Annotated in this window: 42 protein-coding genes and 1 riboswitch (2 of these 43 cut by a window edge); of the genes, 22 read left to right on the top strand and 20 right to left on the bottom strand. The window is 69.1% G+C overall.

Annotated features, from left to right (window positions below):
- The 3 genes from V2S85_RS10905 to V2S85_RS10915 all read right to left on the bottom strand — a co-directional run.
- Nucleotides 1-1,104 carry the 5' portion of an ABC transporter substrate-binding protein gene (locus V2S85_RS10905; protein WP_330702888.1) on the bottom strand. 105 nt of this gene lie to the left of the window's left edge, so 1,104 of the gene's 1,209 nt are visible here — the first part of the coding sequence; the start codon lies at nucleotides 1,102-1,104; its stop codon lies off the left edge, out of view.
- Nucleotides 1,104-1,682 carry an ANTAR domain-containing response regulator gene (locus V2S85_RS10910; protein WP_285021268.1) on the bottom strand — a complete coding sequence of 193 codons (579 nt, stop codon included), beginning with the start codon at nucleotides 1,680-1,682 and terminating at the stop codon, nucleotides 1,104-1,106. Before V2S85_RS10910 ends, V2S85_RS10905 begins: the two co-directional genes overlap by 1 nt.
- Before the next feature lie 63 nt (nucleotides 1,683-1,745).
- Complete coding sequence (locus V2S85_RS10915; RefSeq protein ID WP_330702889.1) at nucleotides 1,746-2,339, bottom strand: cysteine hydrolase family protein; 594 nt, start codon at nucleotides 2,337-2,339, stop codon at nucleotides 1,746-1,748.
- 83 nt (nucleotides 2,340-2,422) lie between these two features.
- On the opposite strand from V2S85_RS10915, the gene V2S85_RS10920 reads away from it, so the two are divergent.
- Complete coding sequence (locus V2S85_RS10920) at nucleotides 2,423-3,184, top strand: NUDIX hydrolase (protein ID WP_330702890.1); 762 nt, start codon at nucleotides 2,423-2,425, stop codon at nucleotides 3,182-3,184.
- An 11-nt stretch (nucleotides 3,185-3,195) separates the two neighbouring features.
- Nucleotides 3,196-4,500 (top strand): nicotinate phosphoribosyltransferase, encoded by a 1,305-nt coding sequence (pncB, locus tag V2S85_RS10925; protein ID WP_330702891.1) that lies wholly within the window; start codon nucleotides 3,196-3,198, stop codon nucleotides 4,498-4,500.
- A 6-nt stretch (nucleotides 4,501-4,506) separates the two neighbouring features.
- On the opposite strand, the gene V2S85_RS10930 is transcribed toward pncB, so the two are convergent.
- Genes V2S85_RS10930 through V2S85_RS10940 form a run of 3 tightly spaced genes read right to left on the bottom strand, consistent with a single transcriptional unit; the run spans nucleotide 4,507 to nucleotide 10,161 of the window.
- Nucleotides 4,507-5,898: an efflux transporter outer membrane subunit gene (locus V2S85_RS10930; RefSeq protein WP_330702892.1), complete on the bottom strand. Its 1,392-nt coding sequence runs from the start codon at nucleotides 5,896-5,898 to the stop codon at nucleotides 4,507-4,509.
- Nucleotides 5,898-9,110, bottom strand: coding sequence for an efflux RND transporter permease subunit (locus V2S85_RS10935; protein ID WP_330702893.1), 3,213 nt, complete (start codon nucleotides 9,108-9,110; stop codon nucleotides 5,898-5,900). Before V2S85_RS10935 ends, V2S85_RS10930 begins: the two co-directional genes overlap by 1 nt.
- Before the next feature lie 4 nt (nucleotides 9,111-9,114).
- On the bottom strand, nucleotides 9,115-10,161 hold the full coding sequence (locus V2S85_RS10940) for an efflux RND transporter periplasmic adaptor subunit (protein ID WP_330702974.1): 1,047 nt from the start codon (nucleotides 10,159-10,161) through the stop codon (nucleotides 9,115-9,117).
- Nucleotides 10,162-10,412: 251 nt separating this feature from the next.
- Here V2S85_RS10940 and V2S85_RS10945 point away from each other — a divergent pair, with 251 nt between their 5' ends.
- Both V2S85_RS10945 and V2S85_RS10950 read left to right on the top strand, forming a co-directional pair.
- Complete coding sequence (locus tag V2S85_RS10945) at nucleotides 10,413-11,141, top strand: response regulator transcription factor (RefSeq protein ID WP_330702975.1); 729 nt, start codon at nucleotides 10,413-10,415, stop codon at nucleotides 11,139-11,141.
- Nucleotides 11,138-12,550 (top strand): ATP-binding protein, encoded by a 1,413-nt coding sequence (locus V2S85_RS10950; protein ID WP_330702894.1) that lies wholly within the window; start codon nucleotides 11,138-11,140, stop codon nucleotides 12,548-12,550. The genes V2S85_RS10945 and V2S85_RS10950 overlap by 4 nt, the downstream gene beginning before the upstream one ends.
- Nucleotides 12,551-12,553: 3 nt before the next feature.
- Here V2S85_RS10950 and V2S85_RS10955 read toward each other — a convergent pair whose 3' ends face one another.
- The 4 genes from V2S85_RS10955 to V2S85_RS10970 form a co-directional block, all read right to left on the bottom strand.
- Nucleotides 12,554-13,168, bottom strand: a complete 615-nt coding sequence (locus tag V2S85_RS10955; protein WP_330702895.1) for an FMN-binding negative transcriptional regulator — start codon at nucleotides 13,166-13,168, stop codon at nucleotides 12,554-12,556.
- The gene (locus tag V2S85_RS10960; RefSeq protein WP_330702896.1) at nucleotides 13,168-14,919 is read right to left on the bottom strand and encodes an amidohydrolase; all 1,752 of its coding nucleotides are present in this window, start codon (nucleotides 14,917-14,919) and stop codon (nucleotides 13,168-13,170) included. Before V2S85_RS10960 ends, V2S85_RS10955 begins: the two co-directional genes overlap by 1 nt.
- An 87-nt stretch (nucleotides 14,920-15,006) precedes the next feature.
- Entirely contained in the window at nucleotides 15,007-17,121 is a 2,115-nt protein-coding gene (locus V2S85_RS10965; RefSeq protein WP_330702897.1) for a TonB-dependent siderophore receptor, read from the bottom strand.
- A 223-nt stretch (nucleotides 17,122-17,344) separates the two neighbouring features.
- On the bottom strand, nucleotides 17,345-20,068 hold the full coding sequence (locus tag V2S85_RS10970) for a helix-turn-helix transcriptional regulator (RefSeq protein ID WP_330702898.1): 2,724 nt from the start codon (nucleotides 20,066-20,068) through the stop codon (nucleotides 17,345-17,347).
- Between the two features lie 452 nt (nucleotides 20,069-20,520).
- Here V2S85_RS10970 and V2S85_RS10975 point away from each other — a divergent pair, with 452 nt between their 5' ends.
- The 3 genes from V2S85_RS10975 to V2S85_RS10985 are packed head-to-tail and all read left to right on the top strand — an operon-like array spanning nucleotide 20,521 to nucleotide 24,534.
- Nucleotides 20,521-22,131: a hydantoinase/oxoprolinase family protein gene (locus V2S85_RS10975; protein WP_330702899.1), complete on the top strand. Its 1,611-nt coding sequence runs from the start codon at nucleotides 20,521-20,523 to the stop codon at nucleotides 22,129-22,131.
- Nucleotides 22,121-23,257: a DUF917 domain-containing protein gene (locus tag V2S85_RS10980; protein WP_330702900.1), complete on the top strand. Its 1,137-nt coding sequence runs from the start codon at nucleotides 22,121-22,123 to the stop codon at nucleotides 23,255-23,257. The genes V2S85_RS10975 and V2S85_RS10980 overlap by 11 nt, the downstream gene beginning before the upstream one ends.
- Nucleotides 23,242-24,534 carry a purine-cytosine permease family protein gene (locus V2S85_RS10985; RefSeq protein WP_330702901.1) on the top strand — a complete coding sequence of 431 codons (1,293 nt, stop codon included), beginning with the start codon at nucleotides 23,242-23,244 and terminating at the stop codon, nucleotides 24,532-24,534. Before V2S85_RS10980 ends, V2S85_RS10985 begins: the two co-directional genes overlap by 16 nt.
- Before the next feature lie 39 nt (nucleotides 24,535-24,573).
- On the opposite strand, the gene V2S85_RS10990 is transcribed toward V2S85_RS10985, so the two are convergent.
- From V2S85_RS10990 to V2S85_RS11020, 7 genes are all read right to left on the bottom strand, one after another.
- A complete protein-coding gene (locus V2S85_RS10990) occupies nucleotides 24,574-26,730 on the bottom strand; it encodes a TonB-dependent siderophore receptor (protein WP_330702902.1) in 2,157 nt (718 codons plus the stop codon).
- A 269-nt stretch (nucleotides 26,731-26,999) separates the two neighbouring features.
- Nucleotides 27,000-28,757 (bottom strand): amidohydrolase, encoded by a 1,758-nt coding sequence (locus tag V2S85_RS10995; protein ID WP_330702903.1) that lies wholly within the window; start codon nucleotides 28,755-28,757, stop codon nucleotides 27,000-27,002.
- Nucleotides 28,758-28,885: 128 nt separating this feature from the next.
- Nucleotides 28,886-29,884: an alpha/beta hydrolase gene (locus V2S85_RS11000; protein ID WP_330702904.1), complete on the bottom strand. Its 999-nt coding sequence runs from the start codon at nucleotides 29,882-29,884 to the stop codon at nucleotides 28,886-28,888.
- Complete coding sequence (locus V2S85_RS11005; protein ID WP_330702905.1) at nucleotides 29,874-31,202, bottom strand: purine-cytosine permease family protein; 1,329 nt, start codon at nucleotides 31,200-31,202, stop codon at nucleotides 29,874-29,876. Before V2S85_RS11005 ends, V2S85_RS11000 begins: the two co-directional genes overlap by 11 nt.
- Nucleotides 31,199-32,302: a DUF917 domain-containing protein gene (locus V2S85_RS11010; RefSeq protein WP_330702906.1), complete on the bottom strand. Its 1,104-nt coding sequence runs from the start codon at nucleotides 32,300-32,302 to the stop codon at nucleotides 31,199-31,201. The genes V2S85_RS11005 and V2S85_RS11010 overlap by 4 nt, the downstream gene beginning before the upstream one ends.
- Nucleotides 32,292-33,872, bottom strand: a complete 1,581-nt coding sequence (locus tag V2S85_RS11015; protein ID WP_330702907.1) for a hydantoinase/oxoprolinase family protein — start codon at nucleotides 33,870-33,872, stop codon at nucleotides 32,292-32,294. The genes V2S85_RS11010 and V2S85_RS11015 overlap by 11 nt, the downstream gene beginning before the upstream one ends.
- Before the next feature lie 78 nt (nucleotides 33,873-33,950).
- Nucleotides 33,951-34,958 carry a LysR family transcriptional regulator gene (locus V2S85_RS11020; RefSeq protein WP_330702908.1) on the bottom strand — a complete coding sequence of 336 codons (1,008 nt, stop codon included), beginning with the start codon at nucleotides 34,956-34,958 and terminating at the stop codon, nucleotides 33,951-33,953.
- Between the two features lie 218 nt (nucleotides 34,959-35,176).
- Between V2S85_RS11020 and V2S85_RS11025 the strand changes: the two genes are divergently transcribed.
- The 9 genes from V2S85_RS11025 (at nucleotide 35,177) to V2S85_RS11065 (ending at nucleotide 47,780) form a co-directional block, all read left to right on the top strand.
- On the top strand, nucleotides 35,177-35,890 hold the full coding sequence (locus tag V2S85_RS11025; protein WP_330702909.1) for a M24 family metallopeptidase: 714 nt from the start codon (nucleotides 35,177-35,179) through the stop codon (nucleotides 35,888-35,890).
- Entirely contained in the window at nucleotides 35,887-36,465 is a 579-nt protein-coding gene (locus V2S85_RS11030) for a hypothetical protein (RefSeq protein ID WP_330702910.1), read from the top strand. The genes V2S85_RS11025 and V2S85_RS11030 overlap by 4 nt, the downstream gene beginning before the upstream one ends.
- A gap of 86 nt (nucleotides 36,466-36,551) precedes the next feature.
- Nucleotides 36,552-37,496, top strand: coding sequence for an acetamidase/formamidase family protein (locus tag V2S85_RS11035; protein WP_330702911.1), 945 nt, complete (start codon nucleotides 36,552-36,554; stop codon nucleotides 37,494-37,496).
- Nucleotides 37,497-37,554: 58 nt separating this feature from the next.
- Entirely contained in the window at nucleotides 37,555-38,508 is a 954-nt protein-coding gene (locus V2S85_RS11040) for an ornithine cyclodeaminase family protein (RefSeq protein ID WP_330702912.1), read from the top strand.
- A 55-nt stretch (nucleotides 38,509-38,563) separates the two neighbouring features.
- Nucleotides 38,564-39,124, top strand: coding sequence for a hypothetical protein (locus V2S85_RS11045; protein ID WP_330702913.1), 561 nt, complete (start codon nucleotides 38,564-38,566; stop codon nucleotides 39,122-39,124).
- Between the two features lie 337 nt (nucleotides 39,125-39,461).
- The gene (locus V2S85_RS11050) at nucleotides 39,462-42,170 is read left to right on the top strand and encodes a DUF2235 domain-containing protein (protein WP_330702914.1); all 2,709 of its coding nucleotides are present in this window, start codon (nucleotides 39,462-39,464) and stop codon (nucleotides 42,168-42,170) included.
- Between the two features lie 164 nt (nucleotides 42,171-42,334).
- Nucleotides 42,335-44,779: a hypothetical protein gene (locus V2S85_RS11055; RefSeq protein ID WP_330702915.1), complete on the top strand. Its 2,445-nt coding sequence runs from the start codon at nucleotides 42,335-42,337 to the stop codon at nucleotides 44,777-44,779.
- Between the two features lie 2 nt (nucleotides 44,780-44,781).
- Entirely contained in the window at nucleotides 44,782-46,602 is a 1,821-nt protein-coding gene (locus tag V2S85_RS11060; protein ID WP_330702916.1) for a GMC family oxidoreductase, read from the top strand.
- A gap of 2 nt (nucleotides 46,603-46,604) precedes the next feature.
- A complete protein-coding gene (locus V2S85_RS11065; protein ID WP_330702917.1) occupies nucleotides 46,605-47,780 on the top strand; it encodes a hypothetical protein in 1,176 nt (391 codons plus the stop codon).
- A gap of 33 nt (nucleotides 47,781-47,813) precedes the next feature.
- On the opposite strand, the gene V2S85_RS11070 is transcribed toward V2S85_RS11065, so the two are convergent.
- The 3 genes from V2S85_RS11070 to V2S85_RS11080 are packed head-to-tail and all read right to left on the bottom strand — an operon-like array spanning nucleotide 47,814 to nucleotide 50,927.
- The gene (locus V2S85_RS11070) at nucleotides 47,814-49,211 is read right to left on the bottom strand and encodes a hypothetical protein (protein ID WP_330702918.1); all 1,398 of its coding nucleotides are present in this window, start codon (nucleotides 49,209-49,211) and stop codon (nucleotides 47,814-47,816) included.
- Nucleotides 49,208-50,479: a hypothetical protein gene (locus V2S85_RS11075; protein WP_330702919.1), complete on the bottom strand. Its 1,272-nt coding sequence runs from the start codon at nucleotides 50,477-50,479 to the stop codon at nucleotides 49,208-49,210. The genes V2S85_RS11070 and V2S85_RS11075 overlap by 4 nt, the downstream gene beginning before the upstream one ends.
- A gap of 10 nt (nucleotides 50,480-50,489) precedes the next feature.
- Complete coding sequence (locus tag V2S85_RS11080) at nucleotides 50,490-50,927, bottom strand: hypothetical protein (RefSeq protein ID WP_330702920.1); 438 nt, start codon at nucleotides 50,925-50,927, stop codon at nucleotides 50,490-50,492.
- Nucleotides 50,928-51,281: 354 nt separating this feature from the next.
- Nucleotides 51,282-51,525: riboswitch (cobalamin riboswitch) on the top strand.
- A 185-nt stretch (nucleotides 51,526-51,710) separates the two neighbouring features.
- On the opposite strand from V2S85_RS11080, the gene V2S85_RS11085 reads away from it, so the two are divergent.
- The 6 genes in view from V2S85_RS11085 to V2S85_RS11110 are tightly spaced (at most 54 nt apart) and all read left to right on the top strand, a layout consistent with a single transcriptional unit that may run on beyond the window.
- Entirely contained in the window at nucleotides 51,711-52,829 is a 1,119-nt protein-coding gene (locus V2S85_RS11085; RefSeq protein WP_330702921.1) for an ABC transporter substrate-binding protein, read from the top strand.
- Complete coding sequence (locus V2S85_RS11090) at nucleotides 52,826-53,869, top strand: iron ABC transporter permease (protein ID WP_330702922.1); 1,044 nt, start codon at nucleotides 52,826-52,828, stop codon at nucleotides 53,867-53,869. Before V2S85_RS11085 ends, V2S85_RS11090 begins: the two co-directional genes overlap by 4 nt.
- On the top strand, nucleotides 53,866-54,633 hold the full coding sequence (locus tag V2S85_RS11095; protein ID WP_330702923.1) for an ABC transporter ATP-binding protein: 768 nt from the start codon (nucleotides 53,866-53,868) through the stop codon (nucleotides 54,631-54,633). The genes V2S85_RS11090 and V2S85_RS11095 overlap by 4 nt, the downstream gene beginning before the upstream one ends.
- The gene (locus tag V2S85_RS11100; RefSeq protein WP_330702924.1) at nucleotides 54,630-55,634 is read left to right on the top strand and encodes an MsnO8 family LLM class oxidoreductase; all 1,005 of its coding nucleotides are present in this window, start codon (nucleotides 54,630-54,632) and stop codon (nucleotides 55,632-55,634) included. Before V2S85_RS11095 ends, V2S85_RS11100 begins: the two co-directional genes overlap by 4 nt.
- Complete coding sequence (locus tag V2S85_RS11105; protein WP_330702925.1) at nucleotides 55,631-56,407, top strand: (2Fe-2S) ferredoxin domain-containing protein; 777 nt, start codon at nucleotides 55,631-55,633, stop codon at nucleotides 56,405-56,407. Before V2S85_RS11100 ends, V2S85_RS11105 begins: the two co-directional genes overlap by 4 nt.
- 54 nt (nucleotides 56,408-56,461) lie before the next feature.
- On the top strand, nucleotides 56,462-57,671 hold the 5' portion of the coding sequence (locus tag V2S85_RS11110; RefSeq protein WP_330702926.1) for a TonB-dependent receptor. 971 nt of this gene lie beyond the right edge of the window; only the first 1,210 of its 2,181 coding nucleotides appear in the window; the start codon lies at nucleotides 56,462-56,464; its stop codon lies beyond the right edge, outside the window.

A 57,671-nucleotide genomic window follows, 5' to 3' on the forward strand; every position in this document is an offset into this window, starting at 1 on the left:
CACGCCCAGCGGCGCACCCACCGCCCCTTCCAGCTTCATGCTCGCTCCCGGCATCGGCAGGTCGCTGCCCGCAAGCGCGCGGCGGTAGACGTCAGGCCGGAATACCGCCGCCGCCCGCGCTTCTGTTTCGGCGGAAGGCTCCACCATGTTCCAGCGCACCAGCTGCGAATAGATCCACAGCGCCTGGCTGCGCCACGGAAACGGCGTCGCCTCGCGGGAGAACAGCACGAAGTCGGGGCAGGACACCGCCGCATCGCCCGCCCTGGGGACGATCGTGCCGCTCAGCGTGCGCAGGATCAGGTCGGAGGGCTGCCCGACATAGCGCGGGTCGGCGAGAATGTCGGCCAGCGCCTCGCGGTTGTCCGGCTCGTCGCACCAGACGGCGGCGCGGGCGAGCGCGCGCAGCAGGCGGTCGGTGGTCTCGGGGTTCTCCTCAAGCCATGGCTCGCGGAAGGCCAGCACTTTCTCCACCCCGCGCTGCCAGATGCGCTGGCCGATCGCCACCGCCTCCGCGCGTCCGGACTCGATCGCGGCGCTGCCCCAGGGCTCGCCCGCGATGAAACCGTCGATCTCGCCGGCATGGATCGCCTCGACCGTCAGCGAGGGCGGCAGTACGCGCAGCACCACGTCGCGATCGGGATCGATGCCCGCGCTGGCGAGCCAGTAGCGGAGCATCAGCGCATGACTGGAAAAGCGGTGGACGACGCCGATGATCGGCTTGCGCCGCCACAGCCCGATGGCGGCGGCGAAGTCGTGCGCGGTGCCCAGCGGGTCGGCCAGCCGCGCGGCGGGATCCGGCGCGAGGGCGGCGGCGAAGTCCTTCGCCATGACCAGCATGTTGCCGTTGACGCCCAGCTTGAACGGCGCGGCCAGTGCGGCGGGCTGCTGGCTCAGGCCCAGCGTCACCGCCACCGCCAGCGGCGCCAGCATGTGCGCGGCCTGCACCTGCCCGTAGACCAGCCGGTCGCGCAAGGTCGCCCAGCTCGTCGTGCGCACGAGGTCGAGCGCAAGGCCCTCCTCCTCGGCAAAGCCGCGTTCGCGGGCGGCGGCGAGCACCGCGACGTCGTTGAGCGGCAGGAAGGCGATGCGAAGATTGGTCGTCATTATACCCCTCCCAGCAGGTCGCTGGCGGTAATCAGCGCCTGCGCGACCTCGGCGATCTTCTTGCCCTGGTTCATCGCGGTGGAGCGCAGGAGCGCATAGGCGTCCTGTTCGGACAAGGCGCGCTGGTTCATCAGGATCGACTTGGCGCGGTCGATCACCTTGCGGTCGGCAAGCGCGGTGCGCGCCTCCTCAAGCTCGGTCTGCATGCGCGAGAAGGCGTTGAAACGGCGCACCGCCAGTTCCAGCACCGGCTTCACCCGCTCCTTGCGCAAGCCATCGACGACATAGGCGGAGACGCCCGCGTCGATGGCGGCACCGATCATCGCCTCGTCCGACTGGTCGACGAACATCGCGATCGGCCGGGCCAGCGCCCGGCTGACGGTGAGCATTTCCTCCAGCGTATCGCGGCTGGGGCTGCCGAGGTCCATGAGCACGACGTCGGGCGCCATGCGCTCCAGCCGCGCCACGAACGCGCCGCGCGGGGGGACGATGTGGATGTCGTCGTAGCCGGCCTCGCGCAGGCCCTCTTCCAGGACCGTGGCGCGCAGGCCGCTGTCGTCGATGATGACGATTCTCATTCCATGCCCCCCGGACCCGCGCGCTCGCTGATCGTCGAGCACGGCGGGCATGTCAACAGCCGCTCACCCCGCCGTGACGGCGATCCGCCCGCCGAAGTCCTCCACCGCCACCGCCTCGATCTGGCGGGCGATGCCGCGAGTCAGGCCGGCGGGCACGGTGACGCGGAAGCCCCTGGCGAGCAGCCCGTCGATCGCCCAGCGCACGCAGTAGTCGGCGGCGACGCCGATCACCGCGACGTCCGCGACGCCCTGCGCCCACAGCGCGGCGAAGAAGCTGTCGCGCGGCACCGGGACGCGGGACGCATCGCGCGCATCCTCGATCATCCGGCCGTCCTCGGCCCACATGTCGAACACCCCCTTCTCGATACGCCACGCCGGGATCGCGGGATCGACAAGGTCCACGTCCAGCACGTTGGCCCACCCCGGCGTGCCGCGCAGGCAGTGGACCGGAAACGCCTCCGCCTCGGCCGAGCCGGCGTAGATGTCCTCCTCGTGCGTGTCGAAGGTGAACAGCACGCCGGCCGTCTCCTGCGGGTCCAGGGCGGCCAGCCATGCCCGCATCGGCTTTGCCAGCGCTTCGGCCCCGGCGACGCTCAGGGCGCCGCCCGCGGCCATGAAATCCTCCTGCGTGTCCACCACGACGACGAACCGGGTCATGTCGAAACTCTCCATCCTGCCTGCCGCTTGACATATATCCGTATCGCACATAAGTAAAGCGCATCTTGAATATAAGGTGGTCCATGACCGAGGCAGACTTCCTCTCCGGCTATGACGCGTCCGCTTACGAGCACCCGTCCGTCACGGTCGACCTGGTGCTGCTGGGCATCCGCGAGGGCCGCCCTGCCGTGCTGCTGCAGCCGCGCGAGGAGGAGCCCTTCCCCGGCCGCTGGGCGCTGCCGGGCGGATTCGTCGGCATCGCCGAAAGCCTCGACGACGCGGCGCAGCGGGTGCTGCACGACAAGGCCCGCCTCGACGATGCGCATCTGGAGCAGCTCTATACGTTCGGCGCGGTCGATCGCGATCCGCGCACGCGGGTCATCACCGTCGCCTGGCTGGCGCTGCTGGACGAGCGGGCGTTCGCGGCGGCGCTCGTCGCCAATCCGGCGCTGCGGCCGGTCGCCATCCAGGCGGACTGGACCGGCGAGACCGGCGGCCCGATCACGGCGCTGGGGCCGGGCGGCGCGGCGATCGACCTCGCCTTCGACCATGGCCAGATCCTGGCGATGGCGCTGCTGCGACTGCGCGGGAAGATCGACTATTCCGACGTCGGCTTCGCGCTGCTGCCGGACCTGTTCACGCTGCGCCAGTTGCAGGACGTGCACGAGGCGATCGGCGGCACCGCCTTCAACAAGCCTGCCTTCCGCCGCCGCATGCTCGATCGCGGCTGGCTTGCGCCCACCGGCCTGCGTGAGCAAGGCACCTCGTTCCGCCCGGCCGAACTCTACCGGTTCCAGCGGGCGGGCCGGCCGAACACGCGTTCCCTTCATCCCCTTATCGGCTAAGGATATTCGCCATGGCAGTCACCGATATCGCTAGGCGCAGCTACGACCACAACTTCCGGCTCGACCCGATCGTGCGCAGCCTGCTCGACACCGACTTCTACAAGCTGCTGATGCTGCAGATGATCCGGCACATCCATCCGGACGTTCACGCCACCTTCTCGCTCATCAACCGGACCCGCTCGGTGCGGCTGGCGGACGTGATCGACGAGGCCGAACTGCGCGCCCAGCTGGACCATGCCCGCACGGTACGCTTCGCGAAGAAGGAGCTGATCTGGCTGGCCGGCAACACCTTCTACGGCAAGCAGCAGATGTTCGCGCCCGACTTCATCGCCTGGCTATCCGACTTCAGCCTGCCCGAATACGAGCTGCGCAAGGTGGACGGGCAGTACGAACTGCGCTTCGAGGGGCCCTGGACCCACACCACCATGTGGGAGATCCCGGCGCTCACCATCATCAACGAATTGCGCGCGCGCGCCGCCCTGCGCGACAAGGGCAAGTTCGCGCTCGACGTGATCTACGCCCGCGCCAAGGCCAAGCTGTGGGACAAGGTGGAGCGCCTGCGCGAACTGCCCGACCTGGTGATCTCCGACTTCGGCACCCGCCGCCGCCACGGCTTCCTGTGGCAGCGCTGGTGCGTCGAGGCGCTGAAGGAGGGGCTGGGCGAGCGCTTCATCGGCACCTCCAACGTGCTGCTGGCGATGGACGCGGACCTCGAGGCGATCGGCACCAATGCCCACGAACTGCCGATGGTCGCCGCCGCGCTGGCGGATGGCGACGAGGCGCTGCGCCGCGCGCCCTACCAGGTGCTGCAGGACTGGAGCGCGCACTACAACGGCAACCTGCTGATCGCCCTTCCCGACGCCTTCGGCACCACCGCCTTCCTCCAGAACGCGCCCGACTGGCTCGCCGACTGGACCGGCTTCCGCCCCGACAGCGCGCCGCCGATCGAAGGGGGTGAGCAGATCATCCGCTGGTGGCGCGAACGCGGGGTCGATCCACGCCGCAAGCTGCTGATCTTCTCGGACGGCATGGACATCGACACGATCGGCGAGACCTATCGCCATTTCCACGGGCGGGTGCGCATGAGCTTCGGCTGGGGCACCAACCTGACCAACGACTTTCGGGGCTGCGATCCCGACGGGGCGGCCGGGCTGGAGCCGATCTCGCTCGTCTGCAAGGTCGTCAGCGCCGACGGACGGCCGGCGGTGAAGCTCTCCGACAACCCGGCCAAGGCGACCGGGCAGCCGGATGAGATCGCCCGCTACCTCAGGGTCTTCGGCTCGGCCGGGCAAGTGGAGAGCGCGGTCTCGGTCTGACCGCGCTCAAGGCCTGGCGAGCGACTCGTCCGCGCCGATCGCGCTGTAGATCGTGATCCGGTTGGTCAGGTCCGCCAGCACGGTCGCGATGCGCGTCTGCTGGTAGGCGTAGAGCGAGCGCTGGGCGACGAGGGCGGCGACATAGGTATCCGTCCCTGCCCGGTACTGCACATCGGCCAGGTCGTAGCTGCGCTGCGCGGCGGCGACGAGGCGGTCCTGCGCGGTGCGCTGATCGGAGATGGTGCCGCGCCGGGCCAGTGCATCGGCGACGTCCTTGAACGCCGACTGCACCGTCCCGCGATACGTCGCCAGATAGTATTCGCGCTGCGCCTTGGCGTATTCGAGGTTGCCCTTGTTGGTGCCCCCCAGCAGCGGCAGGCTGACGCTCGCGGTGCCACTGGCGTTGAAGGCATTGCTGCCCAGCAGGTTGCCAAGCGCGGTGCTGGCCAGCCCCAGCGCCGAAGTCAGCGAGATCGTCGGGAAGAACGCTGCCCGCGCCTCGCCGATCTGCGCGTAAGTCGCCTTCAGGTTGTGCTCGGCCTCGACCACGTCGGGGCGGCGCAGCAGCACTTCGGACGAGAGGCCCGCCGGCACCTTGCCGATCTTCGCCTCAAGTTCGGCCAGCGAGCCGGGAAGCTCGGCGTCGGCGACGGCCCCGCCGACCAGCAGTTCGAGCGCATTGCGGTCCTGCGCGACCAGCGTGGTCTGCGAAGCCACGTCGGACTTCGCCTGTTCCAGCGTGGTTTCGGCGGAGGCAACGTCGGCGGCGCTGGCGAGGCCGGAGCGATGCAGCGCCCGGTTCAGGTCGACGGTGCGCTGCGCGCTGCCGCGCGTCCGTTCGGCAAGGGCCAGCAGATCACGGTCGGACGCCAGCGTGACGTAGGACGCGGCGACGTTGGCCACCAGCGTCAGCCGCGCCGAGCGATAGCCGGACTCGGTGCCGAGGTAGGTTTCCATCGCCTCGCGGCTCTGGTTCTTCAGCCGCCCGAACAAGTCCAGTTCGAAGGCGCTGAAACCGACGTCGGCGTTGTAGCTCTGGCTGTCCGAGGCCGAGGTCTTGAGCCCCCGCGTCGCCGTCGCGTCGGCGCCCGCCGCGATGGTCGGCAACTGGTACGACCGCTCGACGTGGTACTGCGCCCGCGCCGAGGTGACTTTGGCAAGGCTGGCCTGCAAGTCCTGGTTGTTCGCCAGCGCCCGCTCGATAACCGCCTGGAGGCGGGGGTCGGCGAACAGCGTGCGCCAGGGCATGCCGGCCTCGCCCGGCGTCGCCGGTTCGTAGGCGGCACCCTGCGGCCACTGCGCGGGGGCCGCCGAGACCGGCTGGACGTACTTGGGCGCCAGGTTGCAGCCCGAGAGCAGGACGGCAAGCGCCGTCAGCGAGATCATGGAACGACGCATCAGGCGGTGCCCTCCGGGGCGGCAGGCTTCGCCGTGTTGCCGCGATGGAACACGCGGGCGACCATGACGAAGAACAACGGGACGTAGAAGATGGCGAGCGCGGTGGCGGTGAGCATGCCGCCCAGCACCGCGGTGCCGATGGCGATGCGCCCCTGCGCACCGGCGCCGCTCGCGACCACCAGCGGGACGACGCCGGCCATGAAGGCGATCGAGGTCATCATGATCGGGCGCAGGCGGACGCGTGCGGCTTCCAGCGCCGCCTCGACCATGTCGCGCCCGTCCCGCCACGCCATTTCGGCGAATTCGACGATGAGGATGGCGTTCTTGGCGGCGAGGCCGATCGTGGTGAGCAGGCCGACCTGGAAGTAGATGTCGTTCTCCAGCCCGCGCACCGCGACGCACAGAACGGCACCTACGACACCCAGAGGGATCACCAGCAGCACCGCAAGCGGCACCGACCAGCTCTCGTACAGCGCCGCGAGGCACAGGAACACCACCGCCACCGACAAGGCGTAGAGATAGCCCGCCTGCCCGCTCGACTGGTTCTGCTGGTAGGACAAGTCGCTCCAGGCATAGCTGGTGCCCGGCGCCAGCTTCTGCTGCAGCGCGACCATCTCCTTCATCGCATCGCCCGAACTGTAGCCCGACCCGGCATCGCCCTGCAGCGAGAACGACGAGCGGCCGTTGAAGCGCGAGAGGCTGTTGGGACCGGTCTCCCAGTTCATCGTCGTGAACGCGGAGAAGGGAACCATCTTGCTGGTGCCGTCGGTGTTCGTCGCCGAGGTCGAGCGCACGAACCACTTGTCGAGGTCGCTGGGCAGCATGCGCGATTCCGCCGCGCCCTGCAGGTAGACCTTCTTCACGCGGCCGCGGTCGATGAAGTCGTTGACGTATGTACCGCCCCAGGCCGTGCTCAGCGTGTCGGTGGCATTGGCGACCGACAGGCCGAGGACCGACAGCTTGGCGTCGTCGAAGTTGACGTCGAACTGCGGCGTATCGGGCAGGCTGGAGGCACGGACCTGCGAGAGCCTGGGATCCTGGTTGGCCGCCGCGATCAGCTTGTCGCGCAGGGCGACGAACTTGTCGCGGTCCATGTTGGTGGCGTTGAGCAGCTGGAAGGTGAACCCGTTCGACTGGCCGAGCCCCTGGATCGCGGGCGGCGTCATCACGAAGACCTGCGCATCGCGGATCTTCGACAGCTTGCCCATCAGGCGCCCGGTGATCGCCGAGGCGCTGTGCTCCGCCCCGCTGCGCTCGTCGAACGGGGCGAGGCTGGCGAAGCCCATGCCGGCATTCTGGCCCGATCCGTTGAAGCTGAAGCCCGCGACCGTGAACAGCAGGCGGATATCCTGCTTCTCGGTGGCGAAGGCCTGCTCGATCTGCGTGCGCACCTTGTCGGTCCGCTCGGCGGTGGCGCCGGCGGGGAGCTGGTAGACGATCATCACCTGGCCCTGGTCTTCGGTCGGCAGGAAGCCGGTGGGCAGGCGCGTGAAGACCACGAGGATGGCGAGGATCACCACGCCGTAGCCGACCAGCCACATCCGGCGCCGGGCGATGACCCGCCCGGTGACATCGACGTAGCGGCCGGTCATGCGGTCGAACCACGCGTTGAAGCCGCCGAACCAGCCGTCGAGGCGGCGCTTGGCGCGCATCGGCAGGCCGCGCAGGCCGGGGGCCGGCTCGACGTCCGCGTCCTCGTGGTGGGCGGGCGCCTTGAGCAACATGGCGCACAGGGCCGGCGAGAGGATCAGCGCGGTCAGCACCGACAGCCCCATGGCCGCGACGATGGTGACCGAGAACTGGCGATAGATCACGCCGGTCGAGCCGCCGAAGAACGCCATCGGCAGCAGCACCGCCGAAAGCACCAGGGCGATGCCGACGAGCGCCGAGCCGATCTCCTCCATCGAGCGCACGGTGGCGTAGTAGGGGCTCAGCTTCTCGTCGTGCATCAGGCGCTCGACGTTCTCGACGACGACGATCGCATCATCGACCAGCAGGCCGATCGCCAGCACCATCGCGAACAGGGTCAGGGTGTTGATCGAATAGCCCAGCACCGCAAGGATGCCGAAGGTGCCCAGCAGCACCACCGGCACCGCGATCGCCGGCACCAGCGTGGCGCGCCAGCTTTGCAGGAACGCGTACATCACCAGCACGACGAGGACGATGGCGATCACCAGCGTCTCGACGACCTCGTGGATCGACAGCTTGACGAAATCGCTGGTGTCGCGCGGATAGGCGATCTTGTAGCCCGACGGCAGGCTGGTGGCGAGTTCGTTCACCCGCGCCTTCACCGCCGCCACGGTCTTGAGCGCGTCGGCGCCGGAGGCCAGCTCGATGCCGATGCCCGCGCCGGGATGGCCGTTCATGTTGCCCGAGACGGTGTAGCTTTCCTGGCCCATCTCGACGGTGGCGACGTCCGACAGACGCACCACCGAACCGTCGGTCAGCGTCTTGACGACGATCTGGCGGAACTGCTCCGGCGTCTGCAGGCGCGACTTGGCCTTGACCACCGCGTTGAGCATCTGCCCCTTGGCGAGCGGCTGGGCGCCGAGCTGGCCGGCGGAAAGATCGACGTTCTGCGCCGAAATCGCGCTCTCGACATCCGACGGGATCAGCTGGCGCGCCTGGAGCTTCGCGGGATCGAGCCAGATGCGCATCGCGTACTGCGAGCCCAGCACGCGCACGCCGCCCACGCCGTTCACGCGGGCGAGGTCGTCCTGGAAATTCGAGACGAGATAGTCGGCGACGTCGCTCGACGAGGTCTTGTCGCTCTCGTCGTAGAGCGCGACCACCAGCACCATGTCGGAGCCGGACTTGGTCACCGTCAGGCCCTGCTGCTGCACTTCGGTCGGCAGGCGCGAATTGGCCTGCTGGACCTTGTTCTGCACCTGCACCTGCGCGACGTCGGGGTCGGTCCCCTTGGCGAACGTGGCGGTGACCGAGGCCGAGCCCGAGCTGTCCGAGCTGGACGAGAAGTAGAGCAGGTTGTCGATGCCGGTCAGCTGCTGCTCGATCACCTGGGTGACCGAGTTCTCCAGCGTCTGCGCCGAGGCGCCGGGGTAAGTCGCGCTGATCGAGACCGAAGGCGGCGCGACGTCGGGATATTGCGAGACGGGCAGGCTCATGATGCCGGCGATGCCGGCCATCATGACGATGATGGCGATGACCCAGGCGAAGATGGGCCGGTCGATGAAATAGCGACTGAGGTTCATGGGATCACTGGTCCAGCTTGACGGCCACGGCCTTGACCCTGGCGCCCGCGCGCACCTTGTCGGTGCCCTGCACGATCAGCCGGTCGCCGGCCTTGAGACCGCTGGTGATCAGCCACTTGTCGCCGATCGCCTGCGCGGTGACGACGGCGCGCTGCTCGACCTTGCCCTCGACATTGACGACCAGCGCGACGCCGTTGCCCTTGGCATCGCGGGTGATGCCCTGCTGCGGGGCGAGGATGCCGTTCTTCACGACACCCTGCGGGGTATCGACCTTGACGAACATGCCCGGCAGCAGCAGCCCGTCGGGATTGGGGAACTTCGCGCGGATCGTCACCGTGCCCGCCTCGGTATCGACATTGACCTCGCTGAACTCGACGGTGCCGGCCTGCGGGTACTCGGTGCCGTCCTCCAGCGTCAGCTTCACCGAAGTGCTGGCCGGCAGCAGGTCACCCTTGGCCAGGCCCTTGCGCAGCTTGAGCAGGTCGGCCGAGGACTGGGTGATGTCGACGAAGATCGGGTCGAGCTGCTGGATCGTCGCCAGCGCGTCGGTCTGGGCGGACGTGACCAGCGCGCCCTTGGTGAAGGCCGAGCGCCCGATGCGCCCGGTGATCGGCGCATAGACGCGGGTGAAGCCGAGGTTGACCTGGGCACTGCGGATCGCCGCCTGGTACTGGTGGACCGAGGCCTGCGCGGCGCGGGCAGTGGCCAGCGTATCGTCGCGGTCCTGCGCGCTGACCGCGTCGGCATCGCTCAGCGTGCCGTAGCGCCGGGCCTTCGCCTGGGCGCTGAACAGCGTCGCCTGCGCGTTCTCGAGCTGCGCGCGCGAGGTGTCCAGGGTGGCTTTGTAAAGGCGCGCGTCGATCTGGTAGAGCGGCTGGCCGGCACGCACGAGCGAGCCTTCCTCGAACAGGCGCGACTGGATGATGCCGTCCACCTGCGGACGCACTTCGGCAGTGGCGGTGGCGGCGGTCCTGCCCGAGAGCGAGGTAGAGACGGTCACCGGCTCGGCCTTGAGCGTGACCACGCCGACTTCGGCTTCCTGCTGTTGCATGGCCGGCTGGCTACTGCAACCGGCGGTTCCGAGGCTTGCCAGCGCGAGCGCGGAGGCCAGGGCGAAATGATGGATCGAAGGGCGCAACCCGAAGGCTCCTTGAAGACGGTTCCTGTTTGGGCCGTCCATTGTCCCCCGTGCCGTCGCCCGGCAAGGATCGGCTGGTATCGTCAAGTTGCCCCGTGCAGCCTATTGTTTCACTGCGTAACACCAGGGAGACTCGCGAGCACCTCATGCCTATGGGCCGTTTCATGATCCCGCAGTCTCCTGCGTCGGACGGGCGCATCGTCGTTCTGGAGGACGACACCGACATCCGTGAACTTATCACCGTGCAGCTTGCGCGCGAACCGCAGCGCGTGGACGCCGTCGGCACCGTGGCCGAACTGCGCGCCGCGCTGGACGAAGGGCCCGCCGACCTGCTCGTGCTCGACCTCAACCTGCCCGACGGCGACGGCCTCGAGGTATGCCGCGAACTGCGCGCCGAGGGCTACGAGGGGGCGATCATGATGGTGACCGCGCGCGAAGGGCCGATCGACCGCGTGTTGGGGCTCGAACTCGGCGCCGACGACTACCTGACCAAGCCGTTCGAGCCGCGCGAGCTGCTGGCGCGGGTGCGCAACCTGCTGCGCCGCTCACGCGTGTTCGACCAGGGCCGTCCGCGCGTCGCCCGGTTCGCGCGGATCGGGCCTTGGCGGCTCGATCTCCACCAGCGCCGGCTGGTGACCGACGACGAGCGGCTGGTGATGCTCTCCTCCGCCGAGTACCGCCTGCTCACGCGCTTCGTCGATGCCCCCAACCAGGTTCTCTCGCGCGAGGAACTGGCGCCCGAGCGCAGCGCGACGGTCGCCTTCGACCGCACGATCGACATCCAGATCAGCCGGCTCCGACACAAGCTGGCGGGGGAACCCGGCGGCGGCGAACTCATCCTGACGGTGCGCAGCGAAGGCTACGTGCTGCCGGGACCGATCGCGTTCGAATGACGGGAAGCGAACCGCCCGCCGCCCCGCGCGGGCTCCTCACGCGGCTGCGGGACTATCCCCGATCGCTGGCCGGCAGGCTGGCGCTGCTGCTCTCGGTGGGGATGGCCGCATCGGCCATGCTTGCGCTCAAGGCCTCCGACGAACTGCGCGAGGTGATGTTCCACCGCCACCAGGTCGAAGCCGCGATGAGCAGCGCCGTCGACATCGCCCGGCGCTACCGCCGCGATCCGCAGGATACCCGGCGGTCGCTGGAACTCAGTCTGGTGCTGGGCGCCCACGGGGCCGATCAGGACTGGCCGATGCGGCGCCCCGACGCCGCGCTTTCGCGGCAACTCGGCGGGTTGCTCGGCCATCCCGCCGAAGTCGTGCCGTTTTCCAACCAGGAATGCTTCGCGCGGTTCCGGCGCTATCCCCACGCCGCCGGGATGAACACCGATCCGCTGCCGAGCTGCTGGCTGATCCGCTACCGCGATGCCGCCGGGGCCGAGCGCCGCTATGCGGTGGACTTGTGGCCGGACCGCGATTCGCTGCAGCCGCCGGTGGGACCGCCCTATCTCGAACTCATCGTCCTGGCCGGGGCCCTGCTGGGCCTGATCGGCGCCGCGCTGGCGACCGCGCCGCTGCGCCGCATGGAGCGCGCGGCGCGGGCGTTCTCGCTGATCGGCGACTTCGAGCCGATCCCGGTCAAGGGCCCGAGCGAGGTGCGCGCCGCGCTGGAAACCTTCAACCGCGCGCAGGAACGCGTCCGCGAAGGCCTGCGCGAGCGGACGCAGATCCTCGCCTCGGTCACGCACGATCTCCAGACCCCGCTCACCCGCTTGCGGCTGCGGCTCGAACAGGTCGAGGACGAGGCGCTGCGCGACAAGCTGATCGCCGACCTTTCGATCACTCACCAGATGGTGCGCGACGGGCTGGACCTCGCCCGCAGCAGCGAGATCCGCGAATCGTGGTCGGTGATGGACATCGACTCGTTCCTCTCCAGCGCCGCCGAGGACCGCGCCGAGATCGGGCAGCAGGTGGTCTTCACGCAAGGCTGCGCGATGCACGCGCGGGTCAAGCCGAACGCGCTGGCGCGGGTGCTCGACAACCTCGTCGACAATGCCGTCAAGTACGGCGGCAGCGCCGAACTGAGCTGCCGGCAAGAGCACGGCGCGCTCGTCATGGACGTGGCCGACCGGGGGCCGGGGCTGCCCGAGGACGACTTCGAACTCGCCTTCCAGCCGTTCCGCCGCTTGTCGTCCGGCCCGCAGAGCGGCACCGGCATCGGCCTGGCGATCGCCCGGGCGCAGGCCGGAACCTTCGGCGCTACGGTGACCCTCCACAACCGCGCGGGCGGCGGGTTGATCGGCCGCATCCGCCTGCCCGCAGGCGCGGCGCCGCGCCCCGTGAGCAAGCCGGCGCAGGGCTGATCGTCAGTCCACCCGGCAGAGCGCCGGTTCGCCGCGCTGGCACTGCATCGCACGCGCCAGCGGCACCGGGCCGAGCGCCGCGACGATCTCGGCGAAAGTCTCCGGCGTCTCGTCCTGCCCCAGCTTGAACTGCGCGGTGGATTTCAGCACCGCGCCGCGGAAGGCGATCACCCGCTGCGCCAGGACGCCGAAGCGATCGCCCATGCGCGCGGTCGTCCAGGAGTCCGGACCGTCGCCTTCCATCGCCGCGACCAGTTCCTCGATCGCCTCGGCGCCGCGCTCGGGCTCGAATTCCAGTTCCACCTCGAACTGGGCGTAGCGGTAGTTCCACGTCGGGCCCCAGCCCGGCGCGGAGACCATGCCGGGCGCGATGTAGCCGTGCGGGCCGAGGAACGTCACTTGCGCGCGGCGCGAGGCCTGTGCCCGCGCGACATGCGGGTTGGCGAGGGCGAAGTGGCCGATGAACGCACTGATCGCCCCCGCCGCGTCCACTTCGACCAGCAGCGGCAGCGGCGTCGCCACGAAGCCCTGCGCGTCGCAGGTCGTGACGAGGCCGAGGATCTCCTCGCGCACGAAGTCGGTGACGTCGGCCGTCCGCCGCGGGGAGAACACACCCATCAGCGCGCCGCCGCGTCCAGCGATCCGTAGACCGCCTTGCCCTTGAACACCGTGGCCAGCACCTTGGCCTCGTGGATGCGGCGCGGTTCCAGCTTGAAGATGTCCTTGTCGAGCACGACGAGGTCGGCGCTCTTGCCCGGAACGATCGAGCCGGTCTCCTGGTCGAGATGGTTCACGTAGGCGACGTCGAGCGTGTAGGACTTGACCGCTTGCGCCAGCGTCACGCCTTCGGACGCGATCAGCGGCTCGCGCTTGTCCTCAGGCGCGGTGCGGGTGAGCGCGACTTCGAGGCCGAGAACCGGATCGGCCGAGGCCACCGACCAGTCGGCACCGTAGGCCACGCGCCCGCCGAACGTCTCGACGCTGGCGACCGGGTAGATGTACTTTGAGCGGACCGCGCCGATGCGCTCCTTGGTGAGGTCCATGTAAGGCTCGTTGCAGCTCCACAGCGGCTGGAAGATCGCGGTGACGCCCAGCGTCGCGAAGCGCGGCTGGTCGGCCGGGTCGATCACGTTGAGGTGCGAGATCATCGGCCGGGTATCGACCTTGCCGTCCGAACGGCGCGCCGTGGCGACGGCATCGAGCGCCTCGCGCACGGCCGCATCGCCGATGGTGTGGTAGTGGGACTGCATGCCCTGCTCGTCAAGCAAGGTGGTCGCCGCCGCCAGCACCTGCGCCGGGATCTGCGGCGCGCCGACTTCCTTGGTGCCCTCGTAGGGCTTCAGCATGTAGGCGGTCTGCTGGGGGATCACGCCGTCGATGTAGAACTTCACGCTGCGTGCGGTGATGCCCAGCGTGCGGGCGCGGGCAGAGGCCTTGAGCAGGCCGGGCAACTGTTCCAGCCCCTTCTCGTTCTTCCACTTGAGGTCGATGGCGACGTCCACCGTCAGCAGGCCCTTGTCGGCGACCGCCTTGTAGGCGTCGATGACGGCGCTGGAGCCGTCTTCCTGCCACTCGATCCCGGCATCGTGCCAGCTGGTGATGCCCAGCGAATTGAAGTGCTTGACCGTGTAGGCGATGGCGTCCTGCAGATCCTGCGCGGTGGTTTCGGGGATCAGCTTCTCGACCAGATCCTGAGCCGATTCCTGCAGGCCGCCGATCGGTTCGCCGGTCTTCGGATCACGATCGATCTTGCCGTTGAGCGGATCCTTCGTGGCCTTGGTGACGCCCGCGAGTTGCAGCGCCTTGGAATTCACCCACAGGCTGTGCCCGCCGGTGGAGCGGAAGATCAGCGGACGGGTGGTCGACAGGGAATCGAGGATGTCCTTGGTCGGCACGCCGTTGGGCGGAAACAGGCCATCCTCCCAGCCGACGCCGTAGATCGTGCCGGTGCCCGCGCCGGTATTGGGCGTCTCGGCGATGCACTTGGCGATGATGCGCTTGTAGTCGGCGATCGACCTGCCCGAATGCAGTGCGCAGCGCGCGTGGCTCATGCCGCCGAAGATCGGGTGGTTGTGCGCGTCGCCGAAGGCGGGAAGCAGCAGCTTGCCCTTGAGGTCCACCACCTGCGTCTGCGCGCCCTTCTGGACCGCGACGTCCTTCGCGCTGCCCACGGCGATGATGCGGCCCTCGCGGATCGCCACGGCCTCGGCCCAGGGGTGCGCCTCGTCCACGGTGTAGACGCGCGCGTTGGTGATGATGAGGTCGGCCATGCCCTCGGCCAGCGCCATGGCCGGAACGGGAGCGAGCGCGGCAATCACTGCGGCCGAGGCCGAAAGCGAGAGTATGGCGGAAAGCGGGCGGAATGACATGGGCGGGGGCGTCCTCGAAATATCTCTGTGCGACCGAAAAGAACGGGAGGGCCGGCTCGCACCGACCCTCCCGAGGCTGGTTGGGTATCAGAAAGTGCGGCGCAGCGTGGCCAGGATCGTGCGATCCTTGCCGAGGTAGCAATAGCCCTCGGTGTTGGCCGGATCCCAGTTGCAGTTGGTGTAGACGGTGGTGTCGAAGATGTTGCTGGCGTTGATGCCCAGCGACCACTTGTCGTAGGTCACCTCGAACATCGCATCGACCAGCGTGTAGGACGGCGTCGTGAAGTTCTCGAAGCTGTCCGGCTTCTCGCCGGTGTAGCGGATGCCGCCACCGACGCGCGCGCCGATCTTGTCGGTGAGCGCGAAGTTCTTCGTGCCCCAGACCGATGCAGCATGCTTGGGCAGGTTCGCGAGCCGCAGGCCGTTGCTGCCGTCGTCGTTGAGATTGTGCGCGTCGAGGTAGGTATAGGCCGCGGTGACGTTCACGTCGCCCGGCAGGCGCAGGCTGCCCTCGACTTCGACGCCGCGCGACTTCACCTGGCCGCGCTGGATGATGTTCTGGATGTCGTTAGGATCGGCCTGCAGGCCGTTGTTCTCCTTGATGTCGAACACCGCCGCCGACAGCAGCGCGCCGCGGAACGGCTGGAACTTCACGCCCGCCTCGTACTGGCGGCCGGTGCGCGGCACGTAGACCTGGCCCTGCACGCTCTGCCCGAACACCGGCAGGAACGATTCGGCGTAGTTGGCATAGACCGAGAAGGTGTCGGTCACGTCGCCGATCACGCCGGCGCGGAAGGTCCATGCGGTGTTGTCGGGCAGCTTGACGCCGTCCGCCTTGGAAGTCGCCTTGTCGTGACGGCCGCCGAGAACCACCGAGACGCGGTCCCACAGGCGCATCTGGTCCTGGAAGTAGAAGCCGAGCTGCGTGTTGGTCGTCCGGGGGGACCAGAAGGTCGTCGTCGGGATCGTCTGCCCGTACGTCGGGTTGTAGATGTCGAACCCGCCCAGGTCGTAGCCCCAGCCCTGGTCGCTGCTCTGGTTGAACCAGGTGTAGTCCACGCCGAACAGCAGCTGGTGCTCGACCGGGCCGGTGGTCAGCTTGACCGAGATGCGGTTGTCGGTGGCGACGCCCTTGCTCTGCTGCTGCATCACGTACCACGCGCGATTGACCAGCGTGCGCTCGGTGTCGGCATACGTGGCGAGGCCGTAGACTTCGGCGTAGTCGATGTCGTTCTTGAAGTAGCGGGTGTTGCTGCTGAAGGTCACGTTGTCGCCGAAGCGCTGGGTGACCAGCAGGCTTGCCGCCTTGTAGTCGGTGTCGGTGTGGTTGTAGCCGGGCTCGCCCAGGAACGTGTCGGGAGAGACCTTCACGCTGTCGTTGTCGGCGCCGATGGTCTTGCTGATCGGCAGGTAGGTCTGGCTGCCGAGGCGGTCCTTCTGGTAGAGGCCGAGCACGGTGATCTCGGTGTCCGGACCCGGCTTGAAGGTGACCGAAGGCATCAGCAGCAGCCGGTTGTTCTTCTGCGAGGGCTGCTGCAGGTTGCCGTCACGCGCCACGCCGACCAGACGCGCCGAGACGCCCTCGGTGATCGGGCCGGTCACGTCGAGGTTGATCTGCTTGGTGTCGTCGGTGCCGTAGATCACGTCGATCTCGCCGCCGAAGGTCTCCTGCGGGCGCTTCGAGACGCCGTTGAACATGCCGCCGGCACCGCCCGCGCCATAGAGCACCGAGGACGGTCCGCGCAGCACTTCGGCGCGTTCGAGCGTGAAGACGTCCATGCGCGCGCCGTAGACGAAGCTGGGCATGCGGTTGATGCCGTCGAGGTACTGCACGGTGTCGAAACCGCGCGCGCTCATGAAGTCGCCGCGGGTGTCGACGCCCTGGCTTTCGGTCTGGACGCCAGCGCTGTAGCGGAAGATATCCTGGAAGTTGACCGCCGCGCGGTCCTTGACGTCCTGCGCGGTGATGACGCTGACCGACTGCGGCACCTGCATGATGTCGGTGTCGACCTTGGTGCCGGTGGTGGCGCGGCCGGTGACGACGATCTCGTCCTTGCCCGAACCGGTGGTCTCGGCCTCGTCGGCCTGCGCCATGCCCGGCAGCAGCGCGAAAGTGCAGGAGGCCAGCAGTGCGCCGGTCAGGCGCGCCGTGCGGGTGCGGCGATACGATGCGGTTCCAGAGCCCCTAAGTGCAGTACCCATGTCATTCCCCTTTAAATACTGTTTCCGATCCGAATCCCGGGGCTGTTTTCGGCCTCCGAGCGGTCCTCCTGCTTTGCACGCCCATTGAACAACAGGCGGCGCTCACGACCACGTCAAAATCGGGGTAATCGGGGTGGTTCGACGGGTAAGCCCGTGGGTAGACGGGTGGGGGAACGGGCCGGCGCAGCGAAATTCGCCCGCGGCGAATGTGCGGAACAGGCTCTCAGGCGCCGCCGTCGAACGGGGAATCGCCCGGGGGATCGAGCGGCAGTTCGCTGGCCGGGATCAGCCCCTGCTCCATCGCGACGCGCACGGCATCGCGGCGCTTGTCCACGCCGATCTTGCGAAACACCGACTTCAATCGGTACTTCACCGTATCGGGCGACATGCCGATGAGCCGCGCGATCTCCTTGTTGGAATAGCCCCGGCTCAGATGCACGAGGATCTCCGCCTCTGCATCGTTGAGCACGCCTTCCTCCCCCGGCTGCGCCCGGGCGGAGAGCGCCCGCCCGATCACCGCCAGGAACTGCGAGCGATAGCGGTTGGTCTCGCCGCCTTCCGCGCGGCCGCCGCCCGTCGCGCCCCCGTCGATCGAAGGCCGCACGAAGCGCTCCCAGTCGAGGAACGGGCGCACCAGCGACTGGAACATCGACATGCCCACCGCCTCGTCGAAAGCGGCTTCGGGGGCGCCCCCGGTCTCCCGCAGGGCCTGCGCGCGCAGGATCAGGACATCGACGAGGGTGCGCCCGGCCCCGTGCCGGATCGCCCAGCCCTGCAGCACCGCAAGATCCGCCAGCGCCCCCGCCGCATCGCCCGAGGCGAGGCGCAGCGCCGCCCGGCAGGTCGCCGCCGCCGTCGCCACCGGGCGGTAGAGCGGGTTTTCCAGCGTCATCGCCTCGGCCAGCTCGTCCAGCGAAAGCGCCCGGGCGCAGGCCTCCACGTCCTCGGCCGGCGCCTCATGCGCGATCAGCAGTTCCAGCCGGCACAGTCCCGCCAGCAGGCTGAGCTGCCGGAAGCCCCGCGGCGCCGCGACCGCCTCGGCACGCTCGAGCATGGCGAAGCCGTCGCGCAGGCAATGGCGCGCGGCGGCGCAGCGCGCGGCGGTGAGGTAGGCGGCGGCGTAGACATCGACCCAGGCGTCCGACTGGTCCATGTGCGGCAGCGCCCAGTCCAGCAGCACTTGCGCCTCGTCGATCCGGTTCTGCTCGTAGAACACCGAGGCCTGGAACGCAGCGCAGTTCGCCGCGAGGTCCGAACGCGGTCCGAAGTTGACCTCGATGACCTCGCGGATTCCGGCGATGATCGTCGCGGCATCGTTGATCCGTCCCTGCGCATGGCGGATGCGGGCCTCGATGAAATGGGTGAACACCTCGCTGTAGAGCGATCCGAGCGCCTGGTAATGCAGCCGCGCGTCGCGCAGCGGCTCCAGCGCCCGCTCCAGCCAGCCGCCTTCCAGATACTTGGCCGCCAGCGTCTCGGTGAAGTTGGCGAGGACGAGATGGTCGTCCGCCGGCAGCGCGCGCAGCAGGGCCTCGCGCTCGCGCAGGTCATCGAGCGTGACGGGCAGGTTCTCGTAGTCGGCAAGGGTATCGCCGACGACGCGCACTTCGCCGCGCAGCCCGGCGGGGGCATCGGCGGCATCGGCCTCGATCCGGTCGTAGGCGGCGCGCGCCGCGCCGATCCGGCCGTGCTTGATGTGGACGTAGACCTCGGCCAGCGCCAGCCGGGTGCTGGCATGGATCTGGTCGGGCGTCAGCCGGGCAAGCGCCGCCTCGACCATCGCCAGATGCCCCTGCGGCACCAGCCGCCAGCCGCCGCCTTCCTCCAGGATCGTCGCCACCAGCGCGGCGTCCTGCGCCTGCATGGCATGCCCGATCGCCGCCGAGATCATCCCCGTCTCGGCATAGTGGCGGGCGGCGCGGGCGTTGAGCATGCGGAACCGCGCCAGATCCTGCCGCGCCAGCCGGTCGCGCAAGTATTCGGCGAAAAGCTGGTGGTAGCGATAGGCGTCGCGCCCCTCCCCCGTCGGGCTCAGGAACAGGCCCTGCTGCTCCAGCCGTTCGAGCACCAGCCACCCGTCGCCGCGTTCACACAGCGCGTTGACCGCCTCGCCGGTCAGCCGGTCGAGCAGCGCGGTGGCGGTGACGAGATCCTGCACTTCGGCGGGGAGCGAGGTCAGCACCTGTTCCGACAGATAGCGCGCCAGATCGGAACTGGAGCCGCTGAACCGCTCCGTCAGCCGTGCATGGTCGATCCCGCGCTTGAGCGAGAGCGAGGTCAGCTGCAGCGCCAGCGGCCAGCCCTCCGAGCGGTCCACCAGCGCCTTCAGCGCATCCCCGGAAAGCGTCGCGACTTGCGCCCGGTCGAGCAGCGCCTCGGCCTCGGAGCGGTTGAAGCGCAGATCCTCACTGGTCAGCTCGATCAGCTGTTCCTCGGCGGCCAGCACCGACTGGCCGAGCCAGGGATAATCGCGCGAGGCGATCACGAAGTGGCAGTTGCTGGGGGCCAGCCGGATCAGCGACTGCACAAAGGCGTTGACCTCGCCCCCCTCGACCCGGTGGAAATCGTCGAAGATCAGCACCACCGGCCGCTCCTCGCGGGCGATGCGGTTGATGATCGCGGACAGCGCGGCGCGCGGCGGCAGGTCGCTCGACACGTCGTCCCCGCCGCCAATCGGCCCTTCGAGGGCAAGGATCAGATAGCGCGAGAGGCGCTGGAGATCGACGTCCTCGCGCTCCAGCGTCAGCCAGCCGATCAGGATCGCCCGTTCCTCGCAGCGATGGCGCCATTGCGAAAGCAGGCTGGTCTTGCCGTAGCCGGCGGGCGCATGAATCACCGTCATGCGCCGCTCCAGCGCCTCGTCGAGCCGCTCCAGCAGGGGATCGCGGCGGATCTGGCTTCCAAGCCAGATCGGCGGAGCCACCTTGGTGCGAATCAACTCATCCACGCGTCACAACCCTGTCGCGAACCCCCGTTACCGTCCCTCAGGCCCGCTCTTCCTGACGCCGAACCTAGGCGAGCAGTCCTGTCCGCTCAAGCCCACAACAGCCTGAGATACCGTATGGGAATGCGCTTCTGGGTGCATTGCGGCACCGGCCCGCTCCTCCGCCCGGCCGCCCAACGGCAGCATTCTATGGGTGGCCGGGCGGGGGAGCGGGCCGGTACCGCCTTGGAAAATCGCTCTTCCGCGATTTCTCGAACGGACTCCGAGCCCCCGATTCGCGCCCGGCCGGCTTTCGGCGGCAGCGCAGGGCGCTACCCCGGCATGACCACCGTTTACCCGTTTGCCCGGCCCCGCCCACCCGTCTTGCGCGTTGCGGCCGCACCGCGCCGCCTCCTAATCCCGGCGCAGGCCCCGAGAACGGGCAACAGGGTTCCACCAAGGTGATGGAGAAGCGAGTGCGCATTGGCGTCGATGTCGGGGGCACGAATACCGACGCGGTCCTCATGGATGGCGGGAAGGTACTCGCCTGGACCAAGCAGCCCACTTCGGCCGATGTCGAGACCGGCGTGGCGAGCGCGATCCGCGTCGTGCTGGCCGATTCAGGCGCGAGCCCGGCCGCCGTCGCCTCGGTGACGATCGGCACCACCCACTTCGTCAACGCCCTCGTCGAGCGGCGCGAGCTGGACCGCGTCGGCGTGCTTCGCCTGGCCAGCCCCTCGGGCGAGGCATTGCCGCCGCTCACCGCCTGGCCGCGCGATCTCGTCGAGGTGATCGGCCGCCGCTGCTTCCTGCTGCCCGGGGGCTACGAGGTGGACGGGCGCGAGATGGCCCCGCTGGACGGGGAAGCGGTGCGCGCCGCCGCAGCCCAGCTGCGCGCCGAGGGCGTGACCGCCGTGGCGGTGACCTGCGCCTTCTCCCCCATCAACGCCGACATGGAGCACCGCGCCGCCGCGATCGTGCGCGAGGTGCATCCCGAGGCGACGATCACCCTGTCCAACGAGATCGGCCGCATCGGCTTCATCGAGCGCGAGAACTCCGCCATCCTCAACGCCGCGCTGACCACGCTGGCGCGGCGCGTCGTGCGCTCGTTCTCGCGCGCGGTGGCGGCGATCGGCGTGAGCGCGCCGCTTTACATCTCGCAGAACGACGGCACCCTCGCCTCGGCGGCGCAGGCCGAGGCCTATCCGGTCATGACGATGGGTTCGGGGCCGACCAACTCGATGCGCGGCGCCGCCTTCCTCAGCGGCATGGCCGACGCCATCGTCATGGACGTGGGCGGCACCACCACCGACATCGGCGCCCTGTCTTCCGGCTACCCGCGCGAGTCCGCGATCTCGGCCGACATAGGCGGGGTGCGGACCAACTTCCGCATGCCCGACGTACTGGCGATCGGCCTCGGCGGCGGCACCCGCGTCCACCTCGACCCGGCGCTCTACGGCGCCGCGGCGCTGGACGAGGCGGCCCTGCGCATCGGCCCGGATTCGCTCGGCTACCGGCTGACGCAGGACGGCATGCTGTTCGGCGGCGATACCCTGACCACCAGCGACGTCGCGCGCATCGCCGGCGTCGTCGCGTTCGGCTCGGCGGATCGCCTTCCGGCCCTGTCGCCCACCGTGCTCGCCGCGCTGCAGGCCCGGATGCGCGCGATGATCGAGGACGGCGTCGATCGCATGAAGACCGCGCGCGGCGCGGTGCCGGTGCTGGCCGTCGGCGGCGGCAACTTCCTCATTCCGGGCGACCTGCGCGGTGTCTCGCAAGTGATCCGCCCACCGCATGCCGAAGTCGCCAACGCCGTCGGCGCCGCCATCGCCCAGGCCGGCGCGCAAGTCGAACGCGTGGTCAGCTACGAGGCGATGGAGCGCGAGCAGGCCATCGAGCATGTCGCCGCCCTCGCCCGCGAACAAGTGCTGGCCGGCGGCGGCGACCCCGCCACCCTGGCGACCGTGGACGTCGAGGAAACCCCGCTCAGCTACCTGCCCGGCCGCGCCGTGCAAGTGCGCGTGCGCGTCGTCGCCGACCTTGCCGCGCCGGCCACGCCTTCTCTCGGAGCTTCCCATGCAGCCTGACGACACCCTCCTATCCGGGCCCATGCTACTTGACCGCGAGGCGATCGGCGACCTCGCCCTCGGCGCCGCCTTCCTCGGCTCGGGCGGCGGCGGCGATCCCTACTACGCCACGCTGCTGGCCGAAGCCGAACTGGAGCGGCGCGGGCCCTTCGAGGTGATCGGCCTCGACGCGCTGCCCGACGATGCGCTGGTCGTTCCCTGCGGCTGGATCGGCGCGCCGACCGTCTCGGTCGAAAAGCTGCCCAACGGCCGCGAAGCGGTCGATGGCCTGAGGCGGCTGGAGCAGATCATGGGCCGTCGCATCGACGCGGTGATCCCCATCGAGATCGGCGGCAGCAACGGCCTCGCGCCCCTGTTCGCCGCTGCCCGGCTCGGCATCCCGGTGCTCGACTGCGACGGCATGGGCCGCGCCTTTCCCGAATCGCAGATGGCGATCTTCAACATCCGCGGCCTTTCGGCCTGCCCCTCGATCCTGACCGACGCGGCCGGCTCGCTCAGCCTGATCGAGACCGGCGACAACCTCGCGCACGAGCGGCTCGCCCGCGCGCTCTCGGTCGCGGTCGGCGGGATCGCCCACCTCGTCGAGTACCCGCTGTCCGGGCGCGAGGCCAAGGACCACGCGATCCACGGCACCATCACCGCCGCGCGCGACGTCGGCGCGGCGATCCGCAAGGCGCGGGCGGCATCCGGGGATCCCTTCGCGGCAATGTTCGCGGCGCTGGAGCGTACCGGGCTCTACCCGCACGCGGGCGTGCTGTTCGACGGCAAGATCACCGACATCGAGCGCGAGACGAAAGACGGCTTCTCGGTCGGCCGGGTGGTGTTCGAAAGCTTCGACGGTGCCAACCGGATGGAACTGGATTTCCAGAACGAGAACCTGATGGCGCGGCGCGACGGCAAGGTCGTCGCCATGGTGCCCGATATCCTGACGGTGATGGACCGCGAGACGGCGGACAGCATCACCACCGAGCGCCTGAAATACGGCCAGCGCGTCAAGGTCGTCGGCGCCGCGGCCCCGGCGATCCTGCGCGAGGACCGCGCCTTGCGGTTCGTCGGCCCGCGCGCCTTCGGCTATGCCCAGGACTACGTGCCCATCGAGGAGATCGCCGCTTGGCTGAAGCCGTAAGTCATCACGAAGCGCATCACGAAGCCGGCGACCAGTACGCCAACGCCCCGCTGCCCGAGGCGCTGACCGTCGGCGGGTGGCGCGTGGCGCTCATCATCGCCAGCTTCTCGATCTCGCTGCCGACCTTCCTCAACGGCGCCCAAACATCGCTGGCGCTCGGCTTCTGGCCGGCGGTGCTGGCGGCGTTCCTGGCAGGGACGTGCCTGTGCCTGGGCGGCTGCCTGACCTCGCTGGTGGCGGTGCGCTCGCGGCTCAACACCTACCTGCTGATCCGGCGCTCGTTCGGGCTGCGCGGGGCGGGGCTGGTCAACATCATCATCGCGATCGTCCACTTCTGCTGGTTCGGGGTGAACGTCTCGTTCCTGGGAGACGCGATCGCGGCGGCGGGCGAGGGCTTCGGCTTTGCCCCCGACTTCACGATCATCGTCGTCGCGGGCGCGGCGCTGATGGCGCTGACCACGCTGGTCGGCTTCCGCGCGCTGGACCGGCTGGCAATGATCGGCGTGCCGCTGCTGGCGGCGATGATCCTCGCCGTCTGCATCGCCGCCGCGCGCCGCCACGGCATCGTGCTGGCCCCGCCGGCGACGAGCCCCTACCACATGACTTTCGGGATAGCCGTCTCGGCCATCATCGGCGGCGACATGCTGACGATCACCACCCTGCCCGACCTGTCGCGCTACACCCGTTCAGGCAAGGGCGCGGTGCTGAGCATGGCGCTGTCCTATCCCTTCACCGCGCCGCTGCTGATGGCGGGCGCCGCGCTTGCCGCGCTGGCGACCGGCGAGACCGACATCATGCGCATGATAACCGGCTTCGGGTTCGGCGCCTGGGCACTGCTGCTGCTGGTCATGCCGACCTGGACGCTCAATTCGCTCAATCTCTATTCGGCCAGCCTGTCGCTTTCGGCGACTTTCCCCAGGGTGCCGCGCTGGGCCTTCATCCTGGGCGGAACGGTGGTCGGCACCGCGCTCGCACTGATGGGCATCATCGAGGGGTTCATCCCGTTCCTGGTACTGCTGGGCGTGACGATCCCGCCCTTCGGCGCGATCTATGTCATCGACGGCTGGACGCGGTTCCGCAATGTCGATCCGGCCCGCTCGATCGAGGACTTGTCCGGCATCCACTGGCCCGCCGTCGCCACCTGGGCGGTGACCAGCGGGCTGGCGGGGATCGCGCTGCACTACGACTTCTCGGTGACGACGATCCCCGCGCTCGACGCGGTGATCCTCGCCAGCGTGCTGTACCTTGGGCTGATGCGGATCGCGGGCCGCCGGTAGATGTTGGGGGGGAGGATGGCCCTCCCCCCGCACCCCTGCTCAGAAGCGGTAGGCGACCGACGCGGTGAAGCTGCGCGGCGCAGCGTACTGGCCGATGCCATAGTCGCCGTAATACAGCGTGGTGAAGTACAGCTTGTTGGTCAGGTTGCGCACCACCACCGATGCCCGCACGTTCTCGATGACATCGACGCCGGCCTGCACGTCGACGATCGCGAAGGCGCCCTGCGAAAGCATCGCGGTCTCCACCCGGTTCTGCCAGCGTAGCTGCGCGCCGACCGAGAGGTTGTTGAACTCGGGCACCGTATACGTGCTCGACATCTTCAGCGTCTGGCGCGGGATGAAGCCGCGCGCCTTGACGCCGTCCTGATCCTTGAGCGACAGCCTGGTGTAGCCGCCGCTGAGTTCCCAGTTCGGCGTGATGCGTCCGGCCACTTCCAGTTCGAGGCCCTGGCTGCGGATCTTGCTGGCGGCGGTATAGTAGAAGAAGTTGCCGAACTCCTCGTCAGGCACCGATCCGGCCGCCGTCGCCAGCCCCTTCTGCTCCGAACGGAACACCGCCGCGCTGACGTAGAAGCGCTTGTCGAACAGGTTCGCCTTCAGGCCGCCCTCGACGTTGGTGCCGCGCACCGGATCGAGCTGGTGGTGGTTGATGTCGAGATAGTTCTGCGGATAGAAGATCGAGGTATAGCTCGCATAAGCGGTCAGGAACGGCGTCACGTCGTAGAGCAGGCCGGCATAGGGGCTGAGCTTGCCCTGGCTGGTATCGAGATCCTGGCCGTAGCTGAAACCCTTGTCCCGCAGCTTGGCGTAGCTGGCGCCCGCGACGAGGTGCAGGGCATCGGTGAAGTTGATCTGGCTGGCGATATAGGCGCGCAGCAGCTCGTTGGTCTCGTCCTGCGTCAGCGCCTTGGGATTGTAGGTCGGCAGTTCGGGATTGAAGCGGTCCGCCGAGTTGAAGTCCGGCAGCTGCACGACGCCAAGGCCCAGACCGACGTTCGCGCGGCCCTGGTATTCCTTCACATGGCCGCGCGCATAGGACAGGCCCATGGTCAGCTTGTGCTCCTGCCCGAACAGGTGGAACGAGCCGCTGGCGAAGAGATCGCCCATGATGCGTTCGCTCCGCGTGGTGAACTCCGAGGAGTCGCCGGTGTAGTAGCCGGTTTCGGTATCGGGGTTGCCGGTCGGATTGAGCAGGCGCGGCGCGCTGTCGTACTTGCGGTAGCTGGCGACGCCCTTGATCGTCCAGTCGCCCGAGGCCCAGGCCAGCTCGGTGTAGGCGTCCTGGTCCTTGGTCGGCCAGTAGGCCCAGCTAGGTGCCGAGTTCTCCGAGCGATCGTAGTCGATCCGGTTGCCGTCGGTATCGTAGAAGTAGAGGCCGACCCACGACGAGGCGCGGCTCATCTGTTCCTGCAGGCTGTAGCCGGCGGTAAGGGTCAGTTCCGGCGTCAGCCTGCCCGACACCACGGCGCCGATCAGGTCGCGGTTGTGGCTGTACTTGTCGAGGTAGCTGTCGCCTTCCTCGTGCGCGCCGTAGACGCGGATGCCCCAGTTCTCGTTGATCGGGGTCGAGACGTCCAGCTCGCCGCGCCAGGTGTTCCACGAACCGGCGTAGACCGCGCCCGAAACGTGCGTCTCGCCCAGCGGGCGCTTGCGGACGTAGTTGATCATCGCCGAAGGGTTGCCGATGCCGGTGGTCAGGCCGTTGGCGCCGCGCACGATGTCGATGCGCTCGTACTGGAAGCTATCGGTGTCGCCGTAAGTGATGTTGCCCAGCAGCGGCAGGCCGATGCCGTCGACCTGGAAGTTGGTGACGTCGAAACCGCGAGCGTTGTAGGACGTGCGGTCAGTCTCGTAGTCGGCCACGTTGACGCCGACGACCTGCTTGAGCAGTTCCTTCATGCTCGTCAGCGAGTAGTCCTGGATGCGTTTCTGGTCGATGATCGTCACCGACTGCGGCGTCTCCATGAAAGTGAGCGGCAGGCCGGTCGAGGTCGTCGTCGGCGCGGTGACGCCGGTGACGACGATCTCGTCGCCCGAGGTCTTGTCGCCCTCCGCGTCCTGCGCCTGCGCCAGCGTCGGCATGGCGGCGAGCGCGATGCCGGCCGCGCCGGTCAGCAGGCGCTGGAGCACCCGTCCGTGGCGCGGATGGCCGGCCTGGTTTGCGAACGCGATGGAACCTTGTCTGGACTTCGTCATGATACCCCCCTGTGGGCATGGTTTCAGGTGCGGAAAAGCGATCGTTGTCGCACCGCTGCGGCTTGTGAGGCGCTGCCTGGCAGGGCCTCCGGTCTCTTTGTCTGTGCCGCAAAGCTGCGGTTGCGGGGGCTTTCAGGCAATAACAAACTGGCTATCTTCTCATACCAGCGATGTGCGAAAGCGGCGCCGTCGCGGGCGAAACGAAGCGACCCGGGGCGGCACTGGGCCACCCCGGGTCGTCTTTCCCGCCATGAAACGGCGAAGGTGGCTCAGTCGCCCCGCTCGGGTGCCTTCAGCGCGCCGAGCCCACCGTAGACCGGCTTGCCCTCGAACATCGTGAGCACCACCTTGGTCGCGGCGATGGCATCGGGCGCCAGTTCGAAGATGTTGCGGTCGAGCACGACGAGGTCCGCCTGCTTGCCGGCGACGATCGAGCCGGTGTCCTTGTCGAAATGGTCCGCCTCGGCGACATGCAGCGTGTAGGATGCCAGCGCCTCCTTCAGCGTCACTGCCTGGTCGGGCAGCAGCGCCCCGCGCTGGGGCTCCAGCGGATTGGTCCGGGTCAGCGCCACCTGCATGCCGTCCAGCGGATAGGCGGAATCGACCGGCCAGTCCGATCCGTAGGCCATCTTGCCGCCGCCCTTCACGACATTGGCCGCCGGATAGATGTTGGAGGCGCGCTCGGGCCCGATCGCCTTCTTCTGCAGGTCCATGTCGTCGTAGTTGCTCGCCCAGTAGGGCTGGAACACCGCATAGACCCCCAGTTGCCCGAAGCGCGGCTGGTCGGCCGGATCGATCACGTTCATGTGCGAGATCATCGGCCGGGTGTCGCTCCTGCCGTTCTTCGCGCGCGCCGCCGCGACCGCATCAAGGCTTTCGCGCACCGCCGCATCGCCTTCGGAATGGGTGTGCATCTGGATGCCCTGCGCATCGAGCTGGGTGACGGCGGCGGCCAGCGTCGCGGGCGTGACGGCGGGCTTGCCGCGCTCATTGGTGCCGACGTAGGGTTGCAGCATCGCGGCGGTATGCTGCGGCAGCACGCCGTCGAGGTAGAACTTTACGCTGTGCGCGTTGAGGCCGTAGCCCTCCGCCCGCTTCGACGCCGCGATGATCGCCGGGATCTGGTCCAGCCCGCGCTCGTTCTTCCACTTGAGGTCGATCGCGACGTGCGCGGTCAACTGCCCGGCGTCGCGTACCGCGCGATAGGCCTCGACCATCGGGCTGGTGCCATCGTCGTTGAACTCCACCCCGGCATCGTGCCACTGGGTGATGCCCAGGCTGTTGAAGTGGTGGACGACATAGCGGATCGAGGCCTGCAGTTCGGCCGGGGTCGGCGGCGGGATCAGCTTGTCGAACAAGGCGATGCCGCTCAGTTCCCAGATCGCGCCGTTGGGCTCGCCATTGGCATCGCGCCCGATCGTGCCGCCCAGCGGATCGGGGGTGTCCCTGGTAATCCCGGCAAGTTCCAGCGCCTTGGAATTGGCCCACATGGCATGGCCGTCGAACGATCCGAACAGGATCGGGCGATCCTTGCTGATCGCGTCGAGCGTCTCCTTGCGGGGCGAGATACCGGGGAAGTTGGTCTGCGCCCAGCCGATACCGTAGACGACGCCGTCGCCGGGCTTCTTCGCCACGCAGGCGGCGATGAGCGCCGCGTACTGTTCGGGCGTCTTGCCGTCGGTGATCGGGCAGCGCGCATGGGTCAGCCCGCCGAACATCGGATGCGCATGGGCATCGCCGAATCCCGGCACCACCATCCTGCCGCCCAGATCGACCACCTCGGTGCGCGCGCCCTTGCGGCGTGCGACCGCCTTGGCCGAACCCACCGCGAGGATGCGCCCGCCCCGGATCGCCACCGCCTCGGCCCAGGGATGGGCGGCATCGACGGTGTAGACCTTGCCGTTGGTCAGGATCAGGTCCGCCGGGCCTTCCTGCCCCCTTGCGGAGACGGCGACGGGAGCAGCGAGTGCCACCACGGCACCGACGCACCCCATCATCCAGCTGAAACGAAAAGCTTTCTTGCGCATATCCCGGCTCCTTTCGGCGAACCGGGATACCCTAGATCACGTCCCCCATCCGGCAAGTTATGATGCCATCAGGTTGTTGGCATGGCGGCTGCGTGGACATTCGCGAAAGAGCGAGTTTCGCGGCACCGTCAGGGCCAGGTGAAGGCGAAGCGCAGCGTCTCGGTCACAGAGCGGCTGGGCACGGTGATATGCCCTTCCTCCGGATACGTGCGCGAGCGCGAGCGCAGGCCATAGACCGACAGCGGCTCCATCCGTTTGGCGAAGTCCTGAGGATCCCAGAACTCCAGCGCCGTCTCGTCGCGCTCGCCCGCCACGACCATCAGCCGCGCCGGGTTGGTGATCGTGCCCGCCTGGAGCGCAGCGGTGAAGGCCCGTTCCTCCTTCAGCATCTCCTGGTGATGCCAGAACAGCGAGGGGCTGGCGGCGACGATGGCGTGGAACGCATCGGGCCGCGTGAACAGCGTATGGATCGCGAAGAGGCCGCCCAGCGAATGGCCGAACAGCGCCTGTCGCTGCGGATTGGTTTTGTAGCGCGCGGCGATCTCGGTGCGCAGCTTGCCGGTCAGGAAGTCGAGGAACTTGTCCCAGCCGCCATTGCGCTCCTTGGCGAATTCGACATCCCACGGCGGCGGCGGCGGGCCGCCGGTCAGGTCGTAGAGCCGCCGCACGTCGTAGGCGTCATCGGTCGGATAGCCGACGCCGACGACGATCGACTTGCCGACGTCCGCGAACTCCTGGATCCGCCGCGTCTCCGCGAAGCTTGCGAACAGCGCATTGCCGTCGAGCACGTAGAGCACCGGGAAACCGCCCGCCGGCACCTCGACATTGGCCGCCGGATAGGAAACGAAGATGCGATAGACCTCGCCGCTGTCCGCCTTCATGTCCCAGACCTGGGTGGACGGCATCGTATAGCCGGCCGCTGGCGGCGGCGTCGCGGGCGCCTTGGCCGCATGGGCCGGCATCGCAGACGCGCCCAGCGTCAGCGCGGCGGTGGCGAGGTATTTCCATGGCTTCGGCATCGCGGACTTGTTCCCCTTGCGCAGCGGATCGCACAGGCGCGCACCGTGGCGTCCGCGGCGGACTGCCGCAAGTGCCGTCATGCGCGCCACCCATCGATCACGCGACATTACCCGCCCCTTCACCGGCCCCGTCATCGGGACCGTTCGCGGCACGGGGCCGCATGAAGACCTGCTTCACCCGAAGCACGACGAGATAGCCGACCGCCGCCACGATCGTCGCATCGAGCGCCGGAACCGTGGTCAGCGTCAGCCCGTCGGCCGGCATCGCCACGGTGACCGCCAGCGAGGCGAGCCAGACGCCCACCGCTTCCCAGCGGATCGCGGGCATGGCGCGGACCGAAGCGGCGGAATCGACGTCGCGGAACAGCGTGAAGCTGTCGATCACGTAGATCGCCGCGATCGGCGGGATGATGAGGCCGAGGAAGACCAGGAACGGGATGAAGTAGTCGAGGATGCCGATCAGCGCGAAGATCGTGCCGATGCTCGCGCCCAGCACCGTGAACAGCCGCGTCGGCACGCGCGGGAACGTGGTGCCCATCGCCAGGCTGGAGGAATAGAGGTTGAGCGCGTTGCACACCACCATCGGCAGTGCCAGCACGAACAGCAGCGGCGTGCCGAGGCCGAGGTCGACGACCAGCCGGTTCACGCTCGGCTCGCCGGTCGCCAGCGCCGGCAGGGCGGCCGCGGTCATCATCAGCGGGGTCGAGATCGGAAAGGCCATCGCCATGCTGGCGATCGCCCCGCGCGGGGTGCCGATATAGCGCGAGAGATCGGGCATCGTCGCGACCGCGAGCATGTAGGCGCCCACCAGCGAGGAGACGGCGATCCCGAAGCGCATCGGCACCGGCGGATGCGCCGAAGGCGTCACCACCAGCCCATGGCGCTGCAGCGCGACCACCGCGACCGCGACGAAGACCGCCGCCAGCAGCGGCACGATCACCAACGCCAGCCATTCGAGCGCGCGGATGCCGATCAGCGTCGCGCTCGCCGCCAGCACGCTGCCCAGGATCACGAACAGGGTGAAGTTGGCCGGCACGCCGTTGGCCTCGGCCGCCGTGACCAGCGATTCCCCGAAGAACGAGGCGTTCATGCCGAACGCGCCGTAGTGGATCAGCGCGATCACCACGTTTATCATCACCGCGCCGTAGCGCCCGAACGAGCGCTGGACGAGCAGGTAGGTCGATAGCCGCGTGCGGACGCTGACGACGGCGGTGAAGCAGCAGCCCAGGCACAGCCCCAGGCTGGCCACGATCGCCGCCAGCACCGCCATCGGCAGGCCGAGCGCGAGGGCGTTGTGCGCGCCGTTGAAGAAATCGGGCACGCCGATGGAAAAGCTGGCCACGATCAGCGCCACCCTCCAGCCGGCGATGGTGACGTGGCCCGGAACCGGGCCGTGCGAATACTGGTCGCTGGACTCGGCGGTCACGCGGTTCTCCAGGGGTTGAGCGTTTCGATGGGAATGTAAGGGTCGGCCATGCCAAAGGCGGCCGGGCCGACGAGCGCGAGGGCATGCGCCTCGCGCAGCATCCACGGCGCGGCCGCGCCGACCACCTTGACGCGCTGGCCGTACTTCAGCCGATCGGTGGTGATGGCGTCGGCGGTCTCGCGGTCCATGATGGTGATGATGTCGGGCGTCATCGCGCAGACCGTACCGTCGCGCCGCGCGACGAGGTTCTCGTTCTGGAACGCGAGGTCCATGCGACCGGCGCCGCCGAAGCCCTCGATCACGATGTTGCCGCAGGAGAAGCCGTCGCGGATCTCGCGCTCGAGATCGACGATCTTGCCGTCGAACAGCACGCCCGCGAAAGGATAGAGCCGCGAACCGCGCAGCGCGGCGAACAACGCCTCGAAGGGGGCCGCACCGTTGGCACGCGCCGCGCGGATCGCCGCTCCGGCGGCGATCGCGGTGGAGATGCTGCCGGGGATCGCGTGGTCCTTCGCCTGCCGCCCGGTCAGCGGATATTCGACCATGTGCGCATCGCCGCCCAGCGCGATCGACAATTGCCGCGCCAGCCGCTCGTGCGCGTGGTTGTCGGGCGTCTCGATGACGGCCAGCGAGCCGCACGGCCCGGTCAGCACCGAAGGACAGGCCGACAACCCGCGAATGCTGAAGATCGACATCTGCGATTCCGGGAAGGCGCGGCCCATGCCGTCGGCATCGACCACCGGAATGCCCAGTTCCGCCGCCGCCAGCAGCGGGGCGAGGGCATTGCCGCCGCCGATCTCGATCGGCAGCACGGCATCGACGCGCCGCCCCAGCAACTGCTCCAGCCGGCGCAGCCCTCGCGCCGCCTCGCTGCCGTTGGGCAGCTTCTCGATCGACACGGCGGGCGCGCCGATCCAGCCGCAGGGGGCGACCAGCGCATCGTCGGCCAGCGCGTCCAGCCCGATCAGTTGGAACGGCCCCTGCCGGGCGATCCGCGCCTCGCCGATCAGCCGGTTGTGATAGGGATCGCCGCCGCCGCCCGAACCGAGGAACGCCGCCCCGCAGGCGAGGTCGCCCAGCGCCGCTTTATCAATGTGCAAGGGAGGTCTCCCGCGTTGCCGGCGCCCTGTGCGCGGCAAGCTGCGCGACCGCCCGCACCCGGACCTGCGCCGCACGGCCGGGCATGTAGCTGAGGAACACCTCGTCCACCTCGACGATCTCCACCGTATCGGCATCACCGCCTGCCGCGATCGCCTTGTCGCGCGCCTGTTCGCGCAGGCGGCCGAGCACCACTTCGCGCGGCTCGGCGTCGTAGGACACGACATGCTCGACTTGCGCGCCGACCTGGGCGATCGCCGCGCCGACCGCGTTGGCGACCCCGGCATGCGGCGGGCGCACCACCCGGGCGACGCCCTCCAGCCCTTCGCCGACAAGGAAATTGCCGCCGCCGACCGCCAGCACGGTTACTTTCCCGCGCGCCGTCTTCATGCGGTCGATCCCTTCCGCGACGATCTCCTGCATGCGCTGCCACACGGCGGCGACCACGGCCGGCGAGATGCCGCCCAGCCGCGCCGGATCGCCGAAACTCGCATGCCCGCCGGCAACCGCGATGTCGCTGGCGGTCAGAGTCTCGCCGCCGAACAGCAGCGCCTCCTCGGCGATGCGGAAGCCCACCGAATCCGGCCCCACGCGCAGATCCGGGTCCAGGCGGACGCGAGTGCCGCCGCCAAGGCCGATGGCCAGGATGTCGGGCATGCGGAAATTGGTGCGCACCCCGCCGATGTCGACGGCGATCGCGCATTCGCGGGCGATGCCATTGGCCAGCACGCCGATGTCCGCGGTGGTCCCGCCGACGTCGATCACCACGGCATCCTTCACGCCGGTCAGGAAGGCGGCGCCGCGCATGCTGTTGGTGGGCCCCGAACCCATCGTCAGCACCGGATGGCGCCGCGCCTCTGCGGCCGAGATCAGGGTGCCGTCGTTCTGCGAGATGAACAGCGGCGCGGCCACGCCGATCCGCTCCAGCGCCGCCTCGAACGAGGTGACGACATGGACCGCCAGGCTGCCCAGCGCCGCATTGACGATCGCCGCGTTCTCACGCTCGATGAGGCCCAGCCGGCCGATCGCGCTCGACAGGGTGACGCGGGCCTGCGGATGTTCCTCCAGCACGATGGCGGCGGCGCGCTCCTCCATCCCGGCATCGATGGGAGAGAAGCACGCGCTGATCGCGATCGCCGCCACGCCGCGTTCCCTGAGCGTGCGCACCGCGGCGCGCACCTTGTCGGCATCGAAGGGAGCGATCTCGCGCCCGTCGAACTCATGGCCGCCGGGCAGCAGGAAGACGTGGTCGCCCATGCACCGCGCCAGTTCCTCGGGCCAGCCGGTCAGCGGCGGCAGCGCCTCGCCCGAGGGACTGGCCAGCCGCAGTACCCCGACCTCGTCGAGGCGGCGGCGCTCGACCAGGGCATTGGTGAAATGGGTGGTGCCGATCATGACGCAGCCGACCGCCCCGGCCGGCACGCCCGTCTGCGCCAGAACGGCGGTGATGGCGCCCGCGATGCCGGTGCTCACGTCCGCGCTGGTCGGCTGCTTGGTCCAGGCCACCACGGCATCGCCGTCCATCAGGACCGCGTCCGTATTGGTCCCCCCGACATCGACACCGATCCGCACGCCCGAAAACTCCTGCGAAGACATTCCGCACGGCAAGCTTGGAAGGCCCGCCCCGGACCGACAATGCGGGATTGGTTATCAGTCCATACCGCCAGAATCGCCAACACCATCGCCAGCACTATCGAAGTCGGCATCCGAATCGCCGTCCGGCTCGGAATCGAAATCCGAACCGGGCACGGCCTCACCCATCCGGATCTTGCGGGCCTGCTGCTCCAGCTCGCGCACGAAAGCCTGCGCGGCGGGCGAGAGCGAGCGCCCCTGGTGCCGCACGATGCCGATCGAGCGCGCCACCACCGGGTCCACCAGCGGGCGCCACACCAGCCGGGGCGAGGCGATCTCGGCCATGGTCAGGCGGGTGATCGCCGAGATGCCCTGCCCCGATGCGATCAGCGCCGCCGCCGTCGTCGCCGCCGAGCAGTTGAACAGCCGCTCGACCACCACGCCCGCCTCGCCCAGCCCGTTCTCGACCATGGCGCTGAGCCCGGTCTCTTCCGACATCGCGATGAACCGGCAGTCGCTGAACACCGACCAGCGATGCTCGGCGACTTCGGCCAGCGGGTCGTCGCGGCGGCACACCAGGCCGATATTGTCCTTGAGCAGTTCCTGGTAGCGCAAGTCGCTGGCGAGGTCCGGCGGCGGCGCGATGCCGAAGTCGGCGCTGCGGTCGCGCACGACGTTGTGGACCAGATCGCCCACGTCCTCCCAGATCTCTATGCGCACGCCGGGAAAGCGCGCCTGGAAGCTGGCGATCGCGGGCGGCAGCAGGGCCGAGGCGATCGCCGGCAGCGCGGCGATGCGAATCAGGCCCTGGCGTCCCTCGACGAATTCGTGAAGCTCGCGAAACAGCGTCTCGTAGTCCGCCAGCAGCCGCGCGGCGAGCGGGCGCAGGCGCTCTCCCGCCGGGGTCAGCGTCACCGTGCGGGTGTCGCGGTCGAACAGGCGCACCCCCACGCGCGTCTCGATGTGCTGGATCGTCCGGCTCAGCGCGGGCTGCGACACGCCCAGTTCGTTGGCGGCATCGCGAAAGCTCGACGTCTCCGCCAGCTTCATGAACGCGGAAAGCTGCGATAGCGTCAGGCGCGACATTCAAATTCCCTCATTCTCGGCGCTTCCCTGCGAGTACAATGCAGTTTTGTGACGAGGCGGCAAGGCCCCTGCGGAATGGCTGCGCATCGGACTTGGCATCAGGCCATACCCAATTTGTCATTGAGCGCCGCGCTCGCCGACCGCAGTTCTGGCCTTCACGAAAGGACGCGCTTCCACCACGGGAATGCCGATCACGTACACGCATGGAGACATTACCTGTGGAGATTGGGCAGGCCAGTTCCGAAGACACGCGCTCCGAACAGGAACGCAACGGCGCCAGGTTCGAGCGCGCGCTGATGCTGGAAACGCGCGAGCGGGTGCGCGGCGTGATGCACCAGGTCGCCGCCCGGATCGCCCCCGGCATGGTCGAGGAAGAGGCGGTCGCGCTCATGCGCCGATCGCTGAAGGAAGCCGACATGCTGCGCGGCTGGCACGGCATCCACGTCCGCTTCGGTCGCAACACGCTGAAGAACTTCGGTGAACCGTCCGAACCCGGCGTGGTACTGGGCGAGGACGACATTTTCTTCATCGACATCGGCCCCGTCTGGCGCGGTCACGAAGGCGATGCGGGCGACACTTTCGTCGTCGGCAACGACCCGCAGATGCACCGCGCCGCGCAGGACGTGCGCGCCGTGTTCGAGGCCACCCAGGCACGCTGGCACGAGGACGCGCTGAGCGGCGCCGAACTCTACCGCTTCGCCGAGGCCGAGGCCGCCCGGCGCGGCTGGCAGCTCAACCTCGACATGCCCGGCCACCGCCTTTCCGACTTCCCGCACGCGCTCAAGCACGACGGCGCGCTGCTCGAGGCCGACTACGTACCCAGTGACGGCCTGTGGGTTCTGGAAATCCAGATCCGCCACCCGGACCGTCCGTTCAGCGCATTCTACGAAGACCTGCTGCTGAGCACGCCCACCGCACGGAGCATCCCATGACACACGACAATGTCAGCCACGATCAGGTCGAAGCGCTGATGCACAAGATCGGCGGCCGCGAGGGGCTGGAAAAGCTGCTCGCCGGCGAATGGACGCTATGCAAGCCCGCCGATCCGGCCGCGCGCGTCGCCGACTTGCTCGACGTCGTCGGCGATCCGCTGGAGGCCCCGGCCGTGGAGCGGTTCGTGGCCCGCGACAGGTTCGTGGCCGAGGCCGCCGGCGAACTGCCGATCCGCTACGTCGGCGAGGACTTCACCGCGCATTTCCTGGGCGTCGTCGAGGAAGCCGTGCCGGCGGCGCGGCTCAGCCAGTACGAACTGGTCAAGAGTTCGATCGACGGCCCGATCTTCGCCGCGCTCGGCGGGGAAGGGGAGGCACGGATCGCGCTGGCGCATCTCTACGCGTTCCTCAAGACCGCCGATCGCACCCGCTGGTTCTTCTTCTACGTCGCCGACGCCGCCGGGAAGCTCTGGGCGGTGGATGCCTACTGGCGCGAGCATGGCTGGGATCTCGAAGCCTATTCAGTCACGTATCCGCGTGGCTGGCGCGGCGGCGGGCGCGTCGTCTCGCGCTGATAGATTGTTTGAAAATGCGCGAAGGGGCGCATTTTCAATGCGGCACCGGCCCGCTCACCCTCCACGTCCGACGAAGGGACCGCATGATGCATTCGAACTGCAAGCACACCATTCACTCGGCCCAGCAGCATTTCATGTTCTGCAACGCCCATGCGCCGGCCAAGACGGTCGCGCCGGGCGACATCGTGCAGTTCGAGGAAATCGACACGATGTGCGGCCAGCTCTCGCCGGCATCGACCGCCGCCGACGTGCCGGGGCTCGATTTCTCGCGGGTCAATCCGGCGGTCGGCCCGGTCTACGTGGACGGCGCCGAGCCGGGCGACGCGCTGAAGGTGACGCTGCTCGAATTCGCGCCGAGCGGCTGGGGCTGGACCGGCATCATCCCCGGATTCGGCCTGCTGGCGGACGATTTTCCCGATCCCGCGCTCAACATCTGGCACTATGATCGCGCGCTGGCGGCGCCGACGCTGTTTTCGTCGATCGCCAAGGTTCCGCTGCGCCCGTTCTGCGGAATCCTGGGCGTCGAGCAGGCGGCGCCGGGGGAATTCAGCACGATGCCGCCCTACCACACCGGCGGCAACCTCGACTTGCGCGACCTGACCGTCGGCGTCGACATCTACCTGCCGGTGGAAGTGCCCGGCGCGCTGTTCTCGCTGGGCGACCCACACTGCGCGCAGGGCGACGGAGAGGTCTGCGGCACTGCCATCGAATCGCCGATGGGGGTCACCGTGAAGCTTGATCTGGTGAAGGCGGAAAACCTTAAGTTTCCGCGCTTTGTCACGCACGAACCGGTCACCCGCCACATCGATTCCATGGGCTACGAAGTGGCCACCGGGATCGGTCCGGACCTGATGGAGGCCAGCCGCAACGCCGTGCGCGGGATGATCGAGCGCCTCACCCGCCTGCACAAGATCCGGCCCGAGGAGGCCTACATGCTGTGCAGCGTGGCCGGCGACCTTCGGATCAGCGAGATCGTCGACCTGCCCAACTTCGTCGTCTCGTTCTACATGCCGCGCCAGATCTTCGCCTGAAACGCAGCACCTAACGGCACCTAGCGGCACTCAACGACACTCAGGGGATACCCAAGCCATGCCCAAGGCACTCCTGCTGAGCCAGGCCGAGATCATCGGCCTGCTCGACCCCGACCAGCTGCTAGAGGCGCTGGCGGAAGGCTTCAAGGCCATCACGTCCGACCCCGAAGTGGTGGTCCCGCCGCGCGGCGAACTCGTCGTCCCGGGCACCGGCCTGCTGCTGACGATGCCCGCCCGGGCGCCGCAGCTTCACTGGTGCACCAAGCTGGTCACCGACTTTCCGGGCAATGCGCAAAAGGGGCTGCCCTCGCACCTCGCGCTGATCGTGCTGCTGCATCGCGAGACCGGCGAGACGCTGGCGCTGATGGACGGCAGCCACATCACCGCGATGCGCACCGCCGGCGCCGCGGTGCTGGCGGCGCAGCAGCTGGCGCGGCCGGATGCGAAAGTGCTGACGATCCTGGGCGCCGGCGTCCAGGGCCGCGCGCACCTGGAGCTGATGGTGCCCCGTTTCGACTTCGAGGAAATCCACGTCTGGTCGCGCGACCGGGCCAAGGCGGCGGAACTCGCCGCGCTCGACCCGCGCGCGCGCGTGGCCGACGACCGCGAGGCGGCGGTGCGCCGCGCCGACATCCTGTGCCTGTGCACCCATGCCCACGATCCGCTGGTGCTTGCCGAGTGGGTGCCGCCGGGCCAGCACATCAGCTCGGTCGGCTACTCCCCGCCCGGCGGCGAGATCGACCCGCGCATCGCCGAGCGCCATACCCTGTGCGTCGAGGCCCGCGTCGCCTTCGCGCCGCCGCCCGCCGGCTGCGCCGAACTGGCCGGGGCCGACCCCGACAAGGCCAGCGAGCTGGGCGAGCTGCTGCTTGGCCAAAGGCCCGGCCGGCGATCGCCCGAGGAGGTCACCGTCTACAAGGCGATGGGCCACGCGATCGAGGATCTGGTGACCGCCAACCTCGTCTATCGCAATGCCATCGCCGGTTCGGTCGGCCGGTTCATAGATATCTGAGCCTGCAAGACGGCACCGGCCGCTCCCCTTCAATGTCCATCATCACGAGACCCTCATGACGCTCGATTTCCAGTCCCCCGCCCTCAACGACGAGCAGATCGCCGCGCTGGTGCGCCTGCTCGGCGGCCCCGACGAGGTCCGCCGCATGCTTTCCGGCGATACCGGGATCGCGCAGTTCGCGACCATCCCGGGCAGCCTGTCCTTCGAGGAGCGCGTGGCGCGCGGCAGCTACGGCTGGCGCCACCCCGACCTGACCGAGGCCAGCTTTCCCCTGGCCGGTCTCGATGCCGACGACGACGCCCATGACGATCGGCGCGAAGTGGAGCAGAAGCTGTTCCACTTCAACCGCAACGTCTCGTCCGAAGATGCCGCGCAGCTGATCGTCGAGGCGGGCTTCGAACCCGCCGCCATCGCCGACATCCTGGCGTTCGGGGAAGCCGCGCCGCACGTACAGTGCCGCCATCCCGTCGTCGGCCTCGGCTCGGTGGCGACGATCGAGGGCAAGGCGAGCGCGCCGACGCTGTGGTTCGACGGCACCCGCCGCACGCTCGACGTGCTCTGGCTCGATGGTGACTGGCATCGTAACTATCGCTTCCTCGGCGTGCGGCGCATTTAACCTGAAATCGCCACCCGCGAGCGAAGCGAAGCAACCCAGGGCAGCATTAAGCCGCCCTGGGTTGCTTCGCTTCGCTCGCGGGTGGCGAAAGAGCGTGTGTGCACCCTCTGCGCGCCTATTCAAACTCCCCGACATCGCACCATATTCCCGCCAGACTTGCGGATACTTCGCATTACATGCAGGATTACTGCAGAGGCATTCGATTCGTTTTGGCACGTACAGTCGCGCGGCCCGCCATCATTCATCCTGACAGCTAACCGGGTTTCTGCCGCAGGGGGCGGCAGGCCGGCGCGCCGATGAGTGACCGGGCCATGCGCGTGTTGGGGGATGGCGGGGCATGGCGACGCAATCGACGAATCCGGCGACGAATCCGGGGGCGAATCCGGCGACAAATCCGGCGGGCGAGGAACCCGAGGCCCGGCGCGCCGCGCTGAACAAGGAAGCGCCGCGCAATATCGTGCTGTTCTCCGACGGCACCGGCAACGCCAGCAGTTCGCTACAGAAGACCAACGTATGGCGGCTCTACGAGGCGCTCGACCTCGGCTATCCGCAGATCGTCAGCCGCAGCTGCAAGAACACCGCGCTGCAACTGGCCTACTACGACGACGGCGTCGGCACCTCGTCGTTCAAGCCGCTCTATTTCCTGGGCGGCATCTTCGGGTTCGGCCTCGCGCGCAACGTGCGCGAACTCTACATGTACTTGTGCCGCAATTACCGGCCGGGCGACAGGATCTACGCCTTCGGTTTCAGTCGCGGTGCCTATACGATCCGCCTGCTGGTGGCGCTGGTCGCGATGATGGGCGTGCTGACATACACCGACGAAGCCACGCTGCATCGCCAGACGACGGACTTGTGGCGCGAATACCGGCGCGGTTTCCACACCAATTATCGCCTGACCGACCTGCTCGTCGCCTTTGGCCGGGCTTGCTGGCGCAGGGTGATCGGGTTGAAGCGATTTATCACGTTCGACCGCCCTTATGCGGAAGGATTGCCCGGCCAGCGGCCGCCGTGGTGGGGGCGCGAGTGGCTCGACTACTGGTGGGGCGACAAGGGCGAGCCCGAGGCGCTGGGGCCCGAGATCGAATTCGTCGGCGTCTGGGATACCGTGGCGGCCTATGGCGGGCCGATCGTCGAGATCACCCGCGCCATCGACGCGTGGATCTGGCCGCTGACGATGCCCAACTACCGGCTCAGTTCCAAGGTCAAGTGCGCCCGCCACGCGCTGTCAATCGACGACAAGCGCGATGCCTTCCAGCCGCTGCTGTGGGACGAGACCGAGGAGGCACACGGGCCCCATGCGCGCCTCCAGCAGGTCTGGTTCGCGGGGATGCATGCCGACGTCGGCGGCGGCTATCCGGACGACTACCTCAGCTACGTCTCGCTGGCCTGGATGATCGAGCATGCCGAACAGGCCGGGCTGCGCCTGCTCGTCCGGCCGCGCCAGCACATCTTTCAGGTCCGCAACGTGTTTGGCCCGGTCCACGACAGTCGCGGCGGCATGGGCGTATTCTACCGCTACCAGCCGCGCTACATCAACGCCTGGCTGGACTACGACACGCCGTTCAGCGGCAAGCTCGGCGACGACGATGCGGTCCACGTCCGCCCCGGCACGCAGATCTACCGTGACCCGACGATCGACGGCGACCGCTACCGCCGGCGCGGACTCATCAAGTCGCCGATCCGCCTTCACCACAGCGTCGAGGAACGGCTGCTGATGGCGACCGACGGCTACGCGCCGAACAACCTGCCGAGCGCCTACGTGGTGGACGACGGCATTCGCGGCACCCTGCCCTCGATGGCGAACAACCCGCCGCCGCTCGCCAACCTCTACGAACTGGGGGACCGCATCAAGCTGCGGCGCTTCTGGTACTTCCTGAGCGTGGTGATGGCGCTGGTCATCGCCGCCAAGCCGTGCTGGGACAATACCTGGGCCACACTGGCCGGCAGCAACGTCGATGTCCGCACCGATACCCAGCTGATCGCCGCGGGCCTGAAGGCGCTGGTGCCGTCCATGCTGGAACCCTGGATCGTCTCCTTCGCGCAGGATCCCTATGTCAGCCTGGTGCTGTTCGCCCTGTTCGCGCTGACCATCGCGCGCGGCGGAGCGCAGGAAAACCGGATGGTGGACGTCAGCCGCGACTTGTGGCGGCGCCGCTTCGCGCCGAAGCCGATCGACGCGGACAAGAAGACCAAGGCCCCGGCGCGCAACACGCCTACGGTGGCGAAGGGCGTCGCGCTCAAGGCGGCGCGGGCATGGCGCTCCAGCCATGGCTGGCAGGACTTCCTCGCCTGGTTCAAGTGGGAGGGCATCCCGCTGGTGCTCGGCTTCGTGTTCTGGCTGGCGCTGGTCTACGCCGTCTTCGCGATCGTGACGCAAGTGGCGCTGGTCTGGCTGGAGGTACGTCCGGGCCAGTGCGCCGGGGCGATACGCGATCACGACGCACCGCACGTGGGCAAGGCCACCGTCGAAAGGGCGATCGACATCGGCAACCCTTGCGCCGACCTCGGCGTCGCGGTGGAGAGCGACAGCGCCTATGCCGTGAGTGTCGCCATGGAAGGCAAGGTCTGGAAGGACGGCGACGTCACCGCTTCGCCCGAGGGCTGGGGCGATGCCGGATGGTTCAGGGGCGCGATCGGAAGGAGCACCGGCGTCTATCGCCGGGTCACTGGCGAGCGGCTGTTCACCCCGATATTCGAAACCCGCATCCTGCGCCGGACGGACGGCTCCGGCGGCATGTGGTACGGCGACGGCATCTTCATGATCCGCCCGCGCCTGAAGCAGGTGACGGATGGCTGCGACTGGAAGACCCAGCCCGACGGCAGCCGGTGCCGCTGGGAAGGGATCCTGCACACCGGCCGGTTCGTGAACAAACCGGAGGAGCAGCGCCGTCTGTTCTTCTTCCTCAACGACGCGGTGCTGCCGGTGGACTGCTCGGAAAAGACGTGCTGGAAACCCGTCGTGCTCTCGCTGGCGGGGCGCTACCACAACAATGTCGGCACGGCGCGCATAACGATCCGCAAGCTCGATCCGCCGAAGCACAAATGACGAAGGCAGGTGCGTCAGTCCCCATTACAGCCAACGTCACTTGACGCCCGCCACGAACGGGCGCCTCATACACCGCAGATTTTCGAGCAAGGCCGGGCCGCCAACCATACCGCAGGAACCGCCGCACCCCTCAACGGGGGCGGCGCTGTCGAGAGGGGGAAACCATGGTGGTCTCAAGAAAAGCCGGTATTGGCCTGCTGCTGGCGCTGGGTGCCTGTCATGCCGGCATCAAGGACGAGGCGCAGCGCACCGGCGTGCGCGACGATACCTTCGTCCAGGCGGACGAGGACTATTTCCAAGCGATGGACGATGGCGTCCGCCTCACCCCGGACGAAGTCAGGGGCCGCAACATGTGGCTGGTGTGGAGCGGCGGCAACGACCGCTTCTGGGACACCATGAGCAAGCCGACGCTGGGCGGCTTCGACCTGCTCAAGATCGTCGCCCCGCCGCCCGGCAGCCCGAGCGCACGGCCGACGCGCTGGAAGGTCATGGGGCTGGTCAACGAACCGTGCTTCTCCGCCGCCGCCCGGCCCGACGCCTACGGCCTGTGGCGTGACTTGCGCGATCCGGCCTGCCCGGCCGATCCCTTCGCCAATGCGAAGAAGTACCCCGGCGTGCAGATCGGCGCGCGCGGGCGGACGGTGCCGATCGGCTCCTACTTCGGCGAGCCCTCGGGAATCCTCGGCCTGCGCCTGTTCCCCAACCCCGACTTCGACGAGAAGGCGAAGGCGGCCTGGGATGCGAAGCGCTATTACGAAGACCCGCGCTATTACAACAATCCAAAGCTGGTGCGCCCCTACCGCGTGGGGATGAGCTGCGGCTTCTGCCACCTCGGCCCCAGCCCGACGCATCCGCCCGCCGATCCCGAGAAACCCACTTTCGCCGATCTCAACTCCACCGTCGGCGCGCAGTACATGTGGGTGGACCGGCTGTTCATGTGGAAGGCGGACCCGACCAACTACATGTACCAGTTGGTCTCCACCTACCGCCCCGGCGCGATGGACACCTCGCTGGTCTCGACCGACAACATCAACAACCCGCGCACGATGAACGCGGTCTACCTGCTGGGGGACCGGCTCGGCGCCGCGCGGCAGTTCGGGCGCGAGACGCTGGCGGGGGGCAGCACGCACAACGTCCAGTTCAACGACGTCGTCTCCTCCGGCCCGCTCACCCGCTATTTCGAGAAACCGGCGACGGTGTGGACGCCGCACGTCCTCAAGGACGGGGCGGATTCGGTGGGGGCGCTGGGGGCGCTGAACCGCGTCTACCTCAACATCGGGCTGTTCAGCGAGGAATGGCTGACCCATTTCAACCCCGTCGTCGGCGGCAAGATCATCACCCCCATCGCAATCGAGACCGCGCGGCGCAACTCCGCCTACTGGCGCGCGACCGAGGCGGGCACGCCGCTGACGGCGCAGTTCTTCCTCAAGGCGGCGCGGCCCGATCCGCTGGCGAAGGCGCCCGGCGGGGCGGCCTATCTCACCGCCAGCCCGCAAGTGCTCCAGCGCGGCGCCCGCGCCTTCGCCGAGACGTGCGCGCGCTGCCATTCGAGCAAGCAGCCCGAGGCGCCCGCCGGTGCCTCGCTGGTCGATGCGGCAGGGCCGGACTACCTGAAGCGCTTCACGGCCTGGTGGAACTGGACCCGCACCCCGGACTTCAAGGCCCGGATGCGCGCAATCGTGGCGCGGCCCGACTTCGCGCAAGGCAACTACTTCAGCACCGACGCGCGCATCCCGGTCACGCTGCTGCGCACCAACTTGTGCAGCCCGCTGGCGACCAATGCCCTGCGCGGCAACATCTGGGACAACTTCTCGTCGGAGACGTACAAGACGCTGCCCCCGGTCGGCACCGTCGCCTATCAGGATCCCTTCACCGGCCAGCCGCGCGCCTATCGCATGCCGGGCGGCGGGCGCGGCTATACCCGCGTGCCCTCGCTGGTGTCGCTGTGGTCGACGGCGCCGTTCCTGCTCGCCAACACCGTCGGCACCTTCAACGGCGACCCTTCCGTCGCCGGGCGCATGGCCGCCTTCGACGACGCGATCGGCAAGATGCTCTGGCCCGAGCGGCGCGAGCATGACGCGCTGCTGCCCGGCGCCTGGGGCACGATCGACCGCACTTCGGCGCGCAGCTACCTCTACGTGCCGTCCGCGTTCCTGCCGCAGGCCCCCGGCCCGCTCGACGACCAGGCGCGCAAGGCGCTGAAGTCGCTGGAGAACGCACAGGGCGACATCGAGCTGGGGCCGATCCCCAAGGGCATGCCGGTGAACCTGCTCGCCTCGCTGCAGCCGCTGGCCGAGAGCCGCGATCCGGTGGCGATCGCCCGGCACTACCGCGACCTCGTCGTGCTGCTGGCACGGCTCAAGGCCAGCCTGCTGACCGCCCCGCGCGGCAGCGACGATGCCGCGCTGCGCCAGCACTTCGCGTCGCTTCGCGAACCGCTGATGAAGCTCAACAAGTGCCCGGACTTCGTCGTCAACCGGGGCCATTACTTCGGCACCGCGCAGTTCAACGAGCGGCAACTGACCGCCGACGAACGCGCCTTCGGCACCGAGCCGGTGCTGTCGGAAGCGGACAAGACCGCGCTGGTCGCCTACCTCAAGACGCTCTGAGCGTGGACTTCGCGGGCCATGACTACATCGTGGTCGGCTCCGGCGCCGCCGGGGCCACCGTGGCCGCGCGCCTCGCCGAAGCGGGGATGCGGGTGCTGCTGATCGAGGCCGGGCCCGATCCGCTGACATCCGAAGATCCGCGCGCCCGCGCCGACTACGATGTCCCCGCCTTCCACCCCTTCGCCTCGGAGAACCCGCAGTTCGCCTGGGATCACCGGGTCAGCCACGGTATCTGGCACGGGGCGGCAGGGACGGACGATCCCAAGGCGGTGAACGGCCTGTTCGCCTATCCGCGCGCCGGGGCGCTGGGCGGATGCACCGCGCACAACGCGATGATCTTCATGGTCCCGCCCGACAGCGACTGGGAGGCGCTGGCCCGCCAGACCGGCGACCCCGGCTGGGCGCCCGCGGCGATGGCCCGGCACCGCAAGGCGCTGGAGGATTGCCGCCACCGCCCGCTCTGGCGCCTGCTGGCCCGGCTGGGCATCGATCCCACCGGTCATGGCTGGCATGGCTGGCTGCCGGTCGAGAAGGCGGTGCCAATGCGCGCCTTTCGCGATGCCGCGCTGATCCGCTCGCTGGCGCTGGCGGTGCTGGCCGATCTGGCGCAAGGGCGCGGCTGGCGCGGCAAGCTGGGCGTGTTCCTGCGCGCCTGGGGCGATCCCAACGACGCCCGCCGCCGCGACCGCGAGCAGTTGTGCTACACCCCGCTCACCACCGCCGGCCATGCCCGCAGCGGCGCGCGCGAGCGGCTGGAGGCGGTGCGCCGCGCGCATCCGGACCGCCTGAGCGTGGTCACCGACTGCCTCGTCACCCGCGTCCTGTTCGACGAGAGCGGGCGCGCCAGCGGCGTCGCCTGGCTGCGCGGCCGCCACCTCTACCGCGCCAGCCCGAAGCCGGGCCGGCCGGTATCCGAGGGCCTCAGCCGCGCCCGGCGCGAGGTGATCCTGGCCGGGGGCGCCTTCGCAACGCCGCAACTGCTCATGCTGTCGGGGATCGGCGACGAGGCGCAGCTTCGCGCCCACGGCATCGCCCCGCGCGTCCACCTCCCCGAAGTCGGCCGCAACCTGCAGGACCGGTACGAGATCAGCGTGGTCTACCGCATGGCCCGCCCCTGGCGCTCGCTGCGGGGCGCCGCCTTCGCCCCCGGCGATCCGCTCCACCGCGCCTGGGAGCGCGGGCGACGCGGCATGTACGTCTCGAACGGCGCGGCGCTGGCCGCCCTGCGCCGGTCGAGCACCGCGCGCGATGCCGCCCCGGACGTGTTCCTGATGGGCCTGATGGCGCGGTTCCGGGGCTATTATCCGGGCTATGCCGCAGACCTGTGGCCCGGCCTCGATGGCTTCAGCTGGACCGTGCTCAAGGGCCAGACCGGCAACCGCGCGGGCACCGTGCGCCTCGCCTCCGCCGACCCGCGCGACCCGCCGCGCGTCGATTTCGCCTGCTTCGAGGAGAGCGGTGACGCGGATCTCGCCGGCCTCGTCGAGGGGCTGGAGATGGCGCGCGCCCTTGCCCGCCCGCTGATCGCGCGCGGGATCATCGCCGAGGAGGAACTGCCGGGCCCCGCCGTGACCGGGCAGCCCTTGCGCGAATGGGTGCGCGCCAATGCCTGGGGCCACCACGCCTGCGGCAGCGCGGCGATCGGGCCGGTGCTCGACGGTTCGGGCCGGGTGCACGGCGTGAAGGCGCTGCGCGTCGTCGACGCCGCGATCTTCCCGCGCATTCCCGGCCTGTTCATCGCCGCGCCGATCTACCTCGCGGCCGAGAAGCTGGCGGGCGACATCCTGGCGCAGGCCGCGCAAACCGGGATCAGGGAGGACTGACGATGCTGCGCCTTCTCCACCGCCTGCTCGAAGCCGGGCTCCATTTCGAGCGGCGCTTCGATCCGTTCCTGCACCCGCTGTTCGACCGGCCGCTGCGCATGCCGCTGACCCGGCTGTGCAACCGGGCCATCAACCTCACCCGCAGCCGCGACGTGCCGCCGATCGCCGCCGAGCGCATCGACCCGGACGAGGACATCAGCCTCGACGCCATCATCGCCGAAATGCAGCGCCACCTCGATCTCGACTTCACGCCCGGGCATTACGAGCGCGCGGGCAACACCAAGACCCACGGCCTCGTCCGCGCGACGCTGACGGTGCTGCCGGATCTGCCCGAGCATGTGCGCCGCGGCGTCTTCGCGCAGGCGCGCAGCTTTCCGGCCTGGGTGCGCTTCTCCAACCCCGGCCCGCACGTCGAGCCGGACATCGACGACGTCGGCTTCGGCAGCATGAGCGTCAAGCTGATGGACGTGCCCGGCCCCAAGCTGATGGACGACGAGCGCTTCACGCAGGATTTCACCGCCGTCACCGTCATCACCTTTCCCACGCCTGACACCCGCGCGAACGCGCACCTGCAATACTGGAGCCGGCGGGAGATGGGGATCTGGTACTTCCTGAACCTGCGCCGCCCGCATGTGCGCGACTTCATCATGCAGGCGCTGTGGAACCGCACGCTCGCCAATCCGCTGGCCAACGCCTACTTCTCCTGCACGCCCTACCTGCTCGGCGAGGGGCAGGCGATGCAGTACAGCTTTCACCCCCTCACCCGCGTCACCACGCGCATCCCGCGCCTGCCGCTGCGCCCCGGCGACGATTACCTGCGCGACAACCTGGCCGCTTCGCTTTGCGAGGGCGAGGCCTGCTTCGAGATGCGGCTGCGGCTGCAGCGCGATCCCTTCCGCCAGCCGGTGGAGCATGCCGGCGTGCTGTGGGATCCGGCCGATACGCCTTACCTGCCGGTGGCGCGGATCACCATCGCGCCGCAGGAGTTCCGATCGCCCGCACAGTTCGCCTTCGCCCGCCAGCTCACCTGGAACCCCTGGCATTGCGTCCCCGAGCACCGCCCGCTGGGCAACCAGAACCGCGCGCGGCGGCGGCTCTACCATACGCTGTCGCGCTACCGGCAGGGCAAGAACGGCGAAGTCCACGTCGAGCCCACCGGGGCGGAACGGTTCGACTGATCGCCATCTTCGTCATTGCGGTGGCGGCGTTATCTATCTCCGCAGGATACGCGCGAGGCCATGCAGCGCGGGCAGGAAGAAGTATCCCCCGCCCACCACGGTCACGAAGCGCGGCAGCCCGGCCAGCAACCGGGGATCGCCGGCAGCGTCGTGAAAGGCGAAGGCGTCGCTCGCCGATCCGCCGTGGACCGGGCAGCGGTTGCCCAGCAGCGGATCCTGCTCTCCCGAGAGTCCCGCGAAGTAGGGGCTGGCGATCCAGCTGCCCTGCACGAACTCGAACTGCCGCGCGAGGCTGGCGTTGAGGCAGATGAAGTGCAGCCCGCATTCGCCCGGCGGCACCTCGCCCGCCACTACCGCGCGCGGATCGGGCGCGGCGCCGTAAGGCCGCCCGCGCCGCAGCAGCCGATGGAACCGCGCCGAGGCGACCGCATCGTGCATCGCGCTGCCCTTAAGCCCCAGCGAGGACACCAGATCGCCCAGGAACCCGCGCCGCCCGCGCGGATCGTCGCCGCTGCGCGGATTGGCGCGGCGGACGTGCGCGCCGATCGGGCAGGCCACGCCGTCCGGGTCGGCGGCGAAGGTGAAGTCGTTCGCCCCCTCCCCGACCCCGTCCTGCGCGCCCAGCCCCGCCAGCGGCGCGCCGTCGATGCCGCGCCCGACCATCCGCTCGGCCAGCGCGATCGCGCCTTCGGGTCCGGCCTGGGCGCAGATCCAGCCCCAGAAGCCGGCGACGTCCTGCACCAGCTGGCGATAGACCAGATACGTCCCGTCCCGGCCGATGCCCTCGCCCGGATGGTCGGCGACGAAGCCATATTCGTTGCCGTGGCCGAGCAGGAACTCGCCCGGCGCTATGCGATTGCGATAGAGGCGGTCCTTCGCGCCGCCGGTCTGCAGCGTGCCTTCCCAGTCCACTTGCGGCTGCGAGGCGCCATCGACGAAGCCGAACGGCTCGCGCCCCGGCGGGCCGCCGGAGGCATTGGCGAGCATCACCTCGACCGCGCCCGGCGGCATGGACCCGAGCGTTTCGGCGAGGAACCCGGCGATCGCGGCCTCGTCCGCCAGCAGGATCAGCAGCAGGTGCGGCTCGGCATCGCCGCTCCCCCAGCGCCAGTGCTCGGGTGCGCAGGCGCCGACATCCCCCAGCCGGCGCGAGCGCGAGGGGTCGCCGGACAGGCCATCGAGAAACTCGGGCGCGAAGCCGGGGATGGTGTCCACCGCCAGCCCCAGCGCGCGCATCCCCGATGCGGTGAAGGCCAGTTGGCACACGCGGGGCAGCCGGCCGCTCCGCACGTCAGCCATGCCGGTGACCGGCAGGCTGCGCAGCCAGGCGCGCGCGGCCGCCGCCTCGGTCACCCGCATCAGCACGTAGCGGGCCCCGCCCAGCGAGCCGAAGCCGCTGCCGAGGATGGCCTGTGCCTGCCCGGCGCTCATATCTCGGCGATCCAGCGCCGCAGCGCCGCGCCGCGCGGCCGCGCCGCGATACCCGCGCGGATGCGGGCGTTGCGCGCCATGTCGTAGTTGGAGAGGCCGGGAAACGCCTTGTACCAGACCTGCGTGGGGATCTGGTGGTGGAACAGGTAGCGCTTGAAGTCCTGCTCGCGCCGTGCGCCGCCCAGGATCAGCCAGTCGGTGCGCGGATAGCCTAGGCCGTTGGAGAACGACAGGTTCAGGCCGAACGCCACCTTGTTGATGAAGTCGTCGTTGTAGGCCTCGCGGCTGCCGTCGTAATTGCTGGCGAAGTAGACGCGCCGCCCTTCGTCGAGGAACGTCCAGCTGGCGAAATGGATGGTGTTGACCCGCGCCAGCCGACCCTTGCGATAGATGTGCCGCGCGCCCCAGCCGATCGCCCACAGGATCGCGATCGTCAGCCAGCGGCGCAGCAGCCCCGGCTTGAGCGAGCCGATGGCGCTGTACTGGTTGGTGACGTCATGGTCCTCCAGCGCCGAAAGCTGGCGGTTGCGGGCGCGGTCCGGCACCGGGGCGAGGACCGGGTCGCTGCGCTCGCGCCGGCGCAGTGCCAGCGCGAAGGGCACCGCCGCGATCACGAAGACCGGCAGCAGCAGCAGGACGAGCAGCGGCAGCAGCAGGAAATGCGCCAGTTCCGCCAGCCGCTCCGCAAGGCGCGGCCCCCGCAGCGGGGTCAGCGGGATGCGCCCGGCCGCTTCCGCGAGGACCGGCCACAAGGCTTCCGGCGGCAAGTCGCCATGGGCGAGCCGCGCCGCCCGCAAGGCCTGGTGCAACTGCGCCTCCTCGGCGATCTGGCGGGTGCCGCGACCGCGCCAGTTGACGTAGCTGGCGGCGGTCCGCAGCCGATGGCGGCGCATCCAGTCGGCAAGATCGGTGCCTTCCTCGAAATCGATGCAGAAGGCGAATATCCGCCGCAAACCCGGTGCCGCAAGCGCGGTCAGGGCATCGAGGAAGTCGCTCTCGGCACCGTCGAAGTCGGCGATGAAGGCCAGCCGCAGCGGTTCCCCCACGGGCAGGCTCTCGGCCAGCGCGATGCGGTCCGGCAGGGAGGGATCGTCGAGGATCACGAAGCGGGCGACGTGGATGCGCCGCAATTGCCCGAAGGGAACCAGCGGATTGCCGGGATCGGCGATGCCCGGCCGCAGCGTCATCGTCGCCAGCAGGCCCTCAAGCTCCGCGCGCCGCCCGTGGCGGATCGGCGCGGCGATGCAGAGATGGCCCTGCCGCACCACGGCGCGCGCCTCAGTCGCCGAACTCCAGCGCGAAGTCGATCAGCCGCGTCCGGTCCCAGTAGACCTTGCCCAGATAGAGCCCCGGTTCGATCATCCGTATCTCGTCGCGCACATGCGCGGCCAGCAGCGACGTCTCCGAATAGTCGAGGACGATGCATTCCCTGCCGTCGAGCCAGCTTGCGTCCTTGTAGACTTTCGCCACGATCGCCTTGAGGCCGAACGGCAGGATCGCATTGCGCAGGAACCCGCGCTCGCCATCGAAGACCTTGCCCTGCCAGGCGAATATGCTGACGAACCAGGCGATTTCGTCGGAGATGGCGGTGCCCGGCGCGATGATCGCGGTGCCCTTCGCCTCGCCGTCGGGGATCGGCCCGGCGTCATGCGCACTGAACAGCGCGTCCAGTGCGGACTGATCGAGCTTGAGCCATTCCTTGACCGACTGCGCCACGGCATCCCTCCCCAACAGTGGATACGGCATCCATTCCTGCGGCGATGATCCGCCAGCAGATGCCGGCGAAACCGCAAGCATCGCCCCGCCACCACCAAGTCATCATCAGGATGGAATACATCAAATTATCGAAGTGTTTACGACCTTCGCACGCAATACTTACTCTCATCTCGCCGACAATTCCATTACAATATATGCCATACGTGAAGTAACCGGTTATTTCATACTCTTCGCGCAGCACCGCCGCCCCGCCGCCCCCATGGACTATCGCCGCCCCAATCGCGGCGGCGGGGAATTGCGGGCTTGCGGCGCCCCGCCACTCGCGGTAACAGCCGCAGCGTCCGGCGCTTCGCGTGCCGGCAAGATCGCGCCGGTGTCCCGAAAGGGGCTTAAAAGGGAACGCGGTGAGAGGGGCTCGCCCTTCGAATCCGAGGCTGTCCCTGCAACTGTAAGCGGTGAGCGCGATGCATATCGCGGCAGGCCAAGGTGCCCTGCCGCAGCCACTGGGCCGGACGCTGAAACAGGCGAGGCTTGGGAAGGCCATGCATCAAGCGATGACCCGTGAGCCAGGAGACCTGCCGGCGTCTGGTCGCTATCGTCTTGGTCCAGGGGATGGCCGGGGCACGGAGACTCTTCCGTTCAAGCGACAACCATGCGGCCGGGCCGCAGGGCGAGCAGGGTCGGCGCCTGTCCGGGGCGTCCGTCGGCCGTGCGCGTTCCGCCGTGCATTGCGTGCGCGGCAGGCCCCGCCAGTTGCCGTTCGACGCGACCGGGGGAGTTCACATGGCGATTTCCAGGCGGTTCCCGTGGGCGCGGCCGATCGTTCTCGCGCTGCTGCTGGCGCTGCTGCTCGCAATCGGCGGCGGCGGCATCGCCTGGTGGCACGGCGCCGGCCCGGTCGCATCGGCGCCGAAAGTGCACGGCTTCACCTTCGTCGACGACGTGGGGCGCACCGTTTCGGTGAAAGCCCCGGTGCGCCGGGTGGTGGTGTTCAACCGCTACAACGTGGAATTCGTGCGGGCCATCGCCGGCACCGGGCCGATCGTCGGCATCGACGCCGGCACCGCGAAGGAACGCGCCTACTGGCCCGGACTTCGGGATGTCGCGGTGGTCGGCCAGGGCCAGTCCACCCCCAATTACGACGCCGTGGCCGACCTCGCCCCCGACCTCGTGATCCTGCCGCGCAACGGCGCCTGGGCGGAGGCGGACCGGCTGCTGACGCCGCTGGGCATTCCCGTCGCGGTCGTCACCGCATGGGACGTGCTCAAGCACGAGCAGAACGCGGCGCTCCTCGGCAAGCTGTTCGAAAAACCCCAGGAAGCCGAGGCGCTGAGTGCCTTCTACCGGCACTGGCGCGACCTGCTGGCGCAGCGCCTGCGCGGGGTGAAGCGCAAGCGCGTCTACCTGGAGGAAGTCGGCGACTACCGCACCCTGCTGCCCGGATCGGGCTGGCACGACATGATCGAGACCGGCGGCGGCATCAACGTGTTCGGCGACGTCACCATTTCCGCCGGCAACGCCGCGCGCGGAACCTCGCAAGGCTTCACCGTCGATCCCGAGGACGTGATCGCCCGCAGGCCGGACGTCATCATCAAGCTCCAGCCCGGACAGTACGCCCCGCATCCACGCGCCTTCTCGCGCGCGGTGCTGGAGCGGATCGCCGCACGCCCCGGTTTCGCGACCATCCCGGCCGTGCGGAGCGGGCAGGTCTACCACGTCTCCTATTACCTCGCGGGCGGCTGCTCGAAGATCGTCGGCGCGCTGCAGGTCGCCAAGTGGCTCTACCCGGAGCGCTTTCGCGACGTCGATCCCGAAGCCGTGATGGCGCAGTGGCTGACCCGCTTCCAGCATGTGCCGGCGCGCCGCGGCTATTCGGCCAGCCTTGCCGAGGTCCGCAAGTGACCGCCGCCACCCCGGCCCGGCGCACCGCCGCGTTCACCGCGCTCGGCCTGCTGCTGGTGTGCACGGGCGCCTTCGCGACGCTGCACGGGGTGCAGCACATGCCGCTGGCGACCGGCCTCAAGGCGATGGCCGCGCCGCTGCTACCGGCAGGCTGGCTGGCGGATATTCCCCCGTCCTACCGGGCGATCCTGCTGACCCTGCGCCTGCCGCGCACGCTGCTGGCGATCATCGCGGGGGCCGGGCTGGCGCTGGCGGGCGCGGCGATGCAGGGGATCACCCGCAATCCGCTGGTCAGCCCCTATACGATCGGCATTTCCCCCGCCGCCAGCTTCGGCGCCTCCCTCGCGATACTGGCGAGCACGGACGGCGGTGCGGGCAGCTACGCCCCCGTCGTCGTGGCCGCCTTCCTCGCCGCGCTGGCCTGCGCCTTCCTGGTGCTGGGCCTTTCGGCGCTGCGCGGGGTGACGGGGACGGTGCTGGTGCTGTCGGGCGTGGGGCTGTCCTACCTGTTCGGCGCGCTGTCCTCGACGCTCCAGTTCGTCGCGACCGAGCAGCAACTGGCGGTGATCGTCCACTGGGCCTTCGGGTCGGTGAACGGCGCCACCTGGGAAGCGGTGATCGTGACCGGCCTGGTCCTGCTGGTGGTGTTCCCGGTGCTGGCCGCGCACGGCTGGGCGCTCAACGCCTTCGCGGCCGGCGGGGACGAGGTCGCCAGTTCGCTGGGCTTCGCCGTCGCGCGCACGCGCATCGTCGTCACCGTGGCGGCCGTGCTCGTGACCGCCGCGATCGTCAGCTACGCGGGCGTGATCGGCTTCGTCGGACTGGTGGCGCCGCATATCGGCCGTCTTGTCGTCGGCGGCGACCACCGGGTGCTGCTGCCGTTCTCGGCGCTGGTGGGCGCGCTGCTGCTGCTGCTTGCCGACATGGCGGGGCGGATGCTTTTCGCGCCGGTGGTCGTCCCGGCGGGCATCGTCGTCGCCTACCTCGGCGTGCCGATCTTCCTCCACCTGCTGCTCGGCCGCGCGAGGCACGGCGCATGAGCCTGTCCTGCACATCGCTGGGCGTGACGCGGGGGCGGCGCGCCGTGCTGTCCGGCATCGACTTCGCGCTGGAGCCGGGCGAACTGGTCTGCCTCGTCGGCGCGAACGGCGCGGGCAAGAGCAGCCTGATCCGCTGCCTCGACGGCCTCTGGCGGCCCGGCGAGGGCGAGGTGCGCGTGGATGGCGAGCCCCTGCCCGCACTGACCCGCGCGCAAGTGGCACGCCGCATCGCCTATGTCCCGCAGGCGGGCGGCGAAACCATGGCGCTCTCGGTCGCCGAGATGGTGGCGCTGGGCCGCGCGCCGCATCGCGGGCAGGATACGGCGGCGTCACGCGGGCGCAGGATCGAGGCGGCGCTGGCCCGCTTCGACCTGCAAGGCATGGCCGCCCGCGCCTTCGACCAGTTGAGCGGCGGCGAGCGCCAGCGCGTCCTGCTGGCCCGCGCCTTCGTGCAGGAAGCGCGCTACCTGCTGCTGGACGAGCCGACCAGCGCGCTGGACCTGCGGCACCAGCTGGAAGCGCTGCGCACGGTGCGCGAACTGGTGGACGAACTGCGGGTGGGCGCCCTCGTCGCCATTCACGACCTGTCGGCGGCGGCGCGCTTCGCGGATCGGCTCGTCCTGCTGGAACGGGGCCGCATCCGCGTGGCGGGCCCATGGCAGGACGTCCTGACGCCCGGCCACCTGCGCGCCGCCTTCGGCATCGAGGCGCGGGTCGGCACGGTCGACGGGCTACCTTTCGTCATTCCGGCGCAGCGGGCATGATCGCGCTGTCCTATCTCGACCAGTCGCCCGCGATCGCAGGCATGGCGCACGAAGCGGTGATCCGCGAGGCGCTGCCGTTCGCACAGGCCTGCGAGGCGATGGGCTTCAGGCGCTACTGGCTGGCCGAACACCACAACGGCGCCGCGAACATCGGCACCGCGCCGGAGATTCTGGTCGCCGCGATCGCCGCCGTGACCGGGCGCATCCGCGTCGGCACCGCGGGCGTGCTGCTGTCGCACTACGCGCCGCTGAAGGTCGCCGAACAGTTCCGCGTGCTGGAAGCGCTGGCGCCCGGCCGGATCGACCTGGGGCTGGGCCGCTCGCCCGGCGGCAGCGATGCGGCGGCGGTGGCGCTCGGCCGGCAGGGGCAGGCGACGTTCGATGCGGACGTGGAAACCCTGCTCGATTTCCTGCGTGACGACGGACAGGGCAATGGGCAGCACCGGCGCGACATCCGCGCCTATCCGATCGTCCCCCGCACGCCGGAGCCGTGGGTCCTCAGCAGTTCCCCGCGCGGGGCCGCGCTGGCGGCGCGGCTGGGCCTGCCGTACTGCTTCAACGCCTCGCACGATCTCAACCACGGGCTGCTGGACGAGGCGGTGGCGCGCTATTTCGCCGATTTCCGCCCCGGCCCGCTCGGCGATGCGCCACGCCTGTCGCTCAACGTCTTCGCGCTGGCCGCCGACAGCGCCGAGCATGCGCGCTTCCTTTACGGTCCGCGCGGGCATTGGCGGCTGCAGCTCGACCGCAAGGCGCGCGGCGGCATGGTGTCTCCCGAGATGGCCGCCCGGCAGGACTATCCGCCGGCGGAACGCGAGCGGATCGAGCGCACGCTCGACTATTCCTACGCCGGCGAAGCGGGCGACGTCGCGCGGCGGCTGACCGCGCTGGCGCGCCGCTGCGATGCCGGCGAACTCGTGCTCACCACATGGGCGCACGGCCGCGCCGACCGGCAGCGCTCCTGCGCCCTCATCGCCGCCGCCATGGGCGTTTCGGCATGATCGCCCCGTCCGCTTCGAACGACAGGCCGGACGTGATCGTCATCGCCCGCTCCGCCATCGCCGCCGCGCCGATCGCCGAGATGCAGGCGCTGTGCGACGCGCTGGCCTCGCGCCAGGTGGCGGCCCACACGACTTTCGCCTTTACCGAGCAGGGCGAACCGGCCTTGCGCGATCGCCTGCGCGAACGGATCGACGCGGGCGCGCGGCGGATCGTGCTGGTGCCGCTGCTGGTGCCGATGGAACCGGGCCTTGCGAACTGGATCGCCAAGGCGCTTGCCCGCTGGCAGGCCGCCGATGGCAAGCCCTGGCCGCCGGTCCTGCTGGCGCCGCCGCCGATGGCGATGCCGGGCGCGGCGGATCTTCTCGCGCTGGCGGTCGGCGCGGCCGATCACCATCCGCAGCCGCCACCGCCGCCGCTCAAGGCGGAAGGATCGATCGTCCCGGCCCAGAAGCATCGCGTGCTGGTGTGTCATGGCGCGCCTTGCACGGCGGCCGGCGCGGCGCTCGTCTGGGGGCATCTGCGGGGCGAGCAGGCCCGGCGATCCCTGCGCACCGCCGGCGAGGGCATGATGAGCGCCAAGGCCACCTGCCTCGGCCCGTGCAGCCTCGCGCCGGTCGTGCAGGTCTGGCCCGAGGGCACCACATATGGCGGCGTGGACGAGGCCGGCGTCGATGCGATCATCGAGCGCCACATCCTCTCCGGCGGCATCGCGGACGGCTACGCCTATCCCGCCGACGGCCGCAAGCAGCGGCTGCGCAGGACAGGCGCCTAGCCGCCGCGCGCCATCACGATCTTCACGACACCAGGTTTCTACAAAGGGGGATATATGTCCAGAATTGTCATTCACGGCCTCGGGCTCGCCACGCTGGCCGCGCTGGCTCCGGCATCTGCACGGGCGCAGGAGGATACTGGGACCGTCGATGCGCAGGCGGCCGATACGAAGCAGCCCATCGTCGTCACCGGATCGCGTCCGCTTCCCGGCGGGCTCCTGCAGGACGAGGGCCGGCTCGGCATCCTGGGCGACACCTCGATCATGGCGATTCCCTATTCGCTGACGAGCATGTCGGCCAAGTCGCTGGAACTGTTCCACAACCCCAGCCTGCCGCTGGCCAACGTGCTGCAGAACAACCCCTCGATCCGCTCCAGCACCAGTTCGCCGATGTACACCGACTTCAGCATGCGCGGCGTCAACATGAACGGCAACCACATGCTGCTGAACGGCATCCCCAGCCTGTTCTCGCAGTTCACGACGCCGCCCGCCCACATCATCGAGCGGATCGACATCGCATCTGGCCCGAACGCGGCTGTCAACGGCGTCGCCATGTCGAACAACGGCACCGACAGCGGCGCCACCGCCGCGCCCGGCACGATCAACATCGTCACCAAGTCCGCGCCCAATGAGGACGTCAACCGCGTCACCGGCACGTTCTCGGGCCGCAGCAACTTCGGACTCTATTTCGACGTCGCGCGGCGACTGGGCGAAAACAGGGAATGGGGCGTGCGCGCCAATGCCGAATACATGGACGGCGGCCTCTCTCTGCCGGGGGCGGAGAACAACAGCCGGAACATCTTCGTCAACATCGACCACAAGAGCGCCAGCAGCACGACCAACCTGTTCGCGGGCTATTTCGACCTGCGGATCAACGGCGGCCAGCGCTGGTTCACCTTCAGCGGCACGGGCGCGCAGTTGCCGGACGCGCCCGATGCCGACACCAACTACGACTTCCCGGAAACCACCAAGCTGATGCACGGCTACATCGCGGCCCTGAACCACGAACAGCGGATCAGCGATACCTGGTCGATCTTCGCCAACTTCGGCGCGCAGGAGAAGAAGGGCTACAAGTACAACTCCAGCTCCGCGCTGCGCTTCAACGATGCCGGCGCCTTCGTGACCGCCAACGTCGCCAACGCGCAGAACGAGAAGACGCTGAACCAGTATGCCCAGCTCGGCATCCGGGGCGCGTTCAGGACCGGGCCGCTGGCGCACAAGATCGCCCTCGCGGTGGACTATTCGCTGGCGAAGTACTGGAACGACA

Source organism: Novosphingobium resinovorum, from assembly GCF_036352595.1.
GTDB classification, from domain to species: Bacteria; Pseudomonadota; Alphaproteobacteria; order Sphingomonadales; family Sphingomonadaceae; genus Novosphingobium; species Novosphingobium resinovorum_B.

Bases quoted from the DNA above. Each gene is read 5' to 3' on its own strand.
- V2S85_RS10910 (WP_285021268.1), bottom strand. From the start codon at position 1,682: ATGAGAATCGTCATCATCGACGACAGCGGCCTGCGCGCCACGGTCCTG.
- V2S85_RS10915 (WP_330702889.1), bottom strand. From the start codon at position 2,339: ATGACCCGGTTCGTCGTCGTGGTGGACACGCAGGAGGATTTCATGGCC.
- V2S85_RS10920 (WP_330702890.1), top strand. From the start codon at position 2,423: ATGACCGAGGCAGACTTCCTCTCCGGCTATGACGCGTCCGCTTACGAG.
- pncB (WP_330702891.1), top strand. From the start codon at position 3,196: ATGGCAGTCACCGATATCGCTAGGCGCAGCTACGACCACAACTTCCGG.
- V2S85_RS10930 (WP_330702892.1), bottom strand. From the start codon at position 5,898: ATGCGTCGTTCCATGATCTCGCTGACGGCGCTTGCCGTCCTGCTCTCG.
- V2S85_RS10935 (WP_330702893.1), bottom strand. From the start codon at position 9,110: ATGAACCTCAGTCGCTATTTCATCGACCGGCCCATCTTCGCCTGGGTC.
- V2S85_RS10940 (WP_330702974.1), bottom strand. From the start codon at position 10,161: ATGCAACAGCAGGAAGCCGAAGTCGGCGTGGTCACGCTCAAGGCCGAG.
- V2S85_RS10945 (WP_330702975.1), top strand. From the start codon at position 10,413: ATGATCCCGCAGTCTCCTGCGTCGGACGGGCGCATCGTCGTTCTGGAG.
- V2S85_RS10950 (WP_330702894.1), top strand. From the start codon at position 11,138: ATGACGGGAAGCGAACCGCCCGCCGCCCCGCGCGGGCTCCTCACGCGG.
- V2S85_RS10955 (WP_330702895.1), bottom strand. From the start codon at position 13,168: ATGGGTGTGTTCTCCCCGCGGCGGACGGCCGACGTCACCGACTTCGTG.
- V2S85_RS10960 (WP_330702896.1), bottom strand. From the start codon at position 14,919: ATGTCATTCCGCCCGCTTTCCGCCATACTCTCGCTTTCGGCCTCGGCC.
- V2S85_RS10965 (WP_330702897.1), bottom strand. From the start codon at position 17,121: ATGGGTACTGCACTTAGGGGCTCTGGAACCGCATCGTATCGCCGCACC.
- V2S85_RS10980 (WP_330702900.1), top strand. From the start codon at position 22,121: ATGCAGCCTGACGACACCCTCCTATCCGGGCCCATGCTACTTGACCGC.
- V2S85_RS10990 (WP_330702902.1), bottom strand. From the start codon at position 26,730: ATGACGAAGTCCAGACAAGGTTCCATCGCGTTCGCAAACCAGGCCGGC.
- V2S85_RS10995 (WP_330702903.1), bottom strand. From the start codon at position 28,757: ATGCGCAAGAAAGCTTTTCGTTTCAGCTGGATGATGGGGTGCGTCGGT.
- V2S85_RS11000 (WP_330702904.1), bottom strand. From the start codon at position 29,884: ATGTCGCGTGATCGATGGGTGGCGCGCATGACGGCACTTGCGGCAGTC.
- V2S85_RS11020 (WP_330702908.1), bottom strand. From the start codon at position 34,958: ATGTCGCGCCTGACGCTATCGCAGCTTTCCGCGTTCATGAAGCTGGCG.
- V2S85_RS11030 (WP_330702910.1), top strand. From the start codon at position 35,887: ATGACACACGACAATGTCAGCCACGATCAGGTCGAAGCGCTGATGCAC.
- V2S85_RS11035 (WP_330702911.1), top strand. From the start codon at position 36,552: ATGCATTCGAACTGCAAGCACACCATTCACTCGGCCCAGCAGCATTTC.
- V2S85_RS11040 (WP_330702912.1), top strand. From the start codon at position 37,555: ATGCCCAAGGCACTCCTGCTGAGCCAGGCCGAGATCATCGGCCTGCTC.
- V2S85_RS11045 (WP_330702913.1), top strand. From the start codon at position 38,564: ATGACGCTCGATTTCCAGTCCCCCGCCCTCAACGACGAGCAGATCGCC.
- V2S85_RS11050 (WP_330702914.1), top strand. From the start codon at position 39,462: ATGGCGACGCAATCGACGAATCCGGCGACGAATCCGGGGGCGAATCCG.
- V2S85_RS11055 (WP_330702915.1), top strand. From the start codon at position 42,335: ATGGTGGTCTCAAGAAAAGCCGGTATTGGCCTGCTGCTGGCGCTGGGT.
- V2S85_RS11065 (WP_330702917.1), top strand. From the start codon at position 46,605: ATGCTGCGCCTTCTCCACCGCCTGCTCGAAGCCGGGCTCCATTTCGAG.
- V2S85_RS11070 (WP_330702918.1), bottom strand. From the start codon at position 49,211: ATGAGCGCCGGGCAGGCACAGGCCATCCTCGGCAGCGGCTTCGGCTCG.
- V2S85_RS11085 (WP_330702921.1), top strand. From the start codon at position 51,711: ATGGCGATTTCCAGGCGGTTCCCGTGGGCGCGGCCGATCGTTCTCGCG.
- V2S85_RS11095 (WP_330702923.1), top strand. From the start codon at position 53,866: ATGAGCCTGTCCTGCACATCGCTGGGCGTGACGCGGGGGCGGCGCGCC.
- V2S85_RS11100 (WP_330702924.1), top strand. From the start codon at position 54,630: ATGATCGCGCTGTCCTATCTCGACCAGTCGCCCGCGATCGCAGGCATG.
- V2S85_RS11105 (WP_330702925.1), top strand. From the start codon at position 55,631: ATGATCGCCCCGTCCGCTTCGAACGACAGGCCGGACGTGATCGTCATC.